Origin of the sequence: Arthrobacter silvisoli (genome assembly GCF_003369445.1) — a bacterium.
Taxonomy (GTDB): Bacteria; Actinomycetota; Actinomycetes; order Actinomycetales; family Micrococcaceae; genus Arthrobacter; species Arthrobacter silvisoli.
In genome coordinates this window covers 1-57,005 of sequence record NZ_QRCU01000040.1, presented here as the reverse complement: position 1 = coordinate 57,005, position 57,005 = coordinate 1, and the positions used below count along the sequence as shown (strand labels likewise).

The following is a 57,005-nucleotide window of genomic DNA, read 5'->3' as shown; positions in this document are numbered from 1 at the left end:
TATGCGTAGGCTCATCCTCCGCAGTAATAATTCGGAGACCGTCGCGACGCGGGTCGAGGTCTTGTTTCAGGACGTGCAGGCTATGAACTTGCCAACCCAATTGGATGGCCTGGTAGTTACCCTTGCGGGTCCGGAGGCGCAGGCGAGAATCAGTGCGGAAACAGGGCCCATGCATAGTGACCTCAAGTTCTTCGAAATCGAGTGCGCCGGGCGGCGGGGTTACGTGGTCGCCGGCGTTGTTGCCGAGGACGAAGACGAGGGCGAGTACGACGAGCCGAGCAAGTACTGGCGGAGGGACTGGATGGCTGATATCCATCCATAAACAAACCGGCACTAGCTGTTGTCAGGCCTTCCACCGGCTTCGCATGTGAGCCTCGGCGCGTAATGCTGGTGATGCGCTGGCGCCCGCCGGCATGCTTGGTGGCCTCCCGGACTGGGCCTTCTTGTTTGGACTGTGTTGTCTCTGATGAAAAGAACCTGTGCCCCCTATGGAGCGTCGGGGCGCTGGTCTTGGCCATACTGCCGTGTGGTGACGCCAGCGGGTCGGAGGCTGTGCACAGCCGCCGGCCCCCTGTGGTGACCCTTCGAGCAGTGTGGTGACCTGGTGGTTGTGTGCAGCTGCCTCATTGGGTCCCGGCGTCCACGTGTGTGCGGGAAAAGCAGCGGAGCGGTTTTGGCTTCTAACTCCCGTCCCATGGCGAATCCGACGTTTGTTAGTCGGGCTTCGCGTAGCCTTCGAACTCTGTCGCAGCGGAGTGCCAGTTAAAGACAAGGGAGCCTGCCGCGACGGCGTTGCGGCGGCTACTGTTGGGCGCATGGCGGATTCTGAGATCCTGCACGTGGACGGCCCCGACGGCGCGCGGGAGGTCAAGCTGAGCAGCCCGGACAAGGTGCTGTGGCCCAGCGTCGAGGGGCAACATCCCCTCACCAAGCGCGACCTGGCCCGCTACCTGATCTCGGTGGCATCGCCCTTTCTCCGGCTCAACGGCGACCGGCCCATGACTCTGCAGCGCTTCCCCGAGGGGATCGACGGCGAGGAGTTCTTCTCGAAGCGGCCGCCGCGGGGCGCGCCTTCCTACCTCAGGACGGTGACGTGCACCTATCCGTCCCACAGGCGCCATGACCAGCTCGTGTTCGACGAGGCCGCGGCACTCGCGTGGGCGGCGCAGATGGGAACGATCACCTTCCATCCTTGGCCGGTGCGCACGGCCAATCTGGACAACCCGGACGAGCTGCGGATCGACCTCGATCCGCAGCCCGGGCGCGACTTCCGGGACGCCGTCACCGCCGCGCTCGCGCTGCGCGAGGTCATGGCTGCGGCCGGGCTCACGGCGTACGCGAAGACCTCGGGCAACCGGGGCGTCCACGTCTATGCGCGCATCCGGCCCACGCACGAGTTCCTTCATGTGCGGCACGCCGTCATCGGGATTGCACGCGAGCTGGAGCGACGGATGCCGGACCTCGTGACCACCTCGTGGTGGAAGGAGGAGCGCGGCGAGCGGGTCTTCGTCGATTTCAACCAGGCCAACCGCGACCGGACGATCGCCGCCGCCTATTCGCCCCGGCCCTTGCCGCACGCGCCCGTCTCGACCCCGCTGGCGTGGGACGAGCTCCCCGACGCCGACCCGCGCGACTTCACCGTCCGTACGGTTCCCGCGCTCCTGGCCGCCCGTGACTGCCCGTGGGTGGAAATCGACGCCGCGCCGGGTGACATTTCGGACGCACTCGCCTTATGGGAGGCGGACCTCGAGCGCGGGCTCGGCGAGCTCAACTTCCCGCCGGACTACCCCAAGATGCCCGGCGAGCCGCCGCGGGTGCCGCCGAGCAAGCGCAAGGCGGACCGAGCCGACGAGGACTATTCGGCACCCAAAGCGGAGCGCGACGCCGAATGGGGCACCGCGATCGCTCCCCCGTACGGGCCGATGCTGGCCAAGCCGGTCAAGAAGTTACCGGTCGGCGAGTACCTGTACGAGCCGAAGTGGGATGGCTTCCGCTCGATCGTGTGGCGCTCCGGCGATCGGGTAGAGATCGGATCGCGCAACGCCCTGCCCATGACGCGCTACTTCCCGGAGCTCGTCGAGGCCATCGTCGCGAACTTCCCCGACCACTCGGTCATCGACGGCGAAATCGTCCTCGTGGACCCGGACACCGGCGACCGGCTCAACTTCGATGCCCTCCAGCAGCGCATTCACCCTGCGGCCTCCCGCATCGCAAAGCTGAGCACTGCAACGCCGGCGAGCTTCGTGGCCTTCGACCTGCTCGCCCTGGGCCAGACCAACTACGTCGAGCGTCCGTTCCGCGAGCGGCGCGCAGCCCTTGAGGAGGCATTCAGGGACGCCAAGCCCCCGGTCTACCTCACTCAGGCGACCGAGGACCCCGCCATCGCGCTGGAGTGGTTCAGTACATTCGAGGGCGCCGGCCTCGACGGCGTCATCGCCAAGCCCCTCGGAGAGCTCTACGCCGAGGACAAGCGGATCATGTCCAAACTCAAGCACGAGCGGACGGCCGACTGCGTCCTCGCCGGGTACCGGCTCTACAAAGACGAGCCCGACGCCGTCGGATCCCTGCTCCTGGGCCTCTACGACGCCCAGGGCCGGCTCAACTCAGTGGGCGTCATCGGGGCGTTTCCTATGGCCCGCCGCAAGGAGCTGTTCGACGAGCTGCAGCCGCTCGTGACCACGTTCGACGGGCACCCCTGGGCGTGGGCGCAGCCCGCAGAGGTGCTGCCGGACAACCGCGACCAGTCGGCACCGCGTACCCCTGCGGCGGCGGCGCACTCACGCTGGAACGCAAACAAGGACCTCTCGTTCACCCCCCTGAGGCCGGAGCGCGTCGTCGAGGTCAAGTACGACCACATGGAGGGCGATCGGTTCCGACACACCGCGCAATGGGTCCGATGGCGCCAGGACCGCTCGCCGGAGTCGTGCACCTATGACCAGCTCGAAGAACCCGTCAGCTATGACCTCTCCTCGGTCCTGGCCCGGGACCGGCCCGCGTAACCCGCCCGCGGAGGGGCGGTTCCCTGGCCGGGACCTATTTGTTCGACAGGCACAGACAGGGCGGGCGGTGATTGCCGGCGTCATCGTCGCGCCGACTACGCGGCGAGACGCAGGCTCTCCGAGGGTTTGACCTTCTGGAGAGGCAGGATCCCGGCGGCTCTCTTGGCACTGCTCCCCCGCCGTCGATTCCCGCGGGAGTCACGCATACTCAGGCAGGCTTGGCGTACGTGGCGGCGCTCATGATTTCGTACGCCACGAAGGGTTCATCGCCTTCCACCCAGGCGTCATGCCCGGCCGGAATGGCGTAGGCCGCACCTGGATTCACCGTGATCTGCGAGCCATCCTCCATCTGCACCACCAGTGTCCCCGAGGTGCAGACTCCAAGGTGATTGACCTGGCAGCTGTCGGTATGGACGACGGTTTTGACCGTCTCGGACCAACGCCAGCCCGGCTCGAAGGTAAACCTTCCCAAGGTGGTGTCACTGATCGTTACAACGTCAACTTCGGTCCGCGGCGGACGGCGCTTTTCGTCAGGCTCGTCAAACGACTTCGATTCAAGGGCATTGACAGTTACTGAGGACATCTCTTCTTCCTCACGGAAAGTGGCATGCAGCTATTCATCCGGAGCGCGAGAGCTTCTCCGGGGATGCGGCTGGCAGGCGAACACTTTTCTGCCAGTACCGGGGACCAGCGGTACCAGAGTGCTCCCGCAGCCAAAGCATGTCAAGAAGCCCGCACGCCCCTCACCGTCGTTCCAGCAGCAGCCGACTCCAGGCATCAGTGAGCCAGTCGGCGAACTGCTGCGGAGTCCAACCTCGTTCAGCGACGAGCAGGATCCAGTATTCGGGCCCGTTCATGCTCCACACGACGTCCGCGAGTTCGTCGGCGGGCCGGTCGGCTCGGAGTTCGCCTGTGCTCGCAATGTCCTCGATGAACCTGCGCATGTTGGCTGCGCGCCGTTGGGAGATTTCGGCCCATAGGGCGGCGGAGTCAGGGTCGGTGGAGCCGGCGTCCCTGAGCGCGAGATAGACCGGTGCCAGGCGCGGATGGATTCCGGCCAGGGCCTGGGCGTAAATCGAGATCTTCTCCCGTGCAGTTTCAGCCTGCCGAAGGCGTTGTACGTAGTCGCGGCGCTCGGCAGGGACGGCGTGGTCCGTGCCGGAGATGGCCGTTTCGACGACCTCGCGCATTAGAGCCGGCTTGCGGCCAACGGTCGCGTATACGGTGTCGACGGCGACCTCGGCGCGCCGCGCGACGTCTGCGATCGTCGTCGCGGCGTAGCCCTTCTCGATGAACAGCTCGCGTGCCGCCGCAATCACGGAGTGCCGTGTTGCAGCAGCTTGCTCGCGGCGCCGCGCGGAGTCATAGCGGCGCCTGGGGCCATTGACTTCGCTCATCGTCGAACCTACCCTTTATTCATCCGAAATGGTTTCGGATGAATTTTAGCAGGAGGCCGGACATGGTCTCAGGGGCAATCACCCAGGACAACACAGCCACCTTCCGGCGGCTGATCCTTGAAGGATTCCAGGCGGGCAACCCCGGGGTCGTTGATGAACTGGTGGCGCCGGATCTGATCGAGCACCAGTTCGGGCTTGCCGGCGATGGCGGGCACGCCGTGGAAAACCTCAAACGGGCGATCGTCGGTCTGCACAAGGCGATGCCTGACGTGCAGTACACCTTCGACGCCACCATCGCCGACGAGGACACCGTCTGGACCCGGATGACCGCAAGCGGCACCGACACGGGCGGCTTCTTCGGCCATACCCCCACGGGGCGGGCCGTGAGCATTACCGTGGTGGACATCGCCCGCTTCAGCGCCGGCAAGCTGGTCGAACATTGGGGCGTGCCCGACCGCTTCGCGCTGCTGGCCCAACTGGGGCACCTCGACAACAACGCCGGAGCCAAGAGCAAGCCGTAGGCAACAACGGCATGCGTGCGGTAGCGCGGAGCCAGCCCCTTAGGGGCCTCCTCAGAAAGCAACCACGTGCGCCTCAGGCCCCCACGTAGTCCGCCAGGTGCTGCCCGGTCAGGCCCGCCCGGGCAGCCACCAGCTCAGCCGGAGTTCCCTCGAAAACGATGCTGCCGCCGTCGTGCCCTGCGCCCGGTCCGAGGTCGATGATCCAGTCCGCATGGGCCATCACGGCCTGGTGGTGTTCGATCACGATTACCGACTTCCCTGACTCCACCAAGCGATCCAGCAGCGCCAGGAGCTGCTCGACGTCGGCCAGATGCAGGCCGGAGGTCGGCTCGTCGAGGATGTAGACGTTGCCTTTCTCCCCCATCTGCGCGGCGAGCTTGAGCCGCTGGCGCTCACCACCGGACAGTGTGGTGAGCGGCTGCCCCAGCGCAAGGTAGCCGAGGCCGACGTCTGCCAGGCGCCGCAGGATGGCATGTGCGGCGGGGATCTTCGTCTCCCCGGCGGAGAAGAATTCCCCGGCTGCGCTCACGGACATGCCCAACACTTCGCTGATGTTGTGTCCGCCCAGTTTGTACTCGAGTACAGCGGCCTGGAAGCCCTTGCCCTCGCAGTCCTCGCACGGCGTGGCCACGGTATCCATGAACCCGAGTTCGGTGTAGATGACCCCGGCACCCTTGCACTCAGGGCAGGCCCCTTCGGAGTTCGCGCTGAAGAGGGCCGGCTTCACACCGTTGGCTTTGGCAAAGGCTTTGCGGATGGGTTCCAGGAGGCCCGTGTAGGTTGCCGGGTTGCTCCGCCGGGAGCCCTTGATGCCGGACTGGTCAATCGACACCACGCCTTCCCCGCCGGCAAGCGAGCCGTGGATCAGGGAACTCTTGCCGGAGCCGGCCACCCCGGTGACCACCACCAGGGCACCCAGCGGGATGTCGACGTCGACGTCTTTCAGGTTGTGCTCCGAGGCGCCCCGGATCTCCAGCTTGCCCTTGCCCTTGCGGACCTTGTCCTTGAGCTTCGCGCGGTCGTCGAGGTGTCGCCCGGTCAGCGTGCCGCTGCCCCGCAGTCCCTCGACAGTCCCTTCGTAGCAGATACTTCCGCCGGCGGATCCGGCGCCGGGACCAAGGTCGACGACGTGATCGGCGACGGCGATCGCCTCCGGTTTGTGCTCCACCACCAGGACGGTGTTGCCCTTGTCACGCAGCCGCAGGAGGAGCCTGTTCATCCGCTGGATGTCGTGGGGATGCAGGCCGATGGTGGGTTCGTCGAAGACGTAGGTGACGTCGGTGAGCGAGGACCCGAGGTGGCGGATCATCTTGACGCGCTGCGCCTCCCCGCCGGAAAGCGTTCCCGACGGCCGGTCCAGGGACAGGTAACCCAAGCCGATCTCGACGAACGAATCGAACAAGTGCAGCAGGTTGCCCTTCAGCGGCGCCACCGACGGGGCGTCCAGTTCCCGGATCCAGCGCGCAAGGTCCGTGATCTGCATGGCACAGACCTCGGCGATGTTCAGGCCGTTGATCCGTGAGGAGCGGGCCGCGTCGTTGAGCCGGGTGCCTTCGCAGGCCGGGCAGCGCGCGAAAACGGCCGCGCGTTCGACGAAGGCGCGGATGTGCGGCTGCAGCGAATCCGGATCCTTGCTGAACATGGACTTGCGGATCTTCGGGATCAGGCCCTCATAGGTGACGTTGATGCCCTTCGCCTTGATCTTCACCGGCTCCTTGTAGAGCAGGTCGTCCAGTTCCTGCTGCGTGAAGTCCTTGAGCGGCTTGTTCGGGTCGACGAAACCCGACTCCGTGAAGGTGGCGACCATCCAGCCGTCCGCGGTGTATCCGGGAACGAGGATGGCGCCGTCGAGCAGGGATTTGTTTTCGTCAAAGATGGCGGTGAGATCCAGGTCGGAAACCGTGCCGCGGCCCTCGCACTCGGCGCACATGCCGCCGTAGTAGACGGCCTCCCGCACGATCGTTTTCACCCCCTTGGCGTCGGTCATGACGCCGCTGGCCTTGCGGGTGGGAATGTTGAACGAGAAGGCCACGGCAGGCCCGATGTAGGGCGTGCCGAGCCTGCTGAAAAGCACGCGCAGCATGGCGTTCGCATCGGTGACTGTCCCTACGGTGGAACGCGCATTGGCGCCCATGCGCTCCTGGTCCACGATGATCGCCGTGGTCAGGCCTTCAAGGACATCCACGTCGGGGCGGGCGAGCGAGGGCATGAATCCCTGGACGAAGGTGCTGTAGGTTTCGTTGATCATCCGCTGCGACTCGGCCGCGATGGTGCTGAACACCAGGGAGCTCTTGCCGGAGCCGGAGACGCCGGTGAACGCCGTCAGGCGCCGCTTCGGAATCTGCAGGCTGATGTCCTTCAGGTTGTTCTCGCGGGCACCCTCCACCTTGATCAGTTCGTGGCTGTCGGCAAGCGGCACCGAGGCGGATTCGGCTTCGGTTCCCGTGTCAGTACTCATCGTTTCTCCGTCCGTGAATCGGCGGGCCCACGCGCGGCCCCCGTGGTCCTGCGATGCCCGGTGCGGCCTGCGGCGGCCGGGCACAGCGCTCCTGACCACCACACTAATCCCGTCCCGGGCCCTGCGGCTTCTCTGATCCTGCTCCGATCCGGCCCATTGTCTTAAGCCGCCTCGGCGCCAACAATGAAGCATGCCGGTCTACGTGAATTCCCTCGAGACAGCCGTACCGCCAACAATCCTGGTGCAACCCCAGGCACGCGATGTATTCGCCGCCCAGCCCGGCCTCACCCGGCTCGGCTCCAGACTCGTCAGGACCTGCTTCGACTCCGCGGCGATCGATACCCGGCATACCGCCGTCGCCGAACTTACTGAGGGCGGAAGCCCGGATCGCCGGGACTTCTACGACCCGGACAGTGGGGCGGTCCTCAGCCCCAGCACGAAAGTGCGCAACGACCTCTTCTACACCGAGGCCACCAAATTGTTCATCGAGGCGGGCAAGGCCGCCGTCGGCCGCTGCCCGGACGTTGAACCTGCCGACATCACGCACGTGATCACCGTGTCCTGCACCGGTTTCTTCAATCCCGGACCCGACTACAAGGTGGTGCGCGCCCTCGGACTCAACCCGGCCGTGCAGCGGTACCACCTCGGGTTCATGGGATGCTACGCGGCATTCCCGGCACTGCGGGCGGCGCGTCAGTTCTGCCTCGCGGACCCGGCCGCGGTGGTCCTGGTGGTCTGCGTCGAACTGTGTTCCCTGCACGTCAGGACGTCCAACGACCCGGACACGATCATGGGCTCGGCGATTTTCGCCGACGGCGCGGCGGCCGCCGTCGTCAGTTCGCGGACCCCGGCAGGACCGGATGCCGCGTTGCGGCTGGACCACTTCGAAACGGTCCTCACTCCGGTCGGCGAGGAGGCGATGGCCTGGAACATCGGCGATCAGGGTTTTGAAATGGTGCTGGGCAGCTACGTTCCGCACATCATCGAAGAACACATCACCGGTGCGCTGGAACCGCTGCTGGCCCGCGAAGACGGGCTGACGGGGCGGCCGTACCGGGAGATCCCGCACTGGGCCATCCACCCCGGCGGCCGGAGCATCCTGGACAAGGTCGAAGCCAAACTCGAGCTCCTCGAAGAACAGCTGCGGCCCGCGCGCGAGATCCTGCGCGACTTCGGGAACATGAGCAGCGCCACCGTTCTCTTCGTGCTCAAGCACATCCTCAGCCAGCCGCCCCGTCAGGGCGAGGAACGGGTCTGCTCCATGGCGTTCGGCCCCGGTCTGACGGTGGAAACCGGCTTGTTCACCAAGGTCGCTCCCCTGCAGTCATGACTTCCTTCCTGCAGGCACGGGAGGGCAGCCTGACCGAGCAGATGGACCGCCCGGACTGCGACGCGGCCCGGCTGCGGCGAAGCTACGCAAGGTTCCCCGTCATCAATTTCCTGTTGGCGCGCTGGGGCCGGAACTACGCGCGGCGGATCAGGCCCTTGCTGTCCGGCACAGCGGCGACGCTGCTGGACATCGGATGCGGCGGAGGGGACGTCGTACGGCGCCTCGCCGGCCGCGCCGCCCGCGAAGGCCTTCGCCTGGAGGCGACCGGCGCAGATCCCGACTCCCGCGCCCACGCGTTCGCCACCTCCCGGAAAGCGCCCGACGGCGTCCGGTACCGCAGGGCGCTCAGCTCTGAACTGGTGGCGGAAGGCGCGCGCTACGACGTCGTGATTTCCAACCACGTCCTCCACCACCTCAGCGCCACCGAACTGGCGGACGTCCTCGCGGATTCCGAGCTCCTTGCCCGACGCCTCGTATTGCACAACGACCTGCGGCGCAGCCGGCTCGCGTACCTTCTCTTTCTTGTGGCCTTCTGGCCGTTGGGACCCGGCTCGTACATCCACACCGACGGGCTGGCATCCATCCGGCGCAGCTACACTCCGGCCGAACTGCGGAAAATCGTGCCGCCCGGCTGGCAGGTGGAGCGCAACGGGCCCTGGCACATCCTGCTGGTGTACCGTCCGCCGGGGGCAGGCAGTGCTTGACGTCGGGATCGTCGGCGCCGGTCCGGTGGGCCTCTGCATGGCTGGGCTCCTGCTCCGGCGCGGGCTCGACGTCGCCGTTTTCGAAAAACGCACCAGCCCGGGGACCCAGACCCGGGCCATCGGCATCCATCCGCCCGCCCTGGCGGTGCTCGAAAGCATCGGTGCCGCCGGGCCGCTGATCGGGAGCGGGGTGCAGATCAGGGGCGGCACCGCGTACAGCGCCGGGCGGAAAGTCGGTTCGCTGGATTTCGGCCTCCCGGGCGCCGAGTACCCGTTCATTCTCTCAGTGCCCCAGACGAGGACCCTGGCGGTCCTGGAGGATCGCGTTGCGGCGCTCGGTTCCGGCGTGCTGCGCCGCGGCATCGAGGTGCTGGACTCAGTGCCCGACGGCGGCGGCCTCCTCTTGCGGGGCAGGCGGGCCGATGGCGCCGGGCCGGCCGCGCCGTTTGAAGCGCGGTGCCGTCTCCTGGTTGCCGCAGACGGCGCGCACTCCGGGCGCAGGACGGCGCTGGGAGTCACGCCCACCCTGCGCAGCTACCCGGACCACTATCTCATGGGCGACTTCCACGACGGCACCCCATACGGCACGGAGGCCGTGCTTTTCCTGGAAGCGCCGGGAATCGTGGAGTGCTTCCCCCTGCCGGGCGGAATCCGCCGCTGGGTGGTGCGGATGGGCCGGCCCGCCGCGGAACCGTCGGCCGGCTTCCTGGCTGAGCTCATCCGGGAACGCACGGGGGCGGTAGTAGAGCCGGCCGGCAATTCGATGCTCAGCGCCTTCGGCGTCACGTCCCGCCTGGCGCCTGCCATGGTCCACGGGCGGACCATCCTGCTCGGCGACGCGGCCCACGAGCTGAGCCCGATCGGCGGACAGGGGATGAACCTGGGCTGGCTGGATGCCGCAGCACTGGCTCCGCTGCTGGAACGCATGGTCCAGGTGGAACGGGGCCGGCCGGATCCGACCCTGCACGCGGAACTCGCGGAACTGGAGCGCGTTCGGCTGCACGCTGCCCGCAAGGCCAGCCGCCAGGCCGGTATCAACATGGCGCTTGGCCGGCCGATGCCTCCCGCGGTACTCAGGGTCCGTAACGCCATCGTCGGCCGGCTGGTCCGGCGGCCGGCCGTCGCCGGATTCGTGGCACGGCGTTTCACCATGCACCAGGTGGATTGACCCGCTTCAGCGCGCCCGTGCGGGAATGTCAGGCAGTGACGGTCAGGAAGTGACCGTCACTTGGGTGGGGTCGGTGAAGTAGCAATCGTAGCTGTCCTGGCTGCGGATCCGTCCGTTCTCGACTTCGAAGACAGCGGTGGTGCGGGCGCGGATGGTGTCCCCGGCGTCCCAGTGCGGCAGGTCCAGCAGCAGGACCGCCGACCAGTTGATTTCCAGGACCACCCGGTTCCCCTCGCAGGTGGTGCGCACGATGTCGAAATGCTGGTTCCTGACCACGTCCTTGCTCTGGTCCGCTCCGGAAAGGGTGGCCCGCAGGTCCCGGATGGCGCCCCGCACCGACAGCACATGGGGCCATTCCGTAAGCCTGAAATTGTCTGCGAGGAAGGGCCGCACTTCTTCGGCTCCTCCCCCGCCTTCAACCGCACGGATAAAACCCAACACACAGTCCAAGGGGGTCAGCTCAGTCACTTTTCGAGCCTAGCGCACGCCACGGACCGGCCCGGAAGGGCAACCCGGTGCACGTCGGCCCGCTAGGCTCAAGCCATGGAATTCCGGCTTCGACCCCTCTCCTCCGCTCCCCCGACGCCCCTCACCGCACAGGACATCAGGGAACTGGTGGAGCAGATCCTGGGGATTGATGCGCTGCCGCCGATCGTCCAGGCCGGCCACCCGGTGCTCCGCCAGCACGCCGCACCTTATGACGGTCAGCTGGACGACTCCACCCTCCTGCGGCTGATCGAGGTGATGCGCAGGACCATGCACGATGCGCCGGGTGTCGGGCTCGCGGCGCCCCAGATCGGCATTCCCCTGCAGCTGGCAGTGCTCGAGGACCAGTTCGACGTCGATCCCGCCGCCTCAGCGGCCAGGGAACGGGCACCGCTGGACTTCTTCGCCATGCTCAATCCGGTGTACGCGCCGGCCGGTTCCGAAACGGCGTCGTTTTACGAGGGCTGCCTTTCGATCCGGGGATACCAGGCGGTGGTGACCCGGCACCGGAAGGTCGCACTGGACTACGTGCGGCCGGATGGCAGCTCCGCCCATGCAGAGCTCAGTGGGTGGCAGGCCAGGATCGCCCAGCATGAAACAGACCACCTGCACGGAGCCCTTTACCTGGACCGCGCGGAAACCCGCTCGCTGGCATGCAACGAGGAGTATTCCGCCCGCTGGGCCCAGCCGGGAACCGGCCAGGCGCGGGCGGAACTGGGCTTCCCGGCCGGCTAAGCTGCTGCCGTCGGGAGCTTAGCCGCCCACCAGTCCAGGATCTGCTCGAACCGCTGCTTCCTGTGGTGCGGAGTGCCGGAACGGGAGAGTTCATGGTCCTCCCCCGGGAAGAGCAGCAGGGCGGTCTCCACGCCCTGGGCCTTGAGCGCTGCGAAATACCGTTGGCCCTGCTCCACCGGGCAGCGAAGGTCGTTTTCGCTGTGGATCACCAAGGTGGGCGTGCGGACCTTCGACACCACGGCCATGGGGCTTTGGGCCAGCATCTGCTCCAGTGTTCCGCCGGTGTACTCGCCGCCGAAGAACCACCCGATGTCCGATGAGCCGGCGAAACTGATCGGATCAAGGAAACCGCGCTCCACGACCGCTGCCTTGAAACGGTGCTCGTGGGCAATGATCCAGGCGGTGAGGTATCCGCCGTAGGATCCGCCCATGATGCCGACAGCCTCGGCATCCAATGCCGGGAACGCGGCCAGGGCGCCGTCAAGGAAGGCCAGGACATCCGCCATGTCCACGGTTCCCATCGCTTCCTTGATGGCTGAACCGTGGGCCTGGCCGTACCCTGCCGAGCCGCGCGGGTTGCACATCAGCACCGCATAACCGGCCTCCGCGTACACCTGCGCCTCATCGAAGAACGAGCCGCTGTACTGCGCAAACGGACCGCCGTGGATGTTCAGCAGGACCGGGTGCGGGCCGGGACCGTCCGGTAGGACCAGCCAACCGTGCACGGGATAGCCGTCCGGGCCGTCGACGATGAACCCGCGGGGTTCATGCACGGTGCTTTCGGTACGGAGTTGTGCCGAAAAATCGCTGAGCAGGCGCAACTCGCCGCGTTCCAGTACGCCGAGGTCGCCGTGGCTTGCGGCGTCGGCGAAGGCGACAGCCACCGCATTCCCGGCCGCGGCGGCGCCAAGCACCACCCGCTCGCCGTGCAGCAGCACTTCGCTGCCGCCGTCGGCCGCCCACTTCAGCAGCTCAACGCTGCCGCGGTGCGAATTCAGGACCAGCACCGCGTCCGGCCCGGCAGGTTCCAGTGTGCCGGACAGGTCCTGCCGCTCGACGTCGCTGAGCACGCGGGCCTCGCCGCCGCCGGCGGGCATGGCGTACAAGGCGGTGTTGCGGGCGACGAAGTCCAGGCCGCCCGGCCCGAGTTCCTGGGCGGTGAAGAAGAGGTGCCGGCCGTTCCGTGATTCCCGGACGGCATGGATGGATTGCGGTCCCGGACCGCTTGGCACAAGCACGGCGTCCCCGCCCGCGGCGGCCACCTTGTAGATGCCGGAGGCGATGTCCGCATCGTGCCCTTCGTGACCGGCCGCCACGAAATACACACTGTTCCCGTCGCTGCTGAAGACCGCAGCGGTGTGGTCGATGTCGCCTGAGGTCAGTTGCACGACCGCGGGAATCCCCTTCGACGCCGGCCCCTCCTCCTTCTCCAAACCCTTGGCCGCCCGGCCGGCGGGAGTGACCGCGGGCTCCCCGCCCAGTTCCGGGACCTCCACGACGAACAGCTGCACGGCCTTGTCCTGCGTGTATCCGACGCCGTTCATCCGGTACTGGTTGCTGCTGACGAGGCGGGCATCCTCGCTTCCGGGCCCGACGCCGTCGACGGTGCCGTAACGGCCGTCCTCGGGGACCCTGGAGGCGAAGACGATCCGCGCCGAGTCCGGAGCCCAGGAGAACTCCGTGACGCCGAGCTTCTGCTCCGTGATGGCCTGCGGCTCGCCGCCGGCCGCCTCGACGACGTGCAGCTGCGGCTTGCCCTCCGGCGCCGCCCGCAGGAACGCAAGGACCCGGCCGTCCGGCGAGAACGCCGGGGCGGTGTCGCGGAAGCCCCGCGTGATCCGGCGGGGCTGCTGCGAAGAATCGAACGGCACGGACCACAATTGGCCAACGTAGGCGTCGGCGTCGAAATCGGGACGCGTCACCGAGACGACGGCACGGCTCGCGTCGGGATGTACCGTGGGGGCGGAGACGGAGTTCAGCAGCGGCAACTGTTCGGGTTTCACGCTGGTGAGCCTAACGTCTCCGTGCGCACCCGGCCGGCCTGCCACTCCGTCCGCCGTAGGATTGTCCCTATGCTTTCCGACGCCGTGTCCGCCCTGCGCTGCCCGATCTGCCAGGACGGACTGGCCCTGGAAAACGGTCCGCGCCGCGCGTTAAGCTGCGCAGCGGGCCACAGCTTCGATGCCGCCAGGCAGGGCTATTTCAACCTGCTTACCGGGAAGGGCACGGCCTTCGAAGCCGATTCCGCGGCGATGGCCGGCGCCAGGCATGACTTCCTGTCCGCCGGGCATTACGCCGCCCTCGCCCATGCACTCGGAGACCTGGCGTTGCCGGGGCTGGTCCGCAGCGGCGCAGTCCTGCTCGATTCGGGGACCGGAACGGGCAACTACCTGCGGGCCATCCTTGACCGCACTCCCACAGCCTCCATCGGCCTCGACATTTCCAAGTTCGCCCTGCGGCGGGCGGCCCGGCTGAACCCGGACACCCTCAACCTCGTGTGGGATGTCTGGCGTCCGCTGCCGCTCGGGACCGGAACCATCGACGTCGTGACCGTCGTCTTCGCCCCACGGAACCCCAGCGAGTTCGCCCGCGTGCTGCGGCCGGGCGGCCGCGCCATCGTCGTCACTCCCCGGCCCGGGCACCTCGCGGAAATCGCCGGCCTCGCCGGGATGCTCCGCATAGAGGAAGGCAAAGACGAACGCCTCGCCGAAACGATGGGCGGCCACTTCGTCCTGGCCCGGCAGGATTCGCTGGACATCCACCTGCAGCTGGATGAAGCAGGGGCCGCCGACCTTGCCTTCATGGGCCCTGCCGGGCACCACCTGGACCGGCAGGAGCTCCTGGGTTTACTCAAGGGCACGGGTCCCGTGGAGACCACCGCGAAGTTCTCCCTGACGGTTTTCACCACACCTCCGGACGCTTCCTAACGCCGGGCCGCGCGGCGGGCTAGGATGGAAAAACAGCGGGCGACACGCCGGTGCACCGTCCATTCCGATGGCTGGGGCGCACGGCGGATCCGGAACAGGGGGAACGATGTTTGAATGGCTCGGCGAGAACTGGTGGGCGCTCTGGCTCACGGTGTTCCTCGCGTTTGCAGTGATCGAGATGCTTACCCTCGACCTTTTCTTCATCATGCTTGGCGGCGGAGCCTTGGCCGCCCTCGTAGCGCATTTCGTGGGCGCCGAATTCTGGCTCCAGATCGTGGTGTTCTGCATCGTTTCGCTGTTGATGATCGTCTTCGTCCGTCCAGTGGCCATGAAGCACCTGCGCAAGGGCCCCGCGGACCAGCTCAGCAACGTCGACCGCCTGATCGGTCAGTCCGCCGTCGTCATGGAATCGGTCAGTGCCGCCGGAGGCCTGGTCAAGATCGGCGGTGACGTGTGGAGCGCCCGCACCACCGGCGTCACCATCGCTGCCGGAGAAAGCGTCCGCGTCACCCGGATCGACGGCGCGACGGCGGTCGTCTCACCCGGCGCCCAGGAGTGACCGGTCAGTACCGCGCCACAACCTAGCTGCATCAGAACATATTTTGGGGAATGAAGGAGATGTATGGATAGCTTGGGAGGGACTGCAGCCGCGATCGTGCTGATAGTCCTCATAATCTTTGTGATCATTGTGCTGGTCCGGTCGATCAGGATCATCCCGCAGGCGCGCGCCGGCGTGGTCGAGCGGCTGGGCAAGTACCAGCGCACCCTCAACCCGGGTCTGACCATCCTGATCCCGTTCGTGGACCGGCTGCTGCCGCTGTTGGACCTGCGCGAGCAGGTGGTCTCGTTCCCGCCGCAACCTGTCATCACCGAAGACAACCTGGTGGTCTCCATCGACACCGTGGTCTACTTCCAGGTCACTGACCCGCGTGCGGCCACCTACGAGATCGCCAACTACATCCAGGCAGTGGAACAGCTCACCACCACTACGCTGCGCAACGTCGTCGGCGGACTGAACCTTGAAGAGGCACTGACTTCGCGTGACCAGATCAACGGCCAGCTCCGCGGCGTGCTCGACGAAGCCACGGGACGCTGGGGCATCCGCGTTTCGCGCGTGGAGCTCAAGGCCATCGATCCGCCGCACAGCATCCAGGACTCGATGGAAAAGCAGATGCGTGCCGAACGTGACCGCCGCGCCGCGATCCTCACGGCCGAAGGCACCAAGCAGTCGCAGATCCTCACCGCCGAAGGTCAACGGCAGTCCGCCATCCTGAAGGCCGAGGGTGACGCGAAAGCCGCGATCCTCCGCGCAGACGGTGAAGCGCAGGCGATCCAGAAGGTCTTCGACGCCATCCACAAGGGCAACCCGGACCAGAAGCTGCTGGCGTACCAGTACCTGCAGACGCTGCCCAAGCTTGCGGAGGGCACGTCCAACAAGCTCTGGATCATTCCGAGCGAAGTCGGCGAGGCCCTCAAGGGCATCGGCGGCGCCCTGGGCGGCGCCGACACCGATGGCGTGGCCGGACTGTTCGGAACCAAGGCACCAGCAGGAGCTGTGGCTCCGGAATCCGGGGCAAGGCCGCAGGAACCGACCCCGTAGCTGGCATCTCGCAAGGAGGGCCGGGCACCGAGGTGTCCGGCCCTCCCCGCTTGCGCGGAGTTTTCGTGCACCGGACCGCCCGGCTGCCGCACGAGGCAGCCGCGGCACCGAGGGGCCCCGTATTCAGCGTATAATGGTGTATTTGTCCGAGCGGTTCAATCCGCATGGAACATTTGAGCTTGGTCAAGCGTTGCATTTAGTGGTGCACGGTGTGCAGACAGTAGTCCGGACGGCGCCGAATGGCCCGCCGACTAGCGCGGATGGAGTTCCGCGAACAGATAGAGGGAGTAAAGATGAGCGATCGCAGCCTCCGCGGCATGCGCCTTGGTGCGCAGAGCATGGAAACCGAATCCGGAGTGGAGCCGGCACCGCGTCAGCGGGTCGAGTACCGCTGCGCTGATGGCGAGCAGGTCTTCGTGACGTTTTCGTCCGAGGCCGAAATCCCTCCTGTCTGGGTCTCCAAGACCGGCAAGGAAGCTCTCCTGGTAGACGGCGAACGCCCCGTCGACAACAACGAGAAGGCCGTCCGCACGCACTGGGACATGCTGCTGGAACGCCGCAGCATCCCTGAGTTGGAGCAGATCCTCGAAGACCGCCTGAACATCCTGCGCGAACGCCGCGGTGAGCGCCGCTCCGCGTAACGCGCAGGCTGACAGCATAAAGGCAGGGCCCGCACCATACGGTGCGGGCCCTGCCTTATGCTTTGTGGCCTTATGCTTTGTGCCGGCCGGACTCTTTGCTGGCCGGCTCCACCGGGGGCGGAGGGTTAGGCGCGCTTGGCCGCGGCGTCCTGCTTTCCGGTGAGCTTTGCCCAGCGGGCGGACAGGCCCCACTTGGTCACGTTGATCATGGCCTCGACCACAATGTTGCCGCTCATCTTGGAGGCGCCGAGTTCGCGCTCCACGAAAGTGATGGGGCATTCGACGATTTTCAGGCCGAGCTTGGCCACGCGCCAGGCCAGATCCACTTGGAATCCATAACCGACCGATTCGACGTCGTCCAGCTTGAGCGCCTCGAGCGTGCTGCGCCGGAAGGCCCGGTAGCCGCCGGTGACGTCCTTGATCTTCACGCCGAGCATGATGCGGGCGTAGGTGCTGCCCACGCGGGAAATGGCCTGGCGGTAGAGCGGCCAGTTGACGACGCTGCCGCCCGGGACCCAGCGGGAGCCCATAGCGAGGTCGGCGCCTTCCTTGACCGCAGTCAGCAGCAGGGGCAGCTGTTCGGGCTTGTGCGAGCCGTCCGCGTCCATTTCGACCAGGACGTCGTAACCGGCAGCCATGCCCCATTTGAATCCCGCAATGTACGCGGCCCCCAGTCCCTCCTTGCCCTTGCGGTGCAGGACGTGGACCTGCTTGTCGTCGGCCGCGATGCTGTCGGCGAGTTGCCCCGTGCCGTCCGGGCTGTTGTCGTCGACGACGAGGACGTCGGACTCGGGGACGGCTGCGCGGAGCCGGCCAAGGGTCTTGGGAAGCGATTCCAGCTCGTTGTACGTAGGGATGATCGTCAGGACACGCAAGAAGAGGCCTTTCCTTGATGGAGCGGTCGATGTGCCGGAGCAGCCGCATGGCTGGGGCCCTGGCGCAACTCTCCATTATAGGACCGGCAGCGGGAGCGAATGACCGCGGGCAGGTCCACACACGCAGGACCAGTGCCGTCCGGGCCGATGAAGCGCCGGTTGGACTGTTTTCTGCGTTGGTGGACCTGCCCGTTGATGAGTGCTGCAGCCCCGGCCTGTCTGTCCGCCGGGGCGGCCACAGGATCGGAGTGCAGCCAAGGAGCCCGCACCTTCACCGTGACCCCCTGTTGACGATAAATGCTACGGACTACACAAATTCTGTCAAGCACCACCTGAACTGGGGATTTACGCATTTCCCCAGTTCAGGAGGCGTTCGCGCGGTGGATTTTTCCCGGAAGGGCTTCAGGCCCGCAGGGATTCGGCCGCGAACAGTTCCCGGCCTTCCCGCACGGTCTGCAGGCAGGCGGGGTCGCTGCCGGTGTCCAGGGCCGGCAGTAGGGGCGTGCGCGCACGGGGGTCCGTGCTCCAGGACTGGACCCGGCTGTCAGCCACCTGCACCATGAGCTCCTCGACTTCCCAGACCGCGAAGCTGGCCGGGGCGCCCGGGACCAGCTGGCCCAGGAGGGGGTTGCGCTGCCTCGTGGCGCGCCAGCCCGCGCGGGTGTGGCCCAGGAACGCTGCGCGGGCGGAGATCCGCTCCGAGGGGTTGCTGTGTTCCAGGCAGGCCCTGACGCTGGCCCATGGCCGCAGGGGCGTCACGGGGCTGTCGCTGCCGAACGCAAGGGGGACTCCGGCTGAATAGTAAGAGGCGAACGGGTTCATGGCCCGGCTCCGGTTGCCAAGGCGTTGTTCGTACATTCCGCCGGGTGCTCCCCATTCGGCGTCGAACGCCGGCTGCGCACTGACGGTGACCGCGTGCTTGGCAAGCCGGGCGATAGCACCGGCGTCGGCCATTTCCACGTGCTCGAAGCGGTGTCCGGCCGCCCGGATGCGCTGCTCCCCCACCTCGGCAGAGGCAAGGTCGAGGGCCTCCAGTGCGGCGTCCAGGCCGGCGTCGCCGATCACATGGAAGCCGGCCTGCAGGCCCAGGAGCGAGCACGCTGCGAGATGACGGGCCGCCGCGTCGACCGAGAGGTAAAGGTTCCCGTGGTGGTCCGCGGAATCCGCGTAGGGCGCTCTGAGGGCGGCGGTTCTGGAGCCGATGGAGCCGTCGATGTTCAGGTCCCCGGCCAGCCCGAGCACCGGGACACTGAGCTCGTCGAGGATCGACCGCGCCTCGTCCTCGGACGCAGCAAGCTGGCCCCAGTAGGGCAGGACTTCGGGCAAGGCCGTTGCCGACGAGTTCCAGGCGACGGAACTGCGCAGATCGTCCATGCCGCAGATGTGCGGGGCCGCCATTTCCGCCAGGGCGACGTAGCCGTTCCCCGCGGCCTCGCGGAGGGCCGCCTCCTGGTACTGCAGCCGGACGGATTCCGGAAGCTGGCGGGCAGCCAGACGCGCGGCGGTGTGCGCGTCCCGCAGCACATGCGCGGTGCCGTTCCAGCCGTCCAGGCCAGCCAGGCCCGCCGCGGCGGCGAGCCCGTCCGACACCAGCGCTGAGTGCACGTCAACCCGCGACAGGTAGACGTTGCGACCGCCGGCGGCCCGACCAAGCTCGGCCGGGGTCGGCAGTGCCGGGTCCGCCCACGCGGACTCATCCCAGCCATGTCCCAACAGCGGTGCACCGGCTTCCGTGCTGGCTGCAGCAGCCGCAACCGCGTCGAGGAGACCGGCTGCGGACCGCACGCCGTCAAGCCTTAATCCGGCGGCCGCGATCCCTGTTTCGGTGAGGTGGACGTGGGAGTCGACGAAGCCCGGCGCCAGCAGTGCGCCACGGAGGTCGATGATCTCCATCGAGGAGTCAGCGATGGAGCTTGCCGCCTGCTCGGAACCGATCCAGGCTACCGTCCCGCCGTCCACCACTATGGCAGTGGCAAAGGGATCGGCCGCCGAATAGACCGAACCGTTGCGGTACATCGTCACTTTGCGTTCGGCCCGGCCGGCGGGCATGCCGGAACTGTTCATGAGTTTCTCCTAGCTGACGCGGATGCTTGGCTCACGCGACGTTCGAGTACGCCACGACGCCGCGGCGGACCAAGTCGATGGCTTCCCGGCAGATCCGGGCAAGCCGGGGCTCCAGGCCCGGGATCTTGGCGAGCTGGTCCAGCAGGTCCACCACCTGCTTCGCCCAACGGACAAAGTCGCCAGCAGCAAGGTCCGTGCCGTTCAGGACCTCCTGAAGGTGGCGTCCCTTGGCCCACTTGTACATCGGCCAGATCAGGCCCAGCTCGGGTTCGGCGGTGAGTGGAAGCTTGTTCTGCTCCTCCAGGTCTTCCAAGCGGGACCATTCCCTGACCACAATGTCCACGGATACCTCCAGCGAAACGGAAGGCATCCTGGGCCTGAGGCCTCGGTCCTCGCGCTTGGCCTGGTAGACCAGTGCACTGGAAAACGCGGCCAGCTCGGCGGCGTCCAGATCGGAGATCGCGCCCTGCCGGATGGCCTGCGAGATGAGGAGGTCCTTCTCGCCGTAGATCCGGCGCAGGCGCTGCCCGTCGCCGCTGATGGCCAGGTGTCCGCCGCCCTGGTTTTCCAGGTAGCCGTACGCGGACAGGACGTCGCAGACCCGGTCGAAGGTCTTCGCGATCGTATTGGTCCGCCCCTGGATCTGCCGGGCGAGGCCGTCCGTTTCCTGGCGGAGCTTCCACCAGCGTTCGGACCAGCGGGCGTGGTCTTCGCGTTCGCTGCAGCCATGGCAGGGGTGTGCGCGCAGCGCCTTGCGCAGGCCCGCGATCTTGCGCTCCTGATCGGCAACATTGCGGTCCCGCCCGAAATCCTCGTTCCGTGCGGCGCGCGCAGGCGGCCTGCCCTCCTGGATGGCGTCGCGAAGGGCTGAAGCGAGGTCCCTGCGGGACTTGGGGATTTTGGCGTTGAAGGACTTGGGAATCCGGATCCAGGATTCAGCGCTGACAGGGCCATCGACGTCGTAACTGCTGATCCGGCGGAGGTGGCCGTCCTCGGTCAGGATGGCCGGCCGCGGCTCGCGTGCCTGGCTGTCGGAACTGAGGACGACGGCGTAGCCCGGGATCCGTCCGCCGCTCACCTTCAGCACGTCGCCTGGCATGAGCCGGGTGAGAGAGTCCTGGGTGAGCGATTTCCGCGCCCGGGCGTTGCTCCGGGAGGCTGCCTTTTCGGCGTCGCCGAGTTCCCTGCGCAGCGAGGCGTACTCGGTGAAGTCACCCAGGTGACAGGTCATGGACCTGGCGTAGCCCGCCAAGGATTCCTCCCGCGCACGGACCTGCCGGGCCAGACCCACCACCGAGCGGTCGGCTTGGAACTGCGCGAAGGAGGACTCGAGGATTTCCCGTGCCCGGGCACGGCCAAACTGGGCGATGAGATTGATGCTCATGTTGTAGGTCGGCCGGAAGCTTGAGTTCAACGGATAGGTCCGGCGGGAGGCGAGGCCGGCGACGGCGGCAGGATCCGTGCCCGGCTGCCAGAGCACCAAGGCATGGCCCTCGACGTCGATCCCCCGGCGTCCCGCGCGGCCTGTCAGCTGGGTGTATTCACCGGCGGTGATGTTGACGTGGGCTTCCCCGTTGAACTTGTCGAGCTTTTCCAGGACCACGCAGCGTGCGGGCATGTTGATGCCCAGCGCCAGCGTTTCCGTGGCGAACACGGCCTTGACCAAACCTTCCGCGAAGAGGGTCTCCACGACTTCCTTGAAGGTGGGAAGGAGCCCGGCATGGTGGGCTGCAAGCCCGCGGAGCAGGCCGTCGCGCCAGCCCCAGAAGCCCAGCACATCGAGGTCTTCGGCGGGGATGTCCCGGCTGGCCTCGTCCACGCGCGACGCGATGATCTGCTGTTCGCGTTCGGTGGTGAGCCACAGCCCGGCGGCCGCACACTGTGCGACGGCGGCGTCGCAGCCGGCCCGCGAGAAGATGAAGGTGATCGCTGGCAGCAGGTCCTGCCGGTCGAGGCTTGCGATGACCTGCGGACGGCTGGCCTTGCGTACGGGACTACGCTGCGCGTCTCCGCCGCGGTCCTCGCGCTGCCTGTCCTGGCGGCGCCTGCTGCGCCCGCCGTGACCGAAGCGGCCGCGGAAGTTCATCTGGCTTTCGGCGCGGGCCATGGAGAGGAGCTCGGGGTTCACTTCGAAGCCGGCCCTGGGTTCAGCGCCCTGCCCGTTGTTTCGCCGTACGCCCGGTTCTTCCGCTGGCAGCCCGGCCCCATCCCGGTCATTGGTGTCCGGTGAGGACGCGATTTCGTCGAAGCTGGTGTCACCTGCGAAGAGGTCCACGATTTCCCTGCCCACCATGACGTGCTGCCACAGGGGCACGGGCCGGTGTTCGGAGACGATCACGTCAGTGTCGCCGCGGACGGTGTCCAGCCAGGCGCCGAATTCTTCGGCGTTGGAGACGGTGGCGCTCAGGGAGGCCACTTGGACTTCGCTGGGCAGGTGGATGATGACTTCCTCCCAGACGGCGCCGCGGAAGCGGTCCGCGAGGTAGTGCACCTCGTCCATGACCACGTAACCGAGGTCGTCCAAGGTGTCCGAATCCGCGTAGAGCATATTCCGGAGGACTTCAGTGGTCATCACCACCACCGGCGCTTCGCCATTGATGGTGGTGTCGCCCGTGAGGAGGCCGACGTTGGCCGGCCCGTATTTGGTGGCGAGTTCCGAGAACTTCTGGTTGCTGAGGGCCTTGATCGGGGTGGTGTAGAAGGCCTTGAGCCCGCGTTCCAGGGCCAGGTAGATGGCGAACTCGCCCACGATGGTCTTACCGGCGCCGGTAGGTGCTGCAACGAGCACCCCCCTGCCTTCCTGGAGGGACCGGCAGGCTTCGCGTTGGAAATCGTCGAGCTCGAAGTCGAGTGTGCGGCTGAAGGCGCCCAGGTAGCTCTTGGCATCTGACGACCGCTGCGCTGCCGCCCTGTATCGCTCTGAGGGCGACGCGGCCTCAGGGTGGTTGAACATGATTCAAGCGTAGTGGCTTGGAGGCTACAGCTTGTCCAGATCGGAGGCGGACGTTGGGATGTCTGCTGTGGCCTCGGTCTCCTCCGCAAGCTTCACCTGCCGGCGGGCCCGCCGCTTGTCGTTCAGCAGGCAGAGGCCGATCGCGGCGAAGAAAAGCAGGAGCATCGGGACAGCCAGGTAGAACATGCTCATGGCATCGGCGCCCGGGGCGGCCATGGCCGCGAACAAGCACACCAGGAAAATGGTGATCCGCCAGCTTTTGACGAGCTGCTGTCCCTTGATGATGCCGGCCAGGTTCAGGCCAACCAGCACTACGGGGATCAGGAAGGCGATGCCGAAGGCAAGCAGCAGCCTGATCACGAAGGCCAGGTAGATATCCGCACTGATGAAATTGGAGCCGCCCTCGGGCGTGAATTCCGTCAGCACGCGCACGGCGTTGGGAAGCACGAACCAGGCCAGAAGCACACCCGCGACAAACAAGGGAACCGCCGCAGCCACGAACGAAAGCGCCAGCCGGCGTTCCTTCTTGTGCAACCCCGGGACGATGAACGCCCAGAGCTGATAGATCCAGACCGGGCTGGCGATGATGACGCCCAGGAAGATCGAGACCTGGATCATCAGGTCAAAGGAACTCGCGACGCCGTCGAAATTCAGCGCGGCGAGCCGGCCTCCTGTGTTGTTCAGGTCCTTGATCGGCTTGATGAGCGCAGCCAACAGGGGCTGGTACACGATGAAGCCCACCACGGTTCCGGCAATCACTGCAAGGGCGGACTTGAAAAGCCGGTTCTTGAGTTCCTTGAGGTGATCAAGCAGGGCCATGCGCCCTTCAGGATTGGCCTTCCGACCTTTCACTTGCACCACTCGTCAAACGCGGTTGCTCGGCGGGAGGTCGGAGTCCCCGCCGTTCTTGCCGTTCTGCTCCGGGTGGCCGACCACTTTGCCTTCCACCGGGGGTTCTCCGCTGGCCGTCTCGGACGTTCCGTCCTTCTTCATTTCGCGGACCTCGGATTTGAAAATACGCATCGACTGGCCGATGCTGCGCGCCATGGACGGCAGCTTGGGTGCCGCGAAGAGCACCAGGGCCAGGACGACGATAATGACAATATGCCAGCCTTCAAGCCTCATGTGGGGAAGTCCTTTCGTTGGAATACATCCTACGTCTAACTGAATTCGATGTCGTGCAGAGACTGGGGTTGGCCCCGTTCCGCTTTGCGCTTAACGCGCCTCTGCCGACGCAACTCCCGGCGGAAGGCCTTGGCCGCGAAGTAATCATGACGCATCTGTTCCGGCGAGGCAAAAACAGCGGAGCCGGGCGCCGGACGGCGCGTGCCGCCGTCGTCCTGCGGGCGTTCCGGGGCCGCCGGGAGGTGCCCGAGCTTCGCGCCCGCCGCCGAAAGTTCACGCAAAGTTGCCATGACCTTCCGGAACAGGCGGATGCCAAGCAGCAGATAACAAAGCAGCGAGACCGCAATCAGCGCCACCCAAAGCAGGATCCATGACCACCAAGGCATCTTAAGAGTCTAGCCAGCCCTCAGCGACCGTACTGCGCAAGGGCCGCCACGACCCACTTCGCCGAGGCATCGGCCAGCCCTGCGGGCTCCAGGATGCGGGCGGCACCGCCATGTTGGGCGATGAACATCGGCAACCAGTCGACGCTTCCGAAGCGGACCTCGGCGAGCAGGCCGCCGTCGGGCAGCTCAGCCGTGCGTTCGGCGTAGTAGTCGTCCGCCAGATGCGCGCCCTGGCCGCTCAGCTGCAGGACCACCACGACGTCGTCGTCACTAGGGGTGTAGAGCTTCACCGGCACGGACGTCTCGGCGCTGGCCGGGGTGGACACTGGCTTGCCGTTCGGCGCCAGCTCTTCGACGCGGTCAAGCCGGAAGTTCCGGACCGCGGCCTTACTGTGGCAGTACGCCTCGAAGTACCAGATGTTGTCCTGCGAATACAGGCGCAACGGATCCACGTCACGCTCGGACACAGCGTCCCTCTGGGGCGAGAAGTACCGCAGCGCAAGCTGCCGGCCGTCCCTGATGGCGGCAGTGACGGTTTCGAAGAATCCCGCCTCCGCGGGTTCCACCGGAGGAGCCGCGAAGGAGGCAGCCACCCGCCCTGCCTCCCCCGCTGCGCCCGCGAGTTTGACGGTGACCGACTCCAGCGCGCTGGCCTGTTCGTCACCCGACAGGCCGGCCTGCGCCGGAAGGCTGCCGAGTGTGGCCAGTCCGGTCAGCAGCGCTGAGGCCTCTTCCTCGCTGAAGCGCACCGGCCGGTTCAGCTCCAGGTGTTCGTGGATGTAGACGTGCTCGTCTTCCCAATCGATGTCGAACAGGTCATCCGGATACCCTTCCGGCAGGCCGGAGCAGATCAGGATCCGGAGATCGGCAATGAGTTCCTTGCGGCTGATCCCGAAGCGGTCAGCCACTTCCTGGATGGGAAGTCCCTGGTTGTGGACCAGGAACGGGACGAGCTGCAGCATCCGGCTCAGCTGGTCCTCGGACGTCCGCTTGCGTGCACGGCCGGAGGCGGCGGGGAATTCCACCGGGACGGCGGGCCCGGTGATGGCCGCTTCCGCGGTTTCCAGGCGGCGTACGACGGCGGTGCGCAGCTCCTCGGGCCCCACGACCTTGACGTGGGGGCCGTAGGAGGCCAGCTCCTCGGCGAAGAGCTCACTGTCGCGGAACGGCACTGAGAGCACGTCACGCTCGTTGTCCGCGGGTCCGTCTTCCGGAACGGGTGTGGACCGTTTGCGCAGGCCCAGGAGACGGCCCTCCTGGACCTCGAGGATCGCCTCCTGCAGGGGCAGCTCGGCCAGGCTGTCCAGTTCCTTGCGGGCATCGAAACCTGCGGGCAGCTCGTAGCTGTCCTTCGTTTCGAGCTGCACTGCGCTGGTCATCCGGGACAGCCGGAAGAAGCGCTTCGCTCCGCGCGCGGTGTCGAATCCGACGAGGTACCACTGGCCGAAGCGGCTGCCGAGCCCCCATGGCTCCACCCGGCGCCGTTCTTCCTGTCCTGTGCTCGCTGCGCGGTATCCGAAGCTGACCGGATGGCGGGCGTTCAAGGCGTTCACGATCGCTTCGAAGGACGGCCCGGCCGGCTTGATCCGTGGCTGGACGCCGGCGGGAAGCTCCACCTCACCAAGATCCCCGGAGGCCTGGAGCTTCCGCAGCGCACTGGCCGCGGCGCCGCCGAGGGCACTGCGCTCCCACAGCATCGCGGCAAGGACCAGGACAGTGCCCTCGGCAGGCGTCAGGTGGACGTCCGGGAGGCGGTTTGATTCCCTGCCGATCCGGTAGCGGGTGGTGGCGGGATCCTCCCCGGCAAGGCCGGCCTCAGCAATCGTCTCAATCTCGAAACCGAAGCTGCGCAGCTCGGTCTTGTCCCGCTCGAACATGCGCCCGAATGCCGTGTCGTTGCTGTCGTCGTCGTGGTAGACCTTCTCCCGCAGGGCGGCGCGCGAGAGGCCGTACTTCGTGTTCAGGAGCGCAAGAAGCAGGTTCAGGAGGCGTTCGGTACGTGATGCGGACACGGATGCAACGTTACTAAAGTCCCGGGGATAACGAAGAAGGCGCGTCACCTGCCGGACGATGCCGGCGGTGACGCGCCTTCCTGGCGGTTCCTGGTGCGTCGCGCTTAGCGGACGGCCACCAGGTCCACGACGAAGATCAGTGCCTCGTTGGGCTTGATCGCCCCGCCGGCGCCACGGGAGCCGTAGGCAAGTTCGGACGGGATCTCGAGCCGGCGGCGGCCGCCCACCCGCATACCGAGCAGGCCCTGGTCCCAGCCCTGGATGACCTGGCCGACGCCGACACGGAAGTCAAGCGGGGTGCCGCGGTTCCAGGACGCGTCGAATTCCTCGCCGGTGGACCAGGCCACGCCGACGTAGTGGGTGGAGACGGTGTCGCCGGGCTTGGCCTCGGCGCCGTCGCCGACAATCAGGTCGGTGATGACGAGCTCGGCCGGGACGTCGCCTTCGGGGAAGTCGATCTCAGGCTTGGTGCGGTCGTAGTCGCGCTGTCCGAATGACATGGTTGCTCCTCAGTGTGTGCGTGGGTGGGTTTGCTGGAGGTGTTGGCTATTTGGTGCCGAGGATGTCGACAACGAAGACGAGGTCGCCAACGGGCTTTCCGCTTTCAGGCGTGGCATCCGGGTATGCGAGTGCCTTCGGGATGACAAGGAGTACGCGGGATCCAACCGTCTTGCCGGCCAGGCCCTGCGTCCAGCCCTTGATGACGCCGTTGAGCGGGAACGTGGCGACGCCCTTGTGTCCGAAGCTGTCCTCGAAGCTGGAGTCGAACTTCTTGCCGCCGGCCAGGGTGACGCCGACGTAGTTGACGCTCAGGGTGTCCGTTGCCTTGACGACGGCGCCCTTGCCCTTGACGAGGTCCTGGGCGATGAGGGATGTGGGAGCCTTGACCCCGGCGACTGAGATTTCCGGAACGCCGTCGCTGTTGACCTTGACGGTCGGCAGTCCGGCGGGCGGGGTGACGGTGTCGCCTTCGGGCTTGTCGAGGACCTTCGGTGCGTCCTTCGCGGAGATCAGCTTGAAGACGACAAGCTGGCTCGACCCGGCCTCGGTGCCTTTGCCGGCGGCTTTGCCCGGCGCGGCGAAGGCGATCTGCGAGCCGACCTTCGCGCCGACGACGACGTTGTAGATCAGGGAGCTGCCCTGCTTGAGCTGGTCGTTGAGCTCGATCGGCTGCGAACCGCTTGGGTAGGTGTCTTCCAGGGTCTTGCCGGTCTTGCCGTCCACGGCCACGTAGGACATTTCAACAATCTGCCCTGCCTCGATGCGGTCGCCGCTGCCCTCCGTGACTTCCTTCACGGTGGGTTCCGCGACTTCCAGCGGCTTGGGGAATTCCAGCCCGGGGGCCTTTTTGTCGCCGTTGTCGGAAATCTTCAAGGAATCGAACTTGGCCACGTCGCCGGCAGACTGGCTGCTCGGTTCGGGAGCTGCGGGGTTGCCGCCTCCACAGGCGGTGAGCAGCAAAAGGCCAGGGATCAGTATTGCTAGGAGTCGGCGCACAAGTTGAACTTTCGTCGGGGCTCAAGGACACGCGCCGGAGCCGGGGCCCGGGCGCGAATGAGTTGACCTGGAAAATGGCCAAGTTCCAGAGTAGCGGCAAAAGCTGGGAGTCAGCTCATTGAATCCAGCAAGGCGTCCACCCGCTCATCGACACTGCGGAAGGGGTCCTTGCACAGGATCGTCTGGTGGGCGCGGTCGTTCAGCTTCAGGTGCACCCAGTCCACGGTGTAGTCACGGCCCAGCTCCTGTGCGCGCCGGACGAAGTCTCCGCGCAGTTTCGCGCGGGTGCTCTGCGGCGGCATGTCGACGGCGTCCTTGATGTCCGTGTCCGCCAGCAGCCGCCGCGCGGCGCCGCGCGACTGGAGCAGGTAGAAGAGCCCGCGCTGCCTTGAGATGTCGTGGTAGGTCAGGTCCAGCTGGGCGATCCGGGGCGATTCCAGGCCCAGGCCATGCCGCGCCATGTATCCATCCATCAGCTTTTTCTTGATGGCCCAATCCACTTCGGTGTCGATGGCGCTGGTGTTCCCGCTGTCGATCGCGTCGAGGGTCCGTTTCCAGAGATCGAGGATCAGGGGAACGTGCGGGTTGTGGGCGCCGTTGGCCGCCACGAATTCGGTGACCTTCTCAAGGTATTCCCGCTGGATCTCGAGGGCCGTCAGCTGGCGGCCGTTGGCCAGGCGGACCAAGGCCTTTCCGCTGAGGTCGTGGGAGATTTCCCGGATGCTGCGGATCGGGTTCTCCATCCGCATGTCCCGCATGATCACTCCGGCTTCGATCATCCGCAGTAGCAGGTCCACGGTGCCGACCTTCAGCAAGGCCGTGGTTTCGGACATGTTCGAGTCGCCGACGATGACGTGGAGCCGGCGGAAGAATTCGGCGTCGGCGTGCGGCTCGTCCCGGGTGTTGATGATGGGCCTGGAGCGGGTGGTCGCCGAGGAGACGCCTTCCCAGATGTGGTCCGCGCGCTGGGAGAAGGCGAAGGTGGCGCCGTGCGGGGTCTTCAGGACCTTGCCGGCGCCTGCGATCAGCTGGCGGGTGACCAGGAACGGGATGAGGATTTCGGCGAGCCGGGAAAATTCTCCGCGCCGGGGGATGAGGTAGTTCTCATGGCTGCCATAGGAGTTTCCCGCGGAGTCGGTGTTGTTCTTGAACAAGTACACCGTGCCGTTGAACCCTTCCGCGGCGAGCCTGCTCTGAGCCTCGTCGACGAGGTCGTCCAGGATCAGCTCGCCCGCCCGGTCGTGGGCGATCAGTTGGGCGAGGTCGTCGCATTCGGCAGTGGCATATTCGGGGTGGGAACCGACGTCGAGGTAGAGCCGCGAGCCGTTGGTGAGGAACACGTTGGAGGACCGGCCCCAACTGACCACCTTGCGGAACAGGTAACGGGCGACTTCCTCCGGTGCGAGGGGGCGCGAATCGGGGCTCGAGTAAGAAATCCCGAACTCGGTTTCGATGCCGAAAATCCTCTTGTCCATGTCAGGCCTCCCCTTCCAGCAGGCGAACAATTTCATCGGCGGACAGCCGCCGGAAAGAACGGCGGCTGCCGCGGCTGCTCTCGGAACCGCGGTCGAGCACTGCTGCCTCCACCGCAGTGCCGGGCAAGGCCTCCGCGTCCTTGTCCGCGGCCAGGGCCCGTACGGCGAGCCGGAGCGCACCGGCCAGGCTGAGCTCGGGGCTCCATCCGGCTTCGAGGACCGCGGAGACCTGCTCGGCCAGGCCCCCCATCGCCACGAAACCGTTGACGTCGGCGATCGAACCGTCGAAGGTCAGCCGGTACAAGTGGTCGGAGGCCTGGTCCCGGCCCACCTCGGCCACGGCCAGTTCGACCTCGAAGGGTTTCTGTTCGGCGGTGAACACCGCACCCAGGCTCTGCGCATAGACGCTTGCGAGGCCGCGGGCGGTGACGTCTTCCCGGTCGTAGGAGTAGCCACGGACATCCGCGTAGCGCACGCCGGCCTGGCGCAGGCTCTCGAATTCGTTGTATTTGCCGACCGCTGCGAAGGCGATCTTGTCGTAGATTTCCCCGAGTTTATGCAGGGACGGGGAGGGGTTCTCGGCCACGAGGGCGATGCCGTCGGCGCAACTGATCACGACCACCGAGCGGCCCCGGGCAATCCCCTTCCGCGCGAAATCCGCGCGGTCCTTCATCAGTTGCTCGGGCGAAACGTAGAACTGCTGGGTCATGTCAGGCCTCCCTTCCTTCAATGGTGCGTGAGCTCGCGATCCGGCCGGCAATCTCGGCCAGTTCCCGCTCCGGCACCCGGCGGGCGCCTGCGCGGTTCACGGTGTACACCACAGGCCAGAGCTGACGGACGGGGTCCGGACCGCCCGTCGCGGAGTCGTCGTCGGCGGCGTCGTAAAGGGCCTCGACGGCGACGGCAACCGCCTCGCTCTCGGAAAGGTTGGGGCGCCACAGCTTCTTGAGGGCGCCCCGGGCGAAGACGGAACCCGATCCCACTGAGTGGTGCTCCTGTTCCTCGTAGCGGCCTCCGGTGACGTCATAGGAGAACAGGCGGCCGAGCTGGGCCACCTGATCGAAACCGGCGAACAGCGGGACCACGGCCATGCCCTGCATCGCCATGGGCAGGTTGCTGCGGATCATGGCACCGAGGCGGTTGGCTTTGCCGTCCAGGCTAAGCAGGGTGCCTTCGATCTTTTCGTAGTGCTCCAGCTCCACTTGGAAGAGCTTGGTGATGTCGATGGCCAGCCCGGCCGTTCCGGCGATGCCCAGCACTGAATAGCTGTCGGCCGGGAAGACTTTTTCGATGTGCCTGCTGGCGATGACGTTGCCCATGGTCGCCCGCCGGTCCCCCGCCATCAGCACACCGCCCGGATAGGCCAAGGCGACGATGGTGGTGGCGTGGGGTGCCTGCGGAAGCTGCCCGGCGGGGAGCGACTGGCTGCCGGGAAGGAGTTCGGGCCTTGAGCGCTGCAGATACTCGGTGAATGACGACGTTGCCTGGGTGGCCGGGAAGCCGGCCGTTAGCTCCTGCACTGCTGCGCTCCTTCGACGATGACATCCGGGGCCCGGCGCCGGCCGGGCAATGGGTGGGGCCCTGCCGCTATTGGCCGCCCTTTTGCACGAATGCACGGACAAACTCTTCGGCGTTGGATTCAAGCACGCCGTCGATTTCGTCCAACAGGTCGTCCACGCCCTGGGTGGCTGCGGATGCCTGGGCCTCCGGTGCGGCCGGGGGTGCCTCGGGTACCTCGTCTTCGATCTCGGTATCCCGGGACTGCGGCTGTTGTTGTTCCTGGGCTGCCATGACCCTCTCCATTCTCTTCATTGTGCGGGGTGCCCCCGCCGGCGGCTCCGGAGCGGAACCGCTGTGGGGACTCCCTGTAATGCCATACTGCCACGGTGCGGGCGGCCGTGCTGCTGTTTTCCCGCAGGCGATTCGCTCCGCGCCGCGGGCCTGCCGTTCAGCCCCGGGGAGCCGGTGGCGGGCCGAGCAGTTCGCCGAGGAATCCTTCGGCCGTGGTGTGCTTCCGGAACAGTTCCCCGGTGAGGGATTCTGTGCCGCGGAGCGGTTCCCTGGTGGGCACGCGCTGCAGCTTTCCGATGCCTGGGACATCGAAGATGACCGAGTCCCAGCTGGCCCCGACCACCTGCTTGCCGAACGTTGAAACGCACTTTCCGCGGAAAAACGCCCGAGTGTCCGACGGCGGTTCGACGGCGGCCCGGGCGATCGCACCGTCGTCGACCATGCGCTGCATCCGATCCCGGGCGAGCATCCGGTAGTACAGCCCCTTTTCGGGGCGGATATCTGACCATTGCAGGTCCACAAGGCCTAGCCGGGCGTCGCCCCACTGGAGCCCGTCGCGCCTGCGGTACCCCTCGAGGAGGGCGAGCTTCGCGAGCCATTCCACCGAGGAGGCGGCGGCAGGAGGGTTGGAACCGAGCAGGGTGAGGACCGACTCCCAGCGTTCCAGCACGCCCTGCGTGTGTCCGTCGCCGCTGACCGCGTCGGAGACACTGGTTTCCTGGGCAAGCTTGGCCGCGGCCTCGTAGTAGATCCATTGGATGTCCAGCGCCGTGACTCTGCGGCCATCCAACAGGCGGACGGTGGTGCTGAGGGAGGTGTCGTGGCTGATTTCCTGCAGCGCCGCTACCGGTTCGTGGAGTTCGAGCTTCGGAGCCTGGCCGGCCTCGATCAAGCTGAGCACCATGGCCGTGGTGCCGAACTTGAGGTAGTTGGAAACCTGGCTCAGGTTGGCGTCGCCGATGATGACATGCAGCCGCCGGTACTTGTCCGCGGTGGCATGCGGTTCGTCGCGGGTATTGATGATCGGCCGGCGGATGGTGGTCTCGAGACCGACTTCGGCCTCGAAGAAGTCCGCCCGCTGGCTGATCTGGTACCCCGGACGGGAACCGTCCTGGCCAATCCCCACCCGTCCCGCCCCGCAGATGACCTGTCGGGTGGCGAAGAAGGGGGTGAGTCCGCGCACGATCTCCCCGAAGGGCACCGAACGCGGCATGAGGTAGTTCTCATGGGAGCCGTAGGAGACGGACTTATTGTCCGTGTTGTTCTTGTAGAGGTTGATCGGCGGCAGTTCCGGGTCGGCCGCGAGCTTCCGGACCGCGGCCAGGGCCACCAGGTCGCCGGCCGCGTCCCAGGTAACGGCCGCAAGCGGGTTGGTCACCTCGGGGCTCGAGTATTCCGGATGGGCGTGGTCCACGTAGAGCCGGGCACCATTGCCGAGGACCATGTTCATCAGAAGTGAGCCGGCTTCGTCTGAACCGTCGGCTTCCAGTTCCTGGCGGCCGTACGCGAGGGCCACCGCTTCGGCGTCGAGCACCGGCGGCTGGTCGGTAAGCTGGCTGGGGTCGGCCGCGCTGCGCTCCAGGGTCCAGCCGCGGGCGTCATGCAGCGGCTCCTCGTCCGTGTAGTCCCAGCGGGTCTCCGCTCCCCCGGCTGTCTTCTGCCGGGTGATCTGCGCGTAGGCCTGGATGACCCGGGCGGACATCATGGTGGCGTTGGCGCCGGGAGCAGAGGGGGCGTGGATGCCGTACTCGGTTTCAGAGCCCATCACGCGCATGGCTCCGCCTGCCGGCAGCTCGCTCCCCGGCAGAGCCCCGCTTCCCGTGGTCACAGGTACTGGCCGGTGTTCGGGGTCGTCTCGATCGACTTCCCGGGCTCCTGGCCGGCCTTGCCCTGGACGATGGTGCGGATGTAGGTGATGCGTTCGCCCTTCTTACCCGAGATGCGTGCCCAGTCGTCCGGGTTGGTGGTGTTGGGCATGTCCTCGTGCTCACGGAATTCGTCCACGACGGCGCGCAGCAGGTGGTCGATCCGCAAGCCCTTCTGTTTGGTGGTGAGCAGGTCCTTGATGGCGTACTTCTTGGCACGGTCCACCACGTTCTGGATCACTGCGCCGGAGTTGAAGTCCTTGAAGTACAGCATTTCGGTATCGCCGTTGGCGTAGGTCACTTCGAGGTATTCGTTGGACTTCTCGGTGGAGTACATCGCTTCCACGGTCCGCTGGATCATCGCGTCCACCGTGGACTGCACATCACCGTGGTGTTCGGCGAGGTCGTTCGGGTGGAACGGCAGGTCCGTGGTGATGTACTTGGCGAAGATGTCCGCGGCAGCTTCGGCGTCCGGACGCTGGATCTTGACCTTCACGTCGAGGCGTCCGGGCCGCAGGATGGCGGGGTCGATCATATCTTCACGGTTGGATGCGCCGATTACGATCACGTTGTCCAGCCGCTCCACGCCGTCGATCTCGCTCAACAGCTGCGGCACGATGGTGGTTTCGACGTCGGAGGACACCCCGGTGCCGCGGGTGCGGAACAGCGAGTCCATCTCGTCGAAGAAAACCACCACGGGGCTGCCGTCGGATGCCTTCTCCCGCGCCCTGGCGAAAATCAGCCGGATATGGCGTTCGGTCTCGCCCACGTACTTGTCCAGCAGTTCCGGGCCCTTGATGTTGAGGAAGTAGCTCTGCAGTTCGCTGTTGCCCGCACGCTCGCCGGCCCGGGCGGCCAGGGAGTTGGCCACGGCTTTGGCGATCAGGGTCTTGCCGCAGCCGGGAGGGCCGTACAGCAGGATGCCCTTGGGCGCCTTGAGCCCATGCTCGCGGTAGAGGTCCGGGTGCAGGAAGGGAAGCTCGACGGCGTCGCGGATCTGTTCGATCTGCGGGCCGAGGCCGCCGATATCCTCGTAGGTGATGTCCGGAACTTCCTCCAGGACCAGGTTTTCGACTTCCGCGCGAGGCACTTTCTCCAAGACGTACCCGGTGCGCGAATCCAAGGACAGGGCGTCTCCGACGCGCAGGGACTGCCTCTGCAGTGCACCGGAGAGCCGGACCACCCGTTCCTCATCGGCACGGCCGACTACCAGGGCCCGGTCATGGCCCAGCAATTCCTTCAGGGTGACCAGTTCGCCGGCCCGTTCGTAGCCGAGCGCCATGACCACCAGCAGAGCTTCGTTCAGCAGCACTTCCTGGCCCACGGCCAGCTGGTTGACGTTGACCAGCGGGCTGATGCCGACGCGCATTTTCCGCCCCGCGTTGAAGATGTCCACGGATTCTTCCGTGGCGGCCTGTCCGGCGTTGCCGGCCGTAGGCTGGCGGCGCGGATTGATCTGCAGGATGGTGCCGAAGCTGTAGGGCGGCTGGCCGTCCTGCTCCAGGGCGCTCTTGAGCCGGACGATTTCGGCCTTCGCCGTTTCCAGCATGGTGACGAGTTTGCTGTTGTTCTGGGTTGCTGCCGCAAGTTGCCGGTCGATGTGCCGGAGTTTGTCGCGAAGGATGTTGATCTGCCGTTCGGCGACCGTCAGTTCGCCTTCTCCCGGCTTCGGTCCGATCGCGGCCAAACCGCGCTCCACTGTTCCTTCCGCGTTTGCGGAGGACTCTTCCGGTGTCAGTCCGAAATCGTTGTTCGCGGTATCCACGAAGCATCAGCCCCTTCCTGCGTCTATAGATAGACCTTAGCTCTCAAAAGGCCGGGGAAGACTCTGACATCCGGAATGCGGACCAGTTTGTGATCTTCGCTAGCCGTCCTCGCCCGGTGCATCCATGACATTGGTGCCGGCGATGGCGTCCCGGGCAGCGCGGCGGAGCTTCTTGTCCGAAACCGCACGCTCCCCTACCGCGCCGGGGGTCCAGGCGTTCAGGTCTTCTTCGCTGAATTCGGTCTTGGAGGGCCGGCGTTTCGTGGAGATGCCGGTGACGCCGTCGGCCAGGCGGCGGGTGACCAGCAGGAAGCCGGTGTGTGCCACCATGCGGTGGTCCGGGCGTACGGCGAGGCCTTCGAGGTGCCAGCCGCGCACCATGGACTCCCAGGCATCGGGCTCGGTGAAGCGTCCGTCAGCCCTGATCGCCTCAGCGGTGCGGGAAAGCTGGGTGACGGTAGCGACGTAATTGATCCACACGCCGCCCGGAGCAAGCACAGTGGCGACGGCGTCGATGCATTCCCATGGGGCAAGCATGTCCAGCACCACGCGGTCCACGGAGCCGGGCTTCTCGCTGCGGACCACTTCCTCCTGGAAGTCGCCAAGCGAGATCTTCCAGGCCGGGTGCGGGCCGCCGAAGATGGTTTCCACGTTGCCACGGGCAATGTCCGCGAATTCCTCGCGGCGTTCAAAGGAGTGCAGGTAGCCGGCGTCGCCCACCGCGCGCAGCAAGGAGATCGAGAGGGCGCCGGAACCCACGCCGGCTTCCACCACGCGGGCGCCCGGGAAGATGTCCGCCATGGTGACGATCTGGCCGGCGTCCTTCGGGTAGACCACGGCCGCGCCACGGGGCATCGAGAGCACGAAGTCCGAAAGCAACGGACGCAGGGTCTGGTACTGCTGGCCGATGTTGTTGGAGACGACCGAACCGTCCACCTTGCCGATAATTTCGTCGTGGTTCAGGAAGCCACGGTGCGTGTGGAACGCGCCACCCACCTCAAGGGTGATGGTGTTCATCCGGCCGCGTTCATCCGTGAGCTGGACACGCTCACCGACGCGGAACGGCCCGCGCCTGCGCGCCGCTCCCGTCGCCTGGCTTGCCGAAGTGTCCGCGCCCGTCTCCACAATGTCGTTGCTGGCGGCGGTTTCCCTGCTCATGGATGTGTTCCTCGCTTTTGTCAGGATGGGCCGTGGATCACCGCCGCGAAGCGCGGCGGTGTCCGGATTAATTCATGGCCGGCAGGTAACTCTACCGGGAAGCTGCTAAGGGCGCCCGCTCCGGCGGGGATCTTTACCTGTAATGGCGCTCACTACGGCCTGCTGCCGGAGCAGTCCGGTGACCGCGCCGGAGTCGTCGACCACCGCATACTCGCCGCCGTCCAGGCGGGCGAGGTACTGGATGAGTTCCTGACCGCCGGCGGTCCGGGGGACATACGCGCCCGGTGCCAGTGCGGCGGCGACAGCCGTAACCGGCGTCGTCGACTGTTGTGCGGGCGGTACGGCCAGCGCCGAAGAGGGAACCACCCACGCCCTGGGACGGCCGCCAGTATCCTGCACGACGACGGCGGGCCGGCCTTCCGGGGACAGTCGCAGGGCGTCTGCCACGCTGGCGGTGTCCGGGACACCGACAGCGGGTTCGGCCAGGGCGCCGGCGTTGACGAAGCGAAGGCGGCTGCGCATGGCCGCCTGGTTGATGGCCGCCGAGGCGCCCAGCCAGAGGAAGCCGCAGACCAGGACAGCGATGACTGTCCGGGCGAAGTCCAGCCTCTCGCCGCGCAGCCAGGGCACCACAATGAACAATGCAAGCAGGGCGACGACGATGCCGCGGCCGGTCCAGCCAGCGGCGATAGTGCCCTTCTCCTGGCTTCCGGTGGCTTTCCAAACGAGGGACTCCACCAGGCGACCGCCGTCCAAGGGCAGCCCGGGGAGCACGTTGAAGATGCCGATCAGGAAATTCACCCACATCGCGCTGTTCAGCAGCGTTTCTGCCACCCCTGAAAAGACATGGGCCTCCACCAGCGGCCAGGCGGCGCCGGCAAGCACGAAGTTGGCCGCGGGCCCTGCAAGAGCAACGATGACCGAACGGCCGGGCGACGCCGTGAAGCTCTCGAACTGCGTGTGCCCGCCCCAAAGGTTCAGCACGATCCTGTCCGTGGGCCAGCCGAACAAACGGGCACTGAACGCGTGGGCCAGCTCATGCACCAGGACCGACACCGCCAGCAGCACCGCGTAGGCGAAGGCGACCAAATAGGCAGCCAGTCCCAGGTCCGATGTGGCTGCCAACATGGGCCCGTTGGAGATTACGATGAAGATCGCAATGGCGAACCAGGAATAGGCGAGGTACACCGGGATGCCGGCGATCCTGCCGAGCCGGATGCCATCCTTGCGTCCGCTGTGGGCGCCATGGTCCGCGGCGCCGCTGGCCACCTAGCGTGCCCCTTCAAGAAGGATGCCAGCGCCGGCCACTCGGACGCGGTCCGCGACGAGTTGCTCGAGTTCGGCCACCGTGCGCCCGGAAAGCGTGCTCCACGTGGTGCGGTTGCCGTCTTCGGGCAGCGGCATCTGGTGTGGAATTCCCACCGTCACCACGCCTGAGGCGAGGGCGGCAGTCACGCCGGGTACGGAGTCTTCGAGCGCTACGCAATGATCGACAGTCAACTCGGGGTCGGAAAGGCGCAGGCGTTCGACCGCCGTGAGGTACGCCTCCGGGTGGGGCTTGCCTTGGCTGACGGAGTCACCCGTGACCAGGAACTCGAAGTAGGGCTTGGGCAGGCTGGCCACGACTTCGCGGGCCAAGGGTTCTTCGGACATCGTCACAAGGGCGCAACGCACGCCGGCGCCGTGCAGTTCCTCGAGCAGTTCGCGGGCACCCGGCCGCCACGGAACCTCAAGCTTGATGCGCTCGATGACCTGGGCACTGAGCGTGTCGATAATCTCGCGCTTCTCCATCTGTACCCCGGCGTCCTGCAGGATGCCGGCCGAGTGCATCAAGGACTGGCCTACCAGCTGCATGGCCTGCTCGTGCGACCACTGCCCGCCGTGGGCATCCACGAGTGCGTGTTCGGCGGCGATCCAGTACGGTTCGGTGTCCACCAAGGTGCCATCCATGTCCCAGAGGGTGGCTTTCAGGCGGGGCTGGGAAGGGGCGGCATGCATATGGTCCAGTCTACGTGTCCGGCGGCCTGCCCCCGGCCACCGCCCGGCCCGTCAGGTCCCGCTGTGGAACGGACGCCGTGGCGGCAGCGGCGTGTGATGCCATGCACAGCCGGGGTGCTTCGACGTAGGGTGAGGGAATGAACAGTATGGACGGAGCCCGCGACGGACAGGACACCCCCCGCGAAGCCGAGCACCTCCTGCAGGCGTCGCAGGAAGGCAAGAGGACCACCGTAATGCTTGCCGCCTTCGAGGGCTGGAATGATGCCGGTGAAGCAGCCAGCGACGCGCTGCGCTACCTGAATAAGCTGTGGCAGGGCAAGAAGGTGGCCACCGTGGACGCCGACGACTACTACGATTTCCAGTTCACCCGCCCGACGGTGCGCCGTACCTCGTCCGGGGAGCGCAGGGTGAAATGGCCATCCACCCGCCTGTACCGGGCCAGCGTTCCGGACAGCAACGTGGACGTGGTGGTGGTGCTCGGCACGGAGCCTTCCTACCGCTGGCGCGCCTATACCACCGAGCTGCTTGTGCACGCCGAAGCCATGAAAGTCGACTATGTGGTGCTCCTCGGCGCGCTGCTGGCCGATGTTCCGCACAGCCGGCCGATCCCGGTGAGCACGACCACGGAAGACAACGCCCTGAGGCAGCGCCTGAACCTCGAGGCCAGCCAGTACGAGGGTCCCGTGGGCATTGTGGGCGTGCTGGCCGAGTTTGCCATGCTGGCGGGACTTCCCACTGTCTCGTTGTGGGCGGCCGTTCCGCACTACGTGTCCCAGGCGCCGTCCCCGAAGGCCCAGCTGGCGATCCTGCACAAGGTGGAGGACCTCCTCCAAGTCCCGCTGGACACCCAGTCCCTGGCCGAAGACGCCGAGGCCTGGGAACGTGGCGTCAACGAACTCGCCACGGACGATCCGGAAATCGCCGCCTACGTCCGGCAGCTGGAAGAGGCCAAGGACACCGCCGACCTGCCCGAGGCAACAGGCGAATCCATCGCCCGCGAGTTCGAGCGCTACCTCAAGCGCCGCGACAAGGGAAAGCCCTAGGCAGCGAAAATCCCCGCCCGGTGTGAACTGCTCAGTTCCGGGCGGGGATTTGCTTTGGTGGACCTAGAGTTCGACGCCGAGCAAGGCGTCTACGGCGTCCGAGAACAGGGCGGCGTCCACCGCCGACGCTTCCGCGACGCCGGCATCGAGGGCGGCCTTCGCCCACTCGTCGACGGCGGCCAGCGCACCCGGGGCGTTGAGGTCGTCGGCAAGTTCGCTGCGCATCCTGCCGAGCAAGGCTGCAACCGTTCCGGACGGCGCCGCGTCGCGGGCCGCGCGCCACAGCGAAAGCCGTTCCTTCGCCGCGTCGAAGCCTTCGGCGGTCCAGGACCAATCGGAACGGTAGTGGTTTGCGAGGATCGCCAGGCGGATCGCCGGGGCTTCTTCACCGGCCGTGCGCAACGTGGACACGAGCACGAGGTTGCCGAGCGACTTGCTCATCTTCGCGCCGTCGAGCCCAACCATGCCAGCGTGGGCGTAGTGCCGCGCGAGCGGAACGCCGCCGATCGACCAGGCGTGGCCGGCTCCCATTTCATGGTGCGGGAACACCAGGTCGGATCCGCCGCCCTGCACGGTGAAAGGCGCAGGCAGGTATTCCCGGGCGATCACGGTACATTCGATGTGCCATCCGGGACGACCCTCGCCAAGGCTGGCGCCGGGCCAGCTCGGCTCGCCCTCACGGGCCACCCGCCACAGCAGCGGGTCGAGGACGTTCCGCTTGCCGGCGCGTCCGGGGTCGCCGCCGCGTTCGGCGAACAGTGGCAGCATCTCCGCCTCGCTCAGTCCGGAGATGTCGCCAAGCCGCCATGCCTCCTCGCTGTCCGAACGCTTCCCGGCCTCGTCGACGTCGTAGTAGACATCGCCGTCGGGCTCGCCTCCGCTGCCGGCCACCCGGTACGCGAGGCCGCCCTCAATCAGCTTCTCGATGGCCGGGACGATCAGCGGGATGGCCTCGACCGCTCCGACATAGTAGTCCGGGGCGAGGACGTTCAGGGCTGTCATGTCGGCGTGGAACAGTTCGATCTGGCTGGCCGCGAGTTCGCGCCAGTCCACGCCGGTCGCGTTGGCGCGTTCCAGCAGCGGGTCGTCGATGTCCGTGACGTTCTGCACGTAGGCCACACGCTGCCCGCCGTCGCGCCAGGCACGGTTCAGCAGGTCGAATGCCACGTAGCTTGAGGCGTGACCCATGTGGGTGGCGTCATAGGGCGTAATGCCACAGACGTAGAGGGACTGCTCCGCCTGGACCGGGATATCGACGACGGCATCCTTGGCTGTATCGAAGAGCCGCAGCTGGGGCATGGCCCCGGGAAGCTCGGGTACTGGGCGGGAGGTCCACGATTTCACAGCCTCAACGATAGTGCTAGGCGCTGATGACATTGAAACCGAGGAGGAGGTAGAGGGCCAGGCCGAGCAGTATCCGATACCAGACGAACAGCCGGTAACTGCGGGTGGAAACGAACTTCAGGAACCAGCCGATGATGACGTAGCCCACCGCGAAGGCGATCACCGTGGCGAGGGCAGTCTCCGGCAGGCCGTAGGGTCCGGTGATGCCGTCCTTGCTGAGCACTTTGTAGAGCTGGTAAAGACCGCTGCCGAAAACAGCCGGAATCGCCAGCAGGAAGGAATAGCGAGCCGCGGCTTCGCGGGTGTAGCCCATGAGCAGGCCGGCGGTGATGGTGCCGCCGGAGCGGGAAACACCGGGAACCAGGGCCAAGGCCTGGGCGAAACCGTAGAGGATGCCGTGCTTGTAGCTGAGCTGGGTGAGGTCGCGTTCCTGCTTGCCGGTGGCATCGGCCACCGCCAGGATCATGCCGAAGACGATAAGCATGGTGGCCACGATCCACATGCTGCGGAAGACGGATTCGATCTGGTCCTGGAAGAGCAGGCCCAGCACGATGATCGGCAGGCTGCCCAGGATCACCAGCCAACCCATCCGGGCGTCTGGATCATTCCTGGCCACCTTGCCGCTCAGGGAGCCGAACCATGCCCGGACGATCCGGACGATATCGCGCCAGAAAAACACGATGACCGCGGTCTCCGTACCGAGCTGCGTGATCGCCGTAAAGGCGGCGCCGGGGTCGGCCGCGTTGGGCAGGAAAGCGCCGACAATCCGCAGATGCGCGCTCGAGGAAATCGGGAGGAATTCGGTGAGTCCCTGCACCAGGCCGAGGAGGGCTGCTTCTAACCAGTTCACGTGAATAGACCCTACGTCATGATGTCCCTGAACTGCCCGTAAGCTAGCACCATGCAGCAGCGTTATGTCGGCAACAGCGGCCTCAGGACCTCGGTCCTTTCCCTGGGCACCATGTCCTGGGCCCAGGAGACCGATGAGCAGGATGCGATGGAACTGCTGCACGCTTTTGTCGACGCCGGCGGCACCGTGGTGGACACCGCCGCGTCCTACTCCGGAGGCGAAGCCGAGGCGATGCTCGGTTCAATGCTGGGAGACGTGGTTTCCCGCTCGGAACTGGTCATTTCCAGCAAGGCGGGCGCCTCGAGCCGGGAAGGCCGCCAGCGGGTGGACGCCTCCCGCGGCGCCATGCTGTCTGCGCTGGACGCCAGCCTCGCACGGCTGGGCACCGACTACCTCGACCTCTGGTTCGTCCAATGCTGGGACGCGAACGTTCCGCTCGACGAAACCCTGTCCGCCCTCGAACTTGCGCTGCGCAGCGGACGCGCGCGCTACGTCGGCATCTCGAACTTCAACGGCTGGCAGAGCGCGAAGGCCGCAGCCGTCGCAGGATTTCCGATCGTGGCAAACCAGTCGGAATACTCCCTGCTCAACCGCGCCCTGGAAACCGAGTTGTTGCCCGCTGTCGAAGATGCCGGGCTCGGACTCATGGCCTGGGCGCCGCTGGGACGCGGCGTGCTGAGCGGCAAGTACCGCGGGCAGATCCCGGCGGGTTCCCGCGCAGCCGGCGACAGGCTGGCAGGCTATGTGGGCAAGTACCTGGAAGCGCGGGACTCCCGCGTGGTCGAGGCCGTGCACATGGCGGCCAAGGGACTGGGCCGCTCTGCCCTTGACGTCGCACTGGCCTGGGTACTGAACCGCCCGGCCGTGGCGACCGCCGTCGTCGGGCCGAGGAACGCGGTGCAGCTGAAGGAACTCCTCGAGACGAAGCCCGCGCCGCTTCCCGCAGAAATCGCGAGGGCACTGGAAGACGTCTCCGCCTGACAGGGTTTCCCGGGCGCAGCCGTTCGCTGGGGTTTCCCGGGCGCAGCCGTTCGCGGCCGCCTTACGGGGCTGGCTACGGGAGAGCCTTATTGAACTGCCCGGCTGAGCCCTATTGATCCAGGGCGCTACTGATCCAGGATCTCGAGTTCGTCCTCGTCGAGCAGTTCGCCGTCCTCGTCGTCGTTCTCTTCCTCTTCGTCGAAGACCTGCAACGGCGTGACTTCCGTGTATGCCTCGTACAGAGCATCCTCATACACTTCAAAAGCGTCGGCCACGGCAAAAAAGGCCGCTTCGACGGTAGGATCACCTTCACCCCGGCGGGCGGAAGCGGCGACGAGGTGTTCCTCCAAAGCTGCTGTCAGTGACTGAAGCGCGACACGCGGATCGATGCTCATGACTTCACGTTAGCCCGAAAACGACGAAAATGGAGAGGGATGAGGGAACAAATTCTAGGCAGTTCGATCGAACGCCAAAGGGACAGCGCAAGGCAGTACGAATACCTGGTACTGACGGTGGCACCTGACGATTCCCTGCCGGACGCCAGGCGCCGGCTCGTTGAACATTCCGAGTATGGCAAGTGGGAACTCGAGCGCAGCGTGCTCTACATGGGCGGCGCCCGGCGTTTTTGGATGCGCCGCAAAGTGCTCACCGTCCAGCGGACGGTCTGAGCTCCTGCCCGCTCAGGCTCCGCCTCGGAATCAGCGTTCCAAGGGCCCCAGCCAGGCATTGGCCACCGTGTTGTGTGCCGATTCATCGTTGGACGGGTGGAAGACGCCGGCCAGCACGTCCCGGTAGAGGCGCTCGAGTTCGGCTCCCCTGAAGTAGCTGGCACCGCCGGACACCTGGATGGCCGTGTCCACCACCGCACGGGCCGCACCCGTGGCCCGCAGCTTGAGGCCGACCAGTTTGGCGAACCACATGCTTCCATGATCGGCGCCGGCGTCCACATCACTGGCGACCGCGGCAAGTTGGGCCTGCACGGTGTCCAGGGCCATCGCAGCGTCGGCGATCTTCCAACGGATGTCCGGATCCTGGGCGAAACTCCGCCCTCCGTACTTGGCCGAGGTGCGCCGGTTGACAGCCTCGACCGCCAGCTCAAAGGCCCGTTCCGCCAAGCCAGTGTAGACAGCGGAGAGGAGCGTCTCGAAGCACGCGAAGATCGCAAAGATCAGCGGATCCTGGTTCGGTCCGGTCGGAAGTTTCCGGAAGATCCGCCCCGGACGAACCACGGCACCTTCCAACAGCGTCGTATTGGACTGGCTGGCACGCATGCCCAGGGTGTCCCAGTCCCCCACCGTGGAATGGCCACCGGCCTCCCGGTCAAGGAAGCCGAAGACCAGCTCCCCGTCGCCGCCCCTGGCGGAACTGTCCCTGCCGAAGGTTCCGAGGCGGCTCCAGGCCGGGGACAGGCTCGTAAAGACCTTCCGTCCGGTGAAGCTGTACCCGCCGTCCGGCAACGGCGCCGCCACGGTTGCGGAATCGAAGAGCATGGAGTCGTTGCCCGCTTCGGAGATCGCGAAAGCGAACAGCTCCCCCTCGGCCGCTTCCTTCAATACGAAGGCAAGCGAGCTGTCGCCGAGGCTGTCCAGGACGCGCGCGACGCCGGTCCACACCAGGTGCATGTTTACCCCGAGCGCTGTGGCCGGTGCCGCCCCGGCAAGCCGGCGCTGCACGGCAGCGACTTCCGCAAGCCCGAGGCCGAGGCCGCCGTCGGACGCCGGGACGAATAGCTTCAGGTATCCGGCGTCTCTGAGGTCCGCAAGGTCTTCGTGGAAGAAGGAATTGTCCCGGTCATAGCCCGCGGCCCGGTTCCGGATCCGTTCCACCAGCGCGTCCGGCAGGATCTCTTCGGGTGTCACGGCGGGCTCCTAGTAGGTGCTGAGCAGCCGGTTGAGCACGCGGGTGCCGAACTTCAACGATTCGGCCGGCACCCGTTCGTCCACGCCATGGAACATGCCGGTGAAGTCGAGCTCGTCTGGGAGCATCAGTGGGGCGAAGCCGTAGCCGGTGATGCCGATCTTGCTCAGTGACTTGTTGTCCGTGCCGCCCGAGAGCGTGTAGGGAAGGACCCTGGCGCCGGGGTCCTCGGCATGCAGGGCATCGATCATGGAGTCCACCAGGTTGCCGGCGAACGGAACTTCGAGGGAGACGTCCTTGTTGACGTAGGTGACGTCGACGCCCTCGCCGGCCAGTTTCTTGATGGTCTCGAAGACGAGTTCCTGCTGGCCGGGCAGCGTACGGCAGTCGACCAGGGCTTCGGCTGACTCGGGGATCACGTTGTGCTTGTAACCCGAACGCAGCAGCGTGGGGTTGGACGTGTTCTGCAGCGTGGCGCCCACGAAGCGGGCCACCGTGCCAAGCTCCTTCAAGAGGAGATCGGGGTTATCGGCGTCGAATTCGACCCCCGTCAGTTCGGTGACGCCGTCAAGGAACTGGCGCGTGGTCGGCGTGAGCTCGATCGGCCACTGGTATTCGCCGATCCGGGTGACAGCTCCGGCAAGCCGGGTGATGGCGTTGTCGGTATTGATCTGCGAGCCGTGGCCTGCCCGGCCGTGCGCCACGAGGCGAAGCCAGGATATGCCCTTCTCCGCTGTCTGCAGCAGGTAGGTGCGCTTGCCGCCGATGGTCGCGGAGAAGCCGCCGACCTCGGAAATCGCTTCGGTGGCGCCGTCGAACAGTTCGCGGCGGTGCTCGACGGCGTAGCGCGCGCCGTAGGTGCCGCCGGCTTCTTCGTCGGCAAAGAACGCGAAGACGATGTCCCGCTTGGGCTTGCGGCCGCTGCGCGCGAAGTCGCGCATCACCGAAAGGATCATGGCGTCCATGTCCTTCATGTCCACGGCACCGCGGCCCCAGATCAGGCCGTCCTTGAGCTCGCCGCTGAAGGGGTCCACCGACCACTGGTCCTTGAGCGCGGGAACGACGTCCAGGTGGCCGTGGACCACCAGGGCGTCAGCCGAGGGATCTTCGCCGGCCATCCGGGTCACGACGCTCGCCCGGCCGGGTGCCGATTCGAAGATTTCGACGTCGAGGCCCACCTCGCTGATCAGCCCGGCGGTGTACTCCGCGGCCGCCCGCTCGCCCGGACCAGTGTCGTCGCCGAAGTTCGAGGAGTCTATCCGGATGAGTTCCTGGCAGATCCGGACAACTTCGTCTTCGGGGCGGATCTCAGACATGGAACTCTCCTTGCTGGCTTCGGTACACAGTGCCGGGCTCGATACACACTCGGTTCGCCGCGCAGCATGGCTGGGCGCGGCACTCCCCCAGCCTACCCATCCCGGACATGATGCGGGGCGCACGGGCTGTGGTTCGCCGCGATGGGTTGCGCCCGGAGGGCTGACAGGCGTCCCGGGTCTTGTCTCCCGGAATGGCTTGAATGCAGGCGAATTACTGAGACGTGCATTACCTTCGCCGGGGTGAAAGAATTCGTCATTAAACAAGCGAGGCCCGAATTCCAAGAAAATGAATTCGGGCCTCGCATTTGTGCGCGGAGGGGGACTTGAACCCCCACCCCCTTTCTGTGCGCGGAGGGGGACTTGAACCCCCACCCCCTTTCGAGGACTAGCACCTCAAGCTAGCGCGTCTGCCATTCCGCCACCCGCGCAGGTGGTGTTCGGAGCATCTTCCGCGCCTTCCGGCGCTTCGCTTTCCTCCGAAGCAGCGAGAAAAACTCTAACACGGTTCCCGGGGATTTAAAAATCGGGAGACCGGCGCGCGGAACCCGGAAAATCCGGGGCCAGTATGTACCCGGATGGCGGCCACGCCGGGCGCCGGAGTGCAATCCGGAGAGGTCGGAGGACCGGCCGCCTAGCCCAGGGCTGCCGCCGAGCCGATGAAATGGCGACGGCCGCTGCGCGGGTTCCAGCCGGTGAAGTCCGAGCGGGACCAGTGTCCGCCGGCATCGCGGGAGGTGCTGATTTCCAAGGAAACGCGGGCCGGGAGGAAAACCGGGGCTTCGAAGCTGATCTCCCAGGTGAAGGCCTCGCTCCGGGCGGGCCCCACCTCGGCCAGTGCCCTCGACGCAAGGTACATGCCGTGGGCGATCGAACGTTTCAGCCCCAGGGCTTTGGCGGAAAGCACGCTCAAGTGGATCGGATTGAAGTCTCCCGAGACGCTGGCATAGTTCCGGCCCGTATCCACTCCGAGGATCCACAGCGCGGTCGGGTCCGGCGGGCTGAATGTCGTTTCCGGCCCGCTGCCCTGTACTCCGCCCGTATCCGTGCCCGGCTTGTCCACCCCCGGAAGGAAGAACCCCTTCGCGAGGTAGGAGGACACACCTTTCCAGCGGAGTTCGCCATCGGTGTCCCGGACTTCGGCCACGAGGTCAACGAGGGTTCCGGCCCGGTGAGCGCGGAGGTTTTCGACCCATGCCACGATGTCCAGCGACTCGGAAAAATGCACGGCGCGGTACTGATCCACCCGGTTCCGCAGGTGGATCATGCCCAGGAGCGGGAGCGGGAAATCGTCGCGGTTGAGCACGCTCATCGCCACAGGGAAGGCCAGAGCATGGATGAACCCGGCCGGCAGGAAGTCGCCGGCCGTCTCGCCGAGCAGGTGTTGGAAGGCGGTCAGTTTGTCGACGTCGGCCTTGACGCCCCGGAGCCCATGCCGGGCGTCAGGAAGATCGGCGGCGGGCCGGGCGTTGGAGATCCGCCGCCGTGCCGCCGTCGCCGCAGCGTTGAGGTACAGCGCGGAGAGCGCGGGTGCTTCCGGCAGAAACACGGTCTTCCGGCTTCCGTCCGTGTCCGCACTCATGCGCCCACCAGGTTCTGTCCGCAGACCCGCAGGACCTCTCCGGAGATTCCGCCGGCGGCGTCAGAGGCAAGGAAGGCAATGGCCTCGGCCACGTCGCCCGGGTCCCCGCCCTGCTGCAGCGAATTCAGGCGACGCGCCACTTCTCTCGTCAGCAAGGGAATCCGTGCGGTCATCTCTGTTTCAATGAAGCCGGGAGCGACCGCGTTGATCGTGCCGCCTTGCGCGGCCAGCAGCGGTGCACTGGCCCGGACCATCCCGATCACGCCTCCCTTGGACGCAGCGTAGTTGCTTTGGCCACGGTTGCCGGCGATGCCGCTGGTGGATGCGACGGACACAATACGCGGTGCCACGGGAAGGTCCGGTGAACCGAGGATGGCATCATTGATGCGCAGCTGAGAAGCGATATTGACGGCGATCACCGACCGCCAGCGGCCGTCGTCCATGTTTGCCAGCAGCTTGTCACGGGTGATCCCCGCATTGTGGACCAGGATGTCCAGGCTTCCATGCCGTTCCAGGGCATGGTGGATGATGCGGTCCCCGGCATCAGGGACGGTGATGTCCAGTTGCAGGGCCGTCCCCTTGACCTCGTTGGCGACTTCCGCGAGGTGATCCCCGGCCGCGGGAACGTCGACGGCCACGATCGCGGCGCCGTCGCGGTGGAGGGTCCGTGCAATGGCGGCTCCGATCCCCCTGGCGGCGCCGGTGACGACCGCGACTTTTCCGGCCAGCGGTTTGTCCGGGTCGCCGGGCTGCCTGCCCGAAGCAGTGGAGACCGTGAGGAACTGGCCGTCGACGAACGCGGAACGACCGGAGAGGAAGAAGCGCAGCGCTCCGAGGGTTCCCGGACTCCGCGGCACGGCGTCGCTGCCCAGCAGGATGCCGTTGGCCGTCGCTCCGTCGCGGAGTTCCTTGGCCACCGAGCGCACGATGCCGTCGATGCCTTGGCGGGCGGCCGCTTCTGCCGGGTCCGCCGAGGACTCCGCTGTGCGTGACACGGTGACGACCCGGCCGCCCGCCGCAAGGTCACGCAGCGAGCGGGCGGCCGTCAGCACCGGGACTTCAAGGTCCTCCGGGCGCCGGACTTCGTCCAGGAGCAGGACGATCGCTCCGAGCTTTTCCTTGGGCAAGGCGTTGCGCCGCACGTCCAGTCCCCAGGAGAGAAGCTCCGCAGCGAGGGCTTCCGGTTCTTTTCCCTGGCCTTCGTCCTGCCTGCCGATGACAAGCACAGGCCCGGGCACCAGCGGGCTGCCCGCCATGTACCTGCGCAGCTCGACGGGCCTGGGCAGGCCGAGCCTTCCGGCGAGATCGCGGCCGAATCCGCGGCTGACGAATTGCGTGTACTTGTCGCTCATGCCTGTCCGCCTTCCGCTGCCGGGTACGCCTCAAGGATCGCCACGACGCCCTGCCCGCCCGCCGCGCAAATGGAGACCAGGCCCCGCGCCGGGCGACCGTCCACCATGCCCTTGGCGTGGAGCATTTTCGCCAGGGAGGCAACGATGCGCCCGCCTGTTGCGGCGAAGGGATGGCCGGCAGCCAGCGAGGAGCCGTTGACGTTGAGCTTGCTGCGGTCGATGGAACCGAAGGCGCCCGGAAGACCGAGGCGGCGGCGTCCGAAGTCTTCGTCTTCCCAGGCGGCCAAAGTGCTGAGGACGGTGCCGGCGAAGGCTTCGTGGATCTCGAAGAAGTCAAAGTCCGCAAGTGTCAGTCCGTTGCGCGCAAGGAGCCGCGGCACCGCAAATGCCGGGGCCATCAGCAGGCCGTCCTTCCCATGGACGAAGTCGACGGCGGCGGCCTCGCCGTCCAGCACCGTGGCCAACTTGGGCAGGCCCCGTTCGTCGGCCCATTCCTCGCTTCCGAGCAATACAGCGGAGGCACCGTCAGTGAGCGGCGTGGAGTTGCCGGCGGTCATGGTCGCCTCGGCGCCAAGGGTCTTGCCGAACACCGGTTTCAGGGTGGCCAGCTTCTCCAGTGACGTGTCGGGGCGCAGGTTCGAATCCCGGGTCAAGCCGCGGTACGGGGTGAGCAGGTCGTCGAAGAAGCCGCGATCGTAGGCCGCCGCGAGGTTGCGGTGGCTGTTGTAGGCGAGTTCGTCCTGGGCCTCGCGCGTGATCTTCCACTGTGCCGTGGTGAGTGCCTGGTGCTCACCCATGGACAGGCCCGTGCGGGGTTCGCCGGTGTCCGGAGCGTCCGGGGCGATGTCCTTCGGGCGCAACCGCGAGAGCACTTTGAGGCGCGCGGAAAGGGTCTTGGCCCGGTTGAGGTCCAGCAACACCCCGCGCAGGCCGTCGCTGACGGCGATCGGGGCGTCGGAGGCAGAGTCCACGCCACCGGCCACCGCGGAATCGATCTGGCCCAGCTTGATCTTGTTGGCCAGGCCGAGCACCGTCTCCAGGCCGGTGGCGCAGGCCTGCTGCAGGTCGTAGGCGGGGGTTTCGGCCGACAAGGCTGATCCGAGGACAGCTTCACGGGTCAGGTTGAAGTCCCGCGAATGCTTCAGCACGGCACCAGCGGCAACTTCACCGAGCCTCTCCTCTTGCAGGCCGAAGCGGGCGATCAATCCGTCGAGCGCGGCGGTGAGCATGTCCTGATTGGAGGACCTGGTGTAGGCGCCGCCGCTACGGGCGAACGGGATTCTGTTACCGCCGATCACCACCGCCTTGCGGACGCCGCGCGCGCGAGCCAGGGGCTGCCCTTGCCGCTCGTGGCTTTCTTCCGGGGACAGTGCTGCTTCAGGCATGCGTTGCTCCTTACGCGTTGTTCAAGACGCTTGGTTCGGGTTACTGATACCCAGCGTACCTGATACGCTGAGTAACGTGAACAGCGTCACAGCACCCAAGCAAGCGGCATCCAGTCAGACGGCCTCCGGGTCCGCCGCCCGCCTCCGGATGGGAGCGGCGGACTTCGCGCAGCCCGCCGTCGACGGCCGTTCTGCCCGTTGGCAAGGCCACCGGGAAGAACGCCGACGGGAACTGATCAAGGCCGCGCGCAAGGCCGTGCACACCCTGGGGCGCGACGCGTCGATGGAGGACATCGCCACCGCGGCCGGCACCTCGAAACCGGTGTTCTACCGCTACTTCGGCGACAAGGCGGGGCTCCAGCAGGCCATGGGCGAAGTAGTCCTGGCGCAAATGCAACGGAAGATGAAGGAAGCCGTGGCCGCGGCCACGACGCCGCGCGAAGGCCTGTTCGCCATGGTGTCGGCCTACCTGCAGATGGCCGCGTCGAGCCCGAACGTCTATGCCTTTGTCACGCGCTTGCCGCAGGGGGACGCCGGCCAGCAGGACGCTATTGCAGCCTCCGGCGCCTTGGGACACTTCTTCGAATCGATCAGCGCCATGATGGCCGCCCCGATGCGCGAACAGCTCGGTCCCGACGCCGAGACCCTGGTCAGTTATTGGCCGACGGCGGCCATCGGCATGGTGCGTAACGCCGGCGAGCTGTGGCTCAGTTCGCCGGACTCCCCCGCCAAGCCCGACCAGCAGGCGATGGCCGGGCACATCACCGACTGGCTGTGCGTTGGGATCGCCCCGCGGGGGCAGGGCCGCACAGACGCAGCAATGACCCGCACCCAACAATGACCCACCGTATGGAAACCGCGAAGGAATCACATGACTGAAGTAGCTGACCGCGCCGCATCAGGCACCACGCCCGCCGGATTCGGAAACGCCGGCACCCCGGCCGTCGACGTCGCTGCGCTTGGCGAACTGTTGCTCGGCCGCTGGGCGGACGTCCGGCGCGCAGCCCGCGAACTGGCCGGCCGGCCAGAGGTGCACAAGATCGAGGGCCTGACCCACACCGAACACCGGAAGCGGGTGTTCGCGCAACTGGGATACCTGGTGGAGAACAACGCCGTGCACCGGGCCTTTCCCGCGCGGCTTGGCGGCTCGGACGATCACGGCGGCAACATTGCCGGATTCGAGGAGCTCGTCACAGCCGATCCCTCGCTGCAGATCAAGGCCGGCGTGCAGTGGGGCCTTTTCGGCTCCGCCGTCCTCCACCTCGGCACCGCCGGACACCACGACAAGTGGCTGCCCGGCATCATGAGCCTGGAGATCCCGGGCTGCTTCGCCATGACGGAAACCGGACACGGCTCGGACGTCGCGAGCATCGCCACTACGGCCACCTATGACGAGGACGCGCAGGAATTCGTTATCCACACCCCGTTCCGGGCCGCATGGAAGGACTACATCGGCAACGCGGCCAACGACGGCCTCGCCGCCGTGGTGTTCGCCCAGCTGGTGACCCGCAACGTCAACCACGGCGTCCATGCCTTTTACGTTCCCCTGCGTGATCCGCAAAGCAAGGAATTCCTCCCCGGCATCGGCGGCGAGGACGACGGGGTCAAGGGCGGACTCAACGGCATCGATAACGGCCGCCTGCATTTCAGCAACGTGCGGATTCCGCGGACCAATCTGCTTGACCGCTACGGCAGCGTCTCCCCCGACGGCGAATACTTTTCGCCAATCTCCAGCCCCGGCCGGCGCTTCTTCACCATGCTCGGCACCCTGGTGCAGGGGCGGGTGTCGCTGGACGGTGCCGCCGTGGCGGCGAGCAAAATTGCCCTGAAAACAGCCATCCGGTACGCCAGCGAACGGCGCCAGTTCACCTCCTCCTCTCCGGTCGAGGAAGAGGTGCTGCTTGACTACCAGCGCCACCAGCGGCGCCTGTTCACCCGCCTCGCCACGACGTACGCGGCAGCATTCGCCCACGAACAGCTCTTGGAGAAGTTCGACGACGTCTTTTCCGGGAAACAGGACACCGACGCCGGCCGGCAGGACCTTGAAACGCTGGCCGCCGCGCTCAAACCGCTGAGCACCTGGCACGCGCTGGACACCCTGCAGGAGTGCCGTGAAGCCTGCGGCGGCGCGGGCTTCCTGATCGAGAACCGCTTTGCCTCGCTGCGCTCGGACCTCGACGTCTATGCCACCTTCGAGGGCGACAACACCGTGCTGCTCCAGCTCGTGGCAAAACGCCTGCTGGCCGACTATGCCAAGGAATTCCGCTCCGTGGATTTCGGTGTGCTGGCACGGTTCGTGGCTTCGCAGGCCGCCGATGTTGCCCTGCACCGGACGGGACTGCGTCAGGTTGCCCAGTTCGTCGCCGACAACGGTTCGGTCCAGAAAGCCGCGCTCGCCTTGCGGGACGAGGAAGGCCAGCGCACCCTCCTTACCGACAGGGTGCAATCGATGGTCGCCGAGGTGGGCTCGGCCCTGAAAGGTGCGAACAAGCTGCCCCAGCACCAGGCCGCCGCCTTGTTCAATCACCATCAGGACGACCTCATTGACGCCGCGCGCGCCCACGCCGAGCTCCTGCAATGGGAGGCGTTCACCGAGGCGCTTGCCTCCGTCAAGGACCCGGGTACCCTGCAGGTGCTCACGTGGCTGCGCGACCTCTTCGGCCTGTCCCTGATCGAAACCCATCTGTCCTGGTACCTGATGAACGGCCGGCTCTCCATGCAGCGCGGCCGCACCGTCGGCGCCTACATCAACCGGCTGTTGGTGAAAATCCGCCCGCATGCCCTCGACCTTGTGGATGCCTTCGGCTACGGCCCGGAACACCTTCGCGCGGCCATTGCCTCCGGCGCGGAGCAGGAGCGGCAGGACGAGGCGCGCGACTACTTCCAGGCACAGCGGGCGAGCGGTTCAATTCCTGTTGAGGAGAAGCACCTCCCAGCTCTCAAGCGCTGAACTGGACCCAACGGTTGAACAGCACCAAGCCGAAATGACGACGGCGGCGCCGTACCTTCGCAAGTTGCTTGCGGAAGGTGCGGCGCCGCCGTCGCGCATCCATGGGCGGGTGTTCCGCCCAGGCGAGTCAGTGCTTGTCGAGCACGGAGCGGTACACCTCGAGGGTGGTCTGGGTGATCGATTCCCAGGAGAAATGGGCTTCGGCCCGCGCCCGGCCCGCGGCCCCCATGACCTTCGCCCGTTCCGGGTCGGAAACTACTTCGGTGAGGGCTGCGGCGAAGTCGGCCACGAACTTCTCCGGGTCCAGCGGGGTGCCGGTCCCGTCGGTGACCTGGTCCAACTCCACCAGCAGGCCGGTTTCGCCGTGGTTGACGACCTCGGGGATGCCGCCGGTCGCGCTGGCAACGACGGCCGCACCGCAGGCCATCGCCTCAAGGTTAACGATGCCGAGCGGCTCGTAAATGGACGGGCAGGCGAAGGCCGTGGCATGGCTGAGCACCTGGATGAGTTCCTTGCGCGGCAGCATGCGCTCGATCAGGATGACGCCTTGACGCTTGCTCTGCAGTTCCTCGATCAAGGCTGCCGTTTCCGCGGCGAGTTCCGGAGTGTCCGCGGCGCCGAGGCAGAGGACCAGCTGGACGTCGTCCGGCAGCTTGGCGGCCGCGCGAAGCAGGTAAGGTACGCCCTTCTGGCGGGTGTTCCGGCCGACGAATACCACGCTGGGCTTGGCGGGATCGATCCCGAGGGCGCGGATGTGCTCGTCGTCGGCATCCGGCTGCCACAGTTCCACGTCAATGCCGTTGTGGACCACGCGCACCTTGGCCGGATCCACGTCCGGGTAGCTGCGCAGGATGTCCTGGCGCATGCCTTCGGATACGGCGATGATCGCTGCCGCAGCCTCATAGGCCGTCTTCTCCACCCAGGAAGACAGCGCGTAGCCGCCGCCGAGTTGCTCGGCCTTCCAGGGCCGCAGTGGCTCCAGGCTGTGCGCGCTGAGGACGTGCGGAATCCCGTGCAGGAGCGACGCGAGGTGGCCTGCCATGTTCGCGTACCAGGTGTGTGAATGCACCAGGTCCGCTCCGGCGACGTCCGGAACGATCCGCAGGTCGACGCCCAGTGTCTGGACGGCGGCGTTTGCCGTCGCAAGGTCTTCGGGCGTCGAATATGACGTCACAGTCGCCCCATGGAAGTCGGCGTCGCGGGGCGCGCCAAAAGCGCGGACCTGCAACTCGACATGTTTGGCGAGGACCCGGCTGAGCTCGGCAACGTGCACTCCGGCGCCGCCGTAGATCTCGGGAGGAAATTCTTTAGTCACAATGTCTACGCGCATGGTGCCTAACGTAGTCGTTCCCGGGTATCTGTTCTAGTGTGAAGGAGTCCGGCAGCCCGGGCTATTCGGGGGGCTTCAAGACGTACAGGGAGAAATACACCAATGGCGTTGAAAAAAGTATTGGCGATCGTACTGGCCGGCGGCGAGGGGAACCGCCTCATGCCACTGACTGCAGACCGGGCTAAACCGGCGGTGCCGTTCGCCGGCGGGTATCGGTTGATTGATTTCGCGCTGTCGAACCTGGTCAATTCGGGGTATCTGCAGATCGTTGTGCTCACTCAATACAAGTCGCACAGCCTTGACCGCCATATTTCGGAAACGTGGCGGATGTCCACCCAGCTCGGCAGGTATGTAGCCTCGGTGCCGGCGCAGCAGCGCGTGGGCAAGAGCTGGTTCCTCGGCAGCGCGAACGCGATCTACCAGTCGCTGAACCTGATCCATGACGCCAACCCGGACATTGTCGTGGTGGTTGGCGCGGACCACGTGTACCGCATGGACTTCTCGCAAATGGTGGAACAGCACATTGCCAGCGGAGCCAAGGCCACCGTCGCCGCCGTGCGCCAGCCGCTGTCCATGGCCAATCAGTTCGGCGTCATCGAAGTGGACCAGAACGATCCCCAGAAGATCTCCGCCTTCGTTGAGAAGCCGGCCGAAACCGTCGGCCTCGCCGCTGATCCCACCCAGTTCCTGGCCTCGATGGGCAACTACGTCTTCGATGCCGACGCCCTGGTGGATGCACTCCGCCTCGACGCCGAGCGCCTGGACACCAAGCATGACATGGGCGGGGACATCATTCCCTACTTCGTGGGCAAGGGCGAAGCCGGCGTCTACGACTTCACCCTCAACAACATCCCGGGATCGACCGAACGCGACCGTACCTACTGGCGTGACGTAGGCACCATCGATTCCTTCTACGACGCCCACATGGACCTCATTTCGCCGGTCCCGGTGTTCAACCTCTACAACTCCGAATGGCCGATCTACACCCGGCAGAGCATTTCGCCGCCCGCCAAGTTCGTGCGCGGCGAAAACCAGACCGTGGGCTCTGCCCTGGATTCGATCGTGGCCAGCGGCGTTGTGGTCTCCGGCGGCATCGTGGAGGGCTCCGTGCTCTCCAACGATGTCTATGTTGGCACCGCCAGCCGTGTCCAGGACTCCGTGCTCATGGACAAGGTCCGGGTCGGTGAGGGTGCCGTGGTAAACCGCGCCATCATCGACAAGAACGTCCGGATCCCGGCCGGTGCCGCCATCGGCCTCGACCCGGACCTGGACCGGGCCCGCGGCTACAAGGTCACGCAGTCGGGCATCACCGTCCTGGCCAAGGGGCAGCTCGTCCCGGAACCCGAAGAGGCCGAACTGGCTCTCTCCGCGGAGTACCGGCGCACTCTCCCGAAGGCAGTCAAGGCCGTCACCGAGGGCTTGCCTGAGGCCCGCGAAACCTTGGAAAAGACCGCAGAAGCCCAGGCAACCTCCGTCGAGGTCTGAACCGCGGCCAACCAGGCAGCCTCTCCGTGCACCGCATGGGGAGGCTGTTCCTTTTGAGGCCCTTCCGCGGGCCTGTAAAATCGGAGCAATGAGCTCTGAGTTGACGCCTGATGAGATCCAGGCCTGCCTGAAGGTCCTGAATACGATCCACGCCTACGACGAGGAGCACCCGGACTACGTCGCCGTGCGCCGCGCCACCGGGAAGATGTTCAAGGCGGTCAAGCGCCACCGCCGGGTTACCAAGCGCGACGCCATCGCCGAAGCCGACCGTGCCGTGATGGCCCTGACGGCGACGGCGGCCCCGGACCGGATCGACGACGAGACCCGAGGCAACAAGCTGGCCAGCTCGGCCACCGGCGATATCGCCGGGCACCTGATCCGCTCCCGGCCCTGTTACATCTGCAAGCAGCACTACACCCAGGTGGATGCGTTCTACCACCAGCTGTGCCCGGAATGCGCCGCCTTCAGCCACAGCAAGCGGGACGCCCGGACGGACCTGACCGGCCGCCGCGCGCTCCTCACCGGCGGGCGGGCGAAGATCGGCATGTACATCGCGCTGCGTCTGCTGCGCGACGGCGCCCACACCACCATCACCACGCGTTTCCCCAAGGACGCCGCGCGACGGTTTGCAGCGATGGAGGACAGCGCAGAATGGCTGCACCGACTCAAGATCGTCGGGATCGATCTGCGCGACCCGTCCCAGGTGATGGCACTGACGGATTCCCTGAACGCGGCCGGCCCCCTGGATATCATCATCAACAATGCGGCCCAGACCGTCCGGCGTTCAGGCAACGCCTACAAGCCGCTCGTTGACGCCGAGGACGAGCCGCTGCCCGCGGCACTGCAGGCAGGAAACGGCGGCCCGGAACTCGTCACCTTCGGCCACGCGCATGACAAGCACCCGCTGGCCATCGCCCACAGCGTCAGCGAACACCCGGTTTTGGCCGGCGACGCCATCACTTCGCTGGCGTTGTCCACCGGGTCCGCCTCGCTGGAACGCATTGCCAGTGGCACCGCGATCGACGCCGGCGGACTGGTCCCGGACCTGGCAGCGGTGAACAGCTGGACGCAGGTCGTGGACGAGGTCGACCCGCTGGAGATGCTCGAGGTCCAGCTCTGCAACGTCACGGCGCCGTTCCTGCTGGTGAGCCGCCTGCGCGGGGCCATGCGGCGCTCCACCGCCCGGCGGAAGTACATCGTGAACGTTTCCGCCATGGAAGGGCAGTTCTCCCGCGTCTACAAGGGCCCGGGGCACCCGCACACCAATATGGCAAAGGCGGCACTGAACATGATGACCCGCACGAGTGCCCAGGAAATGCTGGACACGGACGGTATCCTCATGACCGCGGTGGATACCGGTTGGATCACCGACGAACGCCCGCACTACACCAAGGTCCGGCTCATGGAGGAGGGTTTCCACGCTCCCTTGGACCTGGTGGACGGTGCCGCCCGCGTCTACGATCCGATCGTCATGGGCGAGCAGGGCGTGGACCAGTTCGGCGTCTTCCTCAAGGACTACAAGCCCAGCCCCTGGTAAGCCAGGCAAGACTGGTAAGCCAGGCAAGACAGACGAGAGCGGGGCGCCGGATCATCCGGCGCCCCG

General features: G+C 66.4%; 50 protein-coding genes and 1 tRNA gene. 18 read left to right on the top strand and 33 right to left on the bottom strand.

The features are described from left to right. Window positions 1-169 precede the first annotated feature (169 nt). Both DWV11_RS20135 and DWV11_RS11915 read left to right on the top strand, forming a co-directional pair. Window positions 170-322 (top strand): hypothetical protein, encoded by a 153-nt coding sequence (locus DWV11_RS20135; protein ID WP_168404683.1) that lies wholly within the window; start codon window positions 170-172, stop codon window positions 320-322. 493 nt (window positions 323-815) lie between these two features. Continuing rightward, window positions 816-2,999, top strand: a complete 2,184-nt coding sequence (locus DWV11_RS11915) for an ATP-dependent DNA ligase (RefSeq protein WP_115789143.1) — start codon at window positions 816-818, stop codon at window positions 2,997-2,999. Window positions 3,000-3,207: 208 nt separating this feature from the next. On the opposite strand, the gene DWV11_RS11910 is transcribed toward DWV11_RS11915, so the two are convergent. Next, window positions 3,208-3,582, bottom strand: coding sequence for a cupin domain-containing protein (locus DWV11_RS11910; protein ID WP_115789142.1), 375 nt, complete (start codon window positions 3,580-3,582; stop codon window positions 3,208-3,210). Window positions 3,583-3,742: 160 nt separating this feature from the next. Next, window positions 3,743-4,396 (bottom strand): TetR/AcrR family transcriptional regulator, encoded by a 654-nt coding sequence (locus DWV11_RS11905; RefSeq protein WP_115789141.1) that lies wholly within the window; start codon window positions 4,394-4,396, stop codon window positions 3,743-3,745. A gap of 62 nt (window positions 4,397-4,458) precedes the next feature. Between DWV11_RS11905 and DWV11_RS11900 the strand changes: the two genes are divergently transcribed. Beyond that, window positions 4,459-4,917: an ester cyclase gene (locus DWV11_RS11900; protein WP_115789140.1), complete on the top strand. Its 459-nt coding sequence runs from the start codon at window positions 4,459-4,461 to the stop codon at window positions 4,915-4,917. Window positions 4,918-4,990: 73 nt separating this feature from the next. Here the strand turns inward: DWV11_RS11900 and DWV11_RS11895 are convergent, their stop codons facing one another. Beyond that, window positions 4,991-7,375 carry an ATP-binding cassette domain-containing protein gene (locus tag DWV11_RS11895; RefSeq protein WP_115789139.1) on the bottom strand — a complete coding sequence of 795 codons (2,385 nt, stop codon included), beginning with the start codon at window positions 7,373-7,375 and terminating at the stop codon, window positions 4,991-4,993. Between the two features lie 190 nt (window positions 7,376-7,565). Between DWV11_RS11895 and DWV11_RS11890 the strand changes: the two genes are divergently transcribed. From DWV11_RS11890 to DWV11_RS11880, 3 genes are read left to right on the top strand one after another with little or no spacing between them, the layout of a single operon-like run. Then, window positions 7,566-8,705 (top strand): type III polyketide synthase, encoded by a 1,140-nt coding sequence (locus DWV11_RS11890; protein ID WP_115789138.1) that lies wholly within the window; start codon window positions 7,566-7,568, stop codon window positions 8,703-8,705. Then, window positions 8,702-9,409 (top strand): class I SAM-dependent methyltransferase, encoded by a 708-nt coding sequence (locus tag DWV11_RS11885; protein WP_115789137.1) that lies wholly within the window; start codon window positions 8,702-8,704, stop codon window positions 9,407-9,409. Before DWV11_RS11890 ends, DWV11_RS11885 begins: the two co-directional genes overlap by 4 nt. After that, window positions 9,402-10,577, top strand: coding sequence for an FAD-dependent oxidoreductase (locus tag DWV11_RS11880; RefSeq protein WP_115789136.1), 1,176 nt, complete (start codon window positions 9,402-9,404; stop codon window positions 10,575-10,577). The genes DWV11_RS11885 and DWV11_RS11880 overlap by 8 nt, the downstream gene beginning before the upstream one ends. Before the next feature lie 42 nt (window positions 10,578-10,619). Here DWV11_RS11880 and DWV11_RS11875 read toward each other — a convergent pair whose 3' ends face one another. Further along, complete coding sequence (locus DWV11_RS11875) at window positions 10,620-11,045, bottom strand: nuclear transport factor 2 family protein (RefSeq protein WP_115789135.1); 426 nt, start codon at window positions 11,043-11,045, stop codon at window positions 10,620-10,622. Between the two features lie 75 nt (window positions 11,046-11,120). Between DWV11_RS11875 and DWV11_RS11870 the strand changes: the two genes are divergently transcribed. Continuing rightward, window positions 11,121-11,798, top strand: coding sequence for a peptide deformylase (locus DWV11_RS11870; RefSeq protein ID WP_115789134.1), 678 nt, complete (start codon window positions 11,121-11,123; stop codon window positions 11,796-11,798). Here the strand turns inward: DWV11_RS11870 and DWV11_RS11865 are convergent. After that, window positions 11,795-13,801 (bottom strand): S9 family peptidase, encoded by a 2,007-nt coding sequence (locus DWV11_RS11865; RefSeq protein ID WP_115789133.1) that lies wholly within the window; start codon window positions 13,799-13,801, stop codon window positions 11,795-11,797. The genes DWV11_RS11870 and DWV11_RS11865 overlap by 4 nt on opposite strands. A gap of 69 nt (window positions 13,802-13,870) precedes the next feature. Here DWV11_RS11865 and DWV11_RS11860 point away from each other — a divergent pair, with 69 nt between their 5' ends. From DWV11_RS11860 to DWV11_RS11845, 4 genes are all read left to right on the top strand, one after another. Beyond that, a complete protein-coding gene (locus DWV11_RS11860) occupies window positions 13,871-14,725 on the top strand; it encodes a putative RNA methyltransferase (RefSeq protein WP_115789132.1) in 855 nt (284 codons plus the stop codon). Between the two features lie 106 nt (window positions 14,726-14,831). Beyond that, on the top strand, window positions 14,832-15,284 hold the full coding sequence (locus DWV11_RS11855) for an NfeD family protein (protein ID WP_115789131.1): 453 nt from the start codon (window positions 14,832-14,834) through the stop codon (window positions 15,282-15,284). A gap of 63 nt (window positions 15,285-15,347) precedes the next feature. Then, window positions 15,348-16,325, top strand: coding sequence for an SPFH domain-containing protein (locus DWV11_RS11850; RefSeq protein ID WP_115789130.1), 978 nt, complete (start codon window positions 15,348-15,350; stop codon window positions 16,323-16,325). A gap of 293 nt (window positions 16,326-16,618) precedes the next feature. Further along, the gene (locus DWV11_RS11845) at window positions 16,619-16,966 is read left to right on the top strand and encodes an RNA polymerase-binding protein RbpA (RefSeq protein ID WP_115789129.1); all 348 of its coding nucleotides are present in this window, start codon (window positions 16,619-16,621) and stop codon (window positions 16,964-16,966) included. A 125-nt stretch (window positions 16,967-17,091) separates the two neighbouring features. On the opposite strand, the gene DWV11_RS11840 is transcribed toward DWV11_RS11845, so the two are convergent. From DWV11_RS11840 to DWV11_RS11755, 18 genes are all read right to left on the bottom strand, one after another. Next, window positions 17,092-17,841 carry a polyprenol monophosphomannose synthase gene (locus tag DWV11_RS11840; RefSeq protein ID WP_115789128.1) on the bottom strand — a complete coding sequence of 250 codons (750 nt, stop codon included), beginning with the start codon at window positions 17,839-17,841 and terminating at the stop codon, window positions 17,092-17,094. Between the two features lie 402 nt (window positions 17,842-18,243). Beyond that, window positions 18,244-19,905 carry an amidohydrolase gene (locus DWV11_RS11835; protein WP_115789127.1) on the bottom strand — a complete coding sequence of 554 codons (1,662 nt, stop codon included), beginning with the start codon at window positions 19,903-19,905 and terminating at the stop codon, window positions 18,244-18,246. A 31-nt stretch (window positions 19,906-19,936) separates the two neighbouring features. Then, entirely contained in the window at window positions 19,937-22,858 is a 2,922-nt protein-coding gene (locus DWV11_RS11830; RefSeq protein WP_115789126.1) for a DEAD/DEAH box helicase, read from the bottom strand. Between the two features lie 24 nt (window positions 22,859-22,882). Then, window positions 22,883-23,677, bottom strand: coding sequence for a twin-arginine translocase subunit TatC (tatC, locus tag DWV11_RS11825; protein ID WP_210725732.1), 795 nt, complete (start codon window positions 23,675-23,677; stop codon window positions 22,883-22,885). A 45-nt stretch (window positions 23,678-23,722) separates the two neighbouring features. After that, window positions 23,723-23,983, bottom strand: a complete 261-nt coding sequence (gene tatA, locus DWV11_RS11820) for a Sec-independent protein translocase subunit TatA (protein WP_115789124.1) — start codon at window positions 23,981-23,983, stop codon at window positions 23,723-23,725. 35 nt (window positions 23,984-24,018) lie between these two features. Continuing rightward, window positions 24,019-24,369, bottom strand: coding sequence for a hypothetical protein (locus tag DWV11_RS11815; RefSeq protein ID WP_115789123.1), 351 nt, complete (start codon window positions 24,367-24,369; stop codon window positions 24,019-24,021). Window positions 24,370-24,389: 20 nt separating this feature from the next. Further along, the gene (locus tag DWV11_RS11810) at window positions 24,390-26,381 is read right to left on the bottom strand and encodes a helix-turn-helix transcriptional regulator (protein ID WP_210725731.1); all 1,992 of its coding nucleotides are present in this window, start codon (window positions 26,379-26,381) and stop codon (window positions 24,390-24,392) included. Between the two features lie 104 nt (window positions 26,382-26,485). Beyond that, window positions 26,486-26,881, bottom strand: a complete 396-nt coding sequence (locus tag DWV11_RS11805) for an FKBP-type peptidyl-prolyl cis-trans isomerase (protein ID WP_115789121.1) — start codon at window positions 26,879-26,881, stop codon at window positions 26,486-26,488. Between the two features lie 46 nt (window positions 26,882-26,927). Continuing rightward, window positions 26,928-27,878 carry an FKBP-type peptidyl-prolyl cis-trans isomerase gene (locus DWV11_RS11800; protein WP_115789120.1) on the bottom strand — a complete coding sequence of 317 codons (951 nt, stop codon included), beginning with the start codon at window positions 27,876-27,878 and terminating at the stop codon, window positions 26,928-26,930. A 110-nt stretch (window positions 27,879-27,988) separates the two neighbouring features. After that, complete coding sequence (gene pafA, locus DWV11_RS11795; RefSeq protein WP_115789119.1) at window positions 27,989-29,353, bottom strand: Pup--protein ligase; 1,365 nt, start codon at window positions 29,351-29,353, stop codon at window positions 27,989-27,991. Between the two features lies 1 nt (window position 29,354). Then, window positions 29,355-30,062 carry a proteasome subunit alpha gene (gene prcA / locus DWV11_RS11790; RefSeq protein WP_115789118.1) on the bottom strand — a complete coding sequence of 236 codons (708 nt, stop codon included), beginning with the start codon at window positions 30,060-30,062 and terminating at the stop codon, window positions 29,355-29,357. A 1-nt stretch (window position 30,063) separates the two neighbouring features. Beyond that, entirely contained in the window at window positions 30,064-30,873 is an 810-nt protein-coding gene (gene prcB / locus DWV11_RS11785; RefSeq protein ID WP_115789117.1) for a proteasome subunit beta, read from the bottom strand. Between the two features lie 67 nt (window positions 30,874-30,940). Continuing rightward, entirely contained in the window at window positions 30,941-31,144 is a 204-nt protein-coding gene (locus DWV11_RS11780) for a ubiquitin-like protein Pup (protein WP_074590947.1), read from the bottom strand. A 157-nt stretch (window positions 31,145-31,301) separates the two neighbouring features. Next, on the bottom strand, window positions 31,302-32,918 hold the full coding sequence (gene dop / locus DWV11_RS11775) for a depupylase/deamidase Dop (RefSeq protein ID WP_115789116.1): 1,617 nt from the start codon (window positions 32,916-32,918) through the stop codon (window positions 31,302-31,304). Between the two features lie 50 nt (window positions 32,919-32,968). Then, window positions 32,969-34,774, bottom strand: a complete 1,806-nt coding sequence (gene arc / locus DWV11_RS11770) for a proteasome ATPase (protein ID WP_210725730.1) — start codon at window positions 34,772-34,774, stop codon at window positions 32,969-32,971. 99 nt (window positions 34,775-34,873) lie between these two features. Then, window positions 34,874-35,932: a tRNA (adenine-N1)-methyltransferase gene (locus tag DWV11_RS11765; protein ID WP_115789115.1), complete on the bottom strand. Its 1,059-nt coding sequence runs from the start codon at window positions 35,930-35,932 to the stop codon at window positions 34,874-34,876. A 105-nt stretch (window positions 35,933-36,037) separates the two neighbouring features. Continuing rightward, window positions 36,038-37,201 (bottom strand): site-2 protease family protein, encoded by a 1,164-nt coding sequence (locus DWV11_RS11760; RefSeq protein ID WP_245953578.1) that lies wholly within the window; start codon window positions 37,199-37,201, stop codon window positions 36,038-36,040. Then, a complete protein-coding gene (locus tag DWV11_RS11755; protein WP_115789114.1) occupies window positions 37,202-37,930 on the bottom strand; it encodes an HAD family hydrolase in 729 nt (242 codons plus the stop codon). A gap of 137 nt (window positions 37,931-38,067) precedes the next feature. On the opposite strand from DWV11_RS11755, the gene DWV11_RS11750 reads away from it, so the two are divergent. Then, on the top strand, window positions 38,068-38,973 hold the full coding sequence (locus DWV11_RS11750) for a PAC2 family protein (RefSeq protein WP_115789113.1): 906 nt from the start codon (window positions 38,068-38,070) through the stop codon (window positions 38,971-38,973). A gap of 63 nt (window positions 38,974-39,036) precedes the next feature. Here the strand turns inward: DWV11_RS11750 and mshC are convergent, their stop codons facing one another. Continuing rightward, complete coding sequence (gene mshC, locus DWV11_RS11745) at window positions 39,037-40,317, bottom strand: cysteine--1-D-myo-inosityl 2-amino-2-deoxy-alpha-D-glucopyranoside ligase (protein WP_115789112.1); 1,281 nt, start codon at window positions 40,315-40,317, stop codon at window positions 39,037-39,039. Between the two features lie 16 nt (window positions 40,318-40,333). Further along, complete coding sequence (locus tag DWV11_RS11740) at window positions 40,334-41,167, bottom strand: undecaprenyl-diphosphate phosphatase (protein WP_115789111.1); 834 nt, start codon at window positions 41,165-41,167, stop codon at window positions 40,334-40,336. Between the two features lie 51 nt (window positions 41,168-41,218). On the opposite strand from DWV11_RS11740, the gene DWV11_RS11735 reads away from it, so the two are divergent. Next, window positions 41,219-42,148 carry an aldo/keto reductase gene (locus DWV11_RS11735; RefSeq protein ID WP_115789110.1) on the top strand — a complete coding sequence of 310 codons (930 nt, stop codon included), beginning with the start codon at window positions 41,219-41,221 and terminating at the stop codon, window positions 42,146-42,148. Window positions 42,149-42,273: 125 nt separating this feature from the next. Here DWV11_RS11735 and DWV11_RS11730 read toward each other — a convergent pair whose 3' ends face one another. Then, window positions 42,274-42,543: a hypothetical protein gene (locus DWV11_RS11730; protein WP_115789109.1), complete on the bottom strand. Its 270-nt coding sequence runs from the start codon at window positions 42,541-42,543 to the stop codon at window positions 42,274-42,276. A 39-nt stretch (window positions 42,544-42,582) separates the two neighbouring features. Here DWV11_RS11730 and DWV11_RS11725 point away from each other — a divergent pair, with 39 nt between their 5' ends. After that, window positions 42,583-42,816 carry a DUF5703 family protein gene (locus DWV11_RS11725; RefSeq protein ID WP_115789108.1) on the top strand — a complete coding sequence of 78 codons (234 nt, stop codon included), beginning with the start codon at window positions 42,583-42,585 and terminating at the stop codon, window positions 42,814-42,816. A gap of 30 nt (window positions 42,817-42,846) precedes the next feature. Here DWV11_RS11725 and DWV11_RS11720 read toward each other — a convergent pair whose 3' ends face one another. The 6 genes from DWV11_RS11720 to DWV11_RS11695 all read right to left on the bottom strand — a co-directional run bounded on the left by DWV11_RS11720 (window position 42,847) and on the right by DWV11_RS11695 (window position 49,637). Further along, window positions 42,847-44,007, bottom strand: coding sequence for an acyl-CoA dehydrogenase family protein (locus DWV11_RS11720; protein ID WP_115789107.1), 1,161 nt, complete (start codon window positions 44,005-44,007; stop codon window positions 42,847-42,849). A gap of 9 nt (window positions 44,008-44,016) precedes the next feature. Next, complete coding sequence (locus DWV11_RS11715; protein WP_115789106.1) at window positions 44,017-45,321, bottom strand: M20/M25/M40 family metallo-hydrolase; 1,305 nt, start codon at window positions 45,319-45,321, stop codon at window positions 44,017-44,019. Between the two features lie 345 nt (window positions 45,322-45,666). Next, a tRNA-Leu gene (locus DWV11_RS11710) sits at window positions 45,667-45,749 on the bottom strand. Window positions 45,750-45,952: 203 nt separating this feature from the next. Continuing rightward, window positions 45,953-46,900 carry a MaoC/PaaZ C-terminal domain-containing protein gene (locus DWV11_RS11705; protein WP_115789105.1) on the bottom strand — a complete coding sequence of 316 codons (948 nt, stop codon included), beginning with the start codon at window positions 46,898-46,900 and terminating at the stop codon, window positions 45,953-45,955. Beyond that, on the bottom strand, window positions 46,897-48,252 hold the full coding sequence (locus DWV11_RS11700) for a 3-oxoacyl-ACP reductase (protein ID WP_115789104.1): 1,356 nt from the start codon (window positions 48,250-48,252) through the stop codon (window positions 46,897-46,899). The genes DWV11_RS11705 and DWV11_RS11700 overlap by 4 nt, the downstream gene beginning before the upstream one ends. After that, entirely contained in the window at window positions 48,249-49,637 is a 1,389-nt protein-coding gene (locus DWV11_RS11695) for an acetyl-CoA C-acetyltransferase (RefSeq protein ID WP_115789103.1), read from the bottom strand. The genes DWV11_RS11700 and DWV11_RS11695 overlap by 4 nt, the downstream gene beginning before the upstream one ends. 148 nt (window positions 49,638-49,785) lie before the next feature. Between DWV11_RS11695 and DWV11_RS11690 the strand changes: the two genes are divergently transcribed. Both DWV11_RS11690 and DWV11_RS11685 read left to right on the top strand, forming a co-directional pair. Beyond that, window positions 49,786-50,478 (top strand): TetR/AcrR family transcriptional regulator, encoded by a 693-nt coding sequence (locus DWV11_RS11690; RefSeq protein ID WP_245953584.1) that lies wholly within the window; start codon window positions 49,786-49,788, stop codon window positions 50,476-50,478. Window positions 50,479-50,508: 30 nt separating this feature from the next. Then, a complete protein-coding gene (locus DWV11_RS11685) occupies window positions 50,509-52,587 on the top strand; it encodes an acyl-CoA dehydrogenase family protein (protein WP_115789101.1) in 2,079 nt (692 codons plus the stop codon). A gap of 127 nt (window positions 52,588-52,714) precedes the next feature. Here DWV11_RS11685 and glgA read toward each other — a convergent pair whose 3' ends face one another. Beyond that, the gene (glgA, locus tag DWV11_RS11680) at window positions 52,715-53,917 is read right to left on the bottom strand and encodes a glycogen synthase (protein ID WP_115789100.1); all 1,203 of its coding nucleotides are present in this window, start codon (window positions 53,915-53,917) and stop codon (window positions 52,715-52,717) included. A 102-nt stretch (window positions 53,918-54,019) separates the two neighbouring features. Here glgA and glgC point away from each other — a divergent pair, with 102 nt between their 5' ends. Next, a complete protein-coding gene (gene glgC / locus DWV11_RS11675) occupies window positions 54,020-55,402 on the top strand; it encodes a glucose-1-phosphate adenylyltransferase (RefSeq protein WP_115789099.1) in 1,383 nt (460 codons plus the stop codon). An 88-nt stretch (window positions 55,403-55,490) separates the two neighbouring features. Beyond that, window positions 55,491-56,939 (top strand): SDR family NAD(P)-dependent oxidoreductase, encoded by a 1,449-nt coding sequence (locus DWV11_RS11670; protein WP_115789098.1) that lies wholly within the window; start codon window positions 55,491-55,493, stop codon window positions 56,937-56,939. Window positions 56,940-57,005: the final 66 nt, after the last annotated feature.

Bases quoted from the DNA above. Each gene is read 5' to 3' on its own strand.
- glgA (WP_115789100.1), bottom strand. From the start codon at position 53,917: ATGCGCGTAGACATTGTGACTAAAGAATTTCCTCCCGAGATCTACGGC.
- DWV11_RS11895 (WP_115789139.1), bottom strand. From the start codon at position 7,375: ATGAGTACTGACACGGGAACCGAAGCCGAATCCGCCTCGGTGCCGCTT.
- DWV11_RS11805 (WP_115789121.1), bottom strand. From the start codon at position 26,881: ATGTCATTCGGACAGCGCGACTACGACCGCACCAAGCCTGAGATCGAC.
- DWV11_RS11855 (WP_115789131.1), top strand. From the start codon at position 14,832: ATGTTTGAATGGCTCGGCGAGAACTGGTGGGCGCTCTGGCTCACGGTG.
- DWV11_RS11830 (WP_115789126.1), bottom strand. From the start codon at position 22,858: ATGTTCAACCACCCTGAGGCCGCGTCGCCCTCAGAGCGATACAGGGCG.
- DWV11_RS11870 (WP_115789134.1), top strand. From the start codon at position 11,121: ATGGAATTCCGGCTTCGACCCCTCTCCTCCGCTCCCCCGACGCCCCTC.
- DWV11_RS11845 (WP_115789129.1), top strand. From the start codon at position 16,619: ATGAGCGATCGCAGCCTCCGCGGCATGCGCCTTGGTGCGCAGAGCATG.
- DWV11_RS11910 (WP_115789142.1), bottom strand. From the start codon at position 3,582: ATGTCCTCAGTAACTGTCAATGCCCTTGAATCGAAGTCGTTTGACGAG.
- DWV11_RS11750 (WP_115789113.1), top strand. From the start codon at position 38,068: ATGAACAGTATGGACGGAGCCCGCGACGGACAGGACACCCCCCGCGAA.
- pafA (WP_115789119.1), bottom strand. From the start codon at position 29,353: ATGGACAAGAGGATTTTCGGCATCGAAACCGAGTTCGGGATTTCTTAC.
- DWV11_RS11905 (WP_115789141.1), bottom strand. From the start codon at position 4,396: ATGAGCGAAGTCAATGGCCCCAGGCGCCGCTATGACTCCGCGCGGCGC.
- DWV11_RS11815 (WP_115789123.1), bottom strand. From the start codon at position 24,369: ATGCCTTGGTGGTCATGGATCCTGCTTTGGGTGGCGCTGATTGCGGTC.
- DWV11_RS11850 (WP_115789130.1), top strand. From the start codon at position 15,348: ATGGATAGCTTGGGAGGGACTGCAGCCGCGATCGTGCTGATAGTCCTC.
- DWV11_RS11685 (WP_115789101.1), top strand. From the start codon at position 50,509: ATGACTGAAGTAGCTGACCGCGCCGCATCAGGCACCACGCCCGCCGGA.
- DWV11_RS11885 (WP_115789137.1), top strand. From the start codon at position 8,702: ATGACTTCCTTCCTGCAGGCACGGGAGGGCAGCCTGACCGAGCAGATG.
- tatA (WP_115789124.1), bottom strand. From the start codon at position 23,983: ATGAGGCTTGAAGGCTGGCATATTGTCATTATCGTCGTCCTGGCCCTG.
- DWV11_RS11690 (WP_245953584.1), top strand. From the start codon at position 49,786: ATGGGAGCGGCGGACTTCGCGCAGCCCGCCGTCGACGGCCGTTCTGCC.
- DWV11_RS11670 (WP_115789098.1), top strand. From the start codon at position 55,491: ATGAGCTCTGAGTTGACGCCTGATGAGATCCAGGCCTGCCTGAAGGTC.
- DWV11_RS11860 (WP_115789132.1), top strand. From the start codon at position 13,871: ATGCTTTCCGACGCCGTGTCCGCCCTGCGCTGCCCGATCTGCCAGGAC.
- prcA (WP_115789118.1), bottom strand. From the start codon at position 30,062: ATGACCCAGCAGTTCTACGTTTCGCCCGAGCAACTGATGAAGGACCGC.
- DWV11_RS11780 (WP_074590947.1), bottom strand. From the start codon at position 31,144: ATGGCAGCCCAGGAACAACAACAGCCGCAGTCCCGGGATACCGAGATC.
- DWV11_RS20135 (WP_168404683.1), top strand. From the start codon at position 170: ATGCATAGTGACCTCAAGTTCTTCGAAATCGAGTGCGCCGGGCGGCGG.
- DWV11_RS11725 (WP_115789108.1), top strand. From the start codon at position 42,583: ATGAGGGAACAAATTCTAGGCAGTTCGATCGAACGCCAAAGGGACAGC.
- DWV11_RS11700 (WP_115789104.1), bottom strand. From the start codon at position 48,252: ATGAGCGACAAGTACACGCAATTCGTCAGCCGCGGATTCGGCCGCGAT.
- DWV11_RS11915 (WP_115789143.1), top strand. From the start codon at position 816: ATGGCGGATTCTGAGATCCTGCACGTGGACGGCCCCGACGGCGCGCGG.
- DWV11_RS11900 (WP_115789140.1), top strand. From the start codon at position 4,459: ATGGTCTCAGGGGCAATCACCCAGGACAACACAGCCACCTTCCGGCGG.
- DWV11_RS11835 (WP_115789127.1), bottom strand. From the start codon at position 19,905: ATGAACAGTTCCGGCATGCCCGCCGGCCGGGCCGAACGCAAAGTGACG.
- tatC (WP_210725732.1), bottom strand. From the start codon at position 23,677: ATGGCCCTGCTTGATCACCTCAAGGAACTCAAGAACCGGCTTTTCAAG.
- DWV11_RS11890 (WP_115789138.1), top strand. From the start codon at position 7,566: ATGCCGGTCTACGTGAATTCCCTCGAGACAGCCGTACCGCCAACAATC.
- DWV11_RS11715 (WP_115789106.1), bottom strand. From the start codon at position 45,321: ATGTCTGAGATCCGCCCCGAAGACGAAGTTGTCCGGATCTGCCAGGAA.
- DWV11_RS11735 (WP_115789110.1), top strand. From the start codon at position 41,219: ATGCAGCAGCGTTATGTCGGCAACAGCGGCCTCAGGACCTCGGTCCTT.
- dop (WP_115789116.1), bottom strand. From the start codon at position 32,918: ATGCGCGTGATGGGCTCTGAAACCGAGTACGGCATCCACGCCCCCTCT.
- DWV11_RS11695 (WP_115789103.1), bottom strand. From the start codon at position 49,637: ATGCCTGAAGCAGCACTGTCCCCGGAAGAAAGCCACGAGCGGCAAGGG.
- glgC (WP_115789099.1), top strand. From the start codon at position 54,020: ATGGCGTTGAAAAAAGTATTGGCGATCGTACTGGCCGGCGGCGAGGGG.
- DWV11_RS11765 (WP_115789115.1), bottom strand. From the start codon at position 35,932: ATGAGCAGGGAAACCGCCGCCAGCAACGACATTGTGGAGACGGGCGCG.
- DWV11_RS11730 (WP_115789109.1), bottom strand. From the start codon at position 42,543: ATGAGCATCGATCCGCGTGTCGCGCTTCAGTCACTGACAGCAGCTTTG.
- DWV11_RS11755 (WP_115789114.1), bottom strand. From the start codon at position 37,930: ATGCATGCCGCCCCTTCCCAGCCCCGCCTGAAAGCCACCCTCTGGGAC.
- DWV11_RS11705 (WP_115789105.1), bottom strand. From the start codon at position 46,900: ATGAGTGCGGACACGGACGGAAGCCGGAAGACCGTGTTTCTGCCGGAA.